This window comes from Thermodesulforhabdaceae bacterium (assembly GCA_037482015.1).
Taxonomy (GTDB): domain Bacteria; phylum Desulfobacterota; class Syntrophobacteria; order Syntrophobacterales; family Thermodesulforhabdaceae; genus JAOACS01.
Genome location: JBBFKT010000002.1, coordinates 173,015 through 230,685, shown reverse-complemented (window position 1 = coordinate 230,685; position 57,671 = coordinate 173,015). Strand labels below are relative to the sequence as shown.

53 protein-coding genes, 1 tRNA gene and 1 riboswitch (2 of these 55 running past the window's edge) are annotated in these 57,671 nt (G+C 42.8%); of the genes, 26 read left to right on the top strand and 28 right to left on the bottom strand.

Going from position 1 to position 57,671, the window contains the following annotated elements; translation table 11 throughout:
* The 4 genes in view from WHS38_05365 to WHS38_05350 are tightly spaced (at most 23 nt apart) and all read left to right on the top strand, a layout consistent with a single transcriptional unit that may run on beyond the window.
* Positions 1–353, top strand: partial view of a glycosyltransferase gene (locus tag WHS38_05365; protein ID MEJ5300401.1) — the 3' portion only. It extends 826 nt beyond the left edge of the window; 353 of the gene's 1,179 nt are visible here — the last part of the coding sequence; the start codon falls outside the window, past its left edge; its stop codon occupies positions 351–353.
* Between the two features lie 2 nt (positions 354–355).
* The gene (locus tag WHS38_05360) at positions 356–1,315 is read left to right on the top strand and encodes a glycosyltransferase (GenBank protein MEJ5300400.1); all 960 of its coding nucleotides are present in this window, start codon (positions 356–358) and stop codon (positions 1,313–1,315) included.
* 23 nt (positions 1,316–1,338) lie between these two features.
* Positions 1,339–2,514: a DegT/DnrJ/EryC1/StrS family aminotransferase gene (locus tag WHS38_05355; GenBank protein ID MEJ5300399.1), complete on the top strand. Its 1,176-nt coding sequence runs from the start codon at positions 1,339–1,341 to the stop codon at positions 2,512–2,514.
* Positions 2,515–2,520: 6 nt separating this feature from the next.
* Complete coding sequence (locus WHS38_05350) at positions 2,521–3,525, top strand: glycosyltransferase (GenBank protein ID MEJ5300398.1); 1,005 nt, start codon at positions 2,521–2,523, stop codon at positions 3,523–3,525.
* Here WHS38_05350 and WHS38_05345 read toward each other — a convergent pair.
* The 3 genes from WHS38_05345 to WHS38_05335 all read right to left on the bottom strand — a co-directional run bounded on the left by WHS38_05345 (position 3,503) and on the right by WHS38_05335 (position 7,415).
* Positions 3,503–4,642, bottom strand: a complete 1,140-nt coding sequence (locus tag WHS38_05345; GenBank protein MEJ5300397.1) for a glycosyltransferase — start codon at positions 4,640–4,642, stop codon at positions 3,503–3,505. The two genes, WHS38_05350 and WHS38_05345, sit on opposite strands and share 23 nt — an antisense overlap.
* Positions 4,643–4,860: 218 nt before the next feature.
* Positions 4,861–6,312, bottom strand: a complete 1,452-nt coding sequence (locus WHS38_05340) for a right-handed parallel beta-helix repeat-containing protein (protein ID MEJ5300396.1) — start codon at positions 6,310–6,312, stop codon at positions 4,861–4,863.
* A gap of 20 nt (positions 6,313–6,332) precedes the next feature.
* Positions 6,333–7,415, bottom strand: a complete 1,083-nt coding sequence (locus WHS38_05335) for a fibronectin type III domain-containing protein (GenBank protein MEJ5300395.1) — start codon at positions 7,413–7,415, stop codon at positions 6,333–6,335.
* A 58-nt stretch (positions 7,416–7,473) separates the two neighbouring features.
* Positions 7,474–7,575, bottom strand: a riboswitch (cyclic di-GMP riboswitch).
* Between the two features lie 313 nt (positions 7,576–7,888).
* On the opposite strand from WHS38_05335, the gene WHS38_05330 reads away from it, so the two are divergent.
* Positions 7,889–8,239: a hypothetical protein gene (locus tag WHS38_05330; GenBank protein ID MEJ5300394.1), complete on the top strand. Its 351-nt coding sequence runs from the start codon at positions 7,889–7,891 to the stop codon at positions 8,237–8,239.
* Here the strand turns inward: WHS38_05330 and WHS38_05325 are convergent.
* From WHS38_05325 to WHS38_05310, 4 genes are all read right to left on the bottom strand, one after another.
* On the bottom strand, positions 8,236–9,624 hold the full coding sequence (locus tag WHS38_05325) for a sigma-54 dependent transcriptional regulator (GenBank protein ID MEJ5300393.1): 1,389 nt from the start codon (positions 9,622–9,624) through the stop codon (positions 8,236–8,238). The two genes, WHS38_05330 and WHS38_05325, sit on opposite strands and share 4 nt — an antisense overlap.
* Before the next feature lie 177 nt (positions 9,625–9,801).
* On the bottom strand, positions 9,802–10,320 hold the full coding sequence (gene nusB, locus WHS38_05320) for a transcription antitermination factor NusB (GenBank protein MEJ5300392.1): 519 nt from the start codon (positions 10,318–10,320) through the stop codon (positions 9,802–9,804).
* 2 nt (positions 10,321–10,322) lie between these two features.
* Positions 10,323–10,796 (bottom strand): 6,7-dimethyl-8-ribityllumazine synthase, encoded by a 474-nt coding sequence (gene ribE / locus WHS38_05315; GenBank protein ID MEJ5300391.1) that lies wholly within the window; start codon positions 10,794–10,796, stop codon positions 10,323–10,325.
* 2 nt (positions 10,797–10,798) lie between these two features.
* Positions 10,799–12,034 carry a bifunctional 3,4-dihydroxy-2-butanone-4-phosphate synthase/GTP cyclohydrolase II gene (locus WHS38_05310; protein MEJ5300390.1) on the bottom strand — a complete coding sequence of 412 codons (1,236 nt, stop codon included), beginning with the start codon at positions 12,032–12,034 and terminating at the stop codon, positions 10,799–10,801.
* Positions 12,035–12,267: 233 nt separating this feature from the next.
* Between WHS38_05310 and WHS38_05305 the strand changes: the two genes are divergently transcribed.
* Genes WHS38_05305 through WHS38_05295 form a run of 3 tightly spaced genes read left to right on the top strand, consistent with a single transcriptional unit; the run spans position 12,268 to position 14,458 of the window.
* Complete coding sequence (locus tag WHS38_05305) at positions 12,268–12,786, top strand: PilZ domain-containing protein (GenBank protein ID MEJ5300389.1); 519 nt, start codon at positions 12,268–12,270, stop codon at positions 12,784–12,786.
* Between the two features lie 2 nt (positions 12,787–12,788).
* Positions 12,789–13,643, top strand: coding sequence for a flagellar motor stator protein MotA (gene motA / locus WHS38_05300; GenBank protein MEJ5300388.1), 855 nt, complete (start codon positions 12,789–12,791; stop codon positions 13,641–13,643).
* On the top strand, positions 13,640–14,458 hold the full coding sequence (locus tag WHS38_05295) for an OmpA family protein (protein ID MEJ5300387.1): 819 nt from the start codon (positions 13,640–13,642) through the stop codon (positions 14,456–14,458). Before motA ends, WHS38_05295 begins: the two co-directional genes overlap by 4 nt.
* A gap of 9 nt (positions 14,459–14,467) precedes the next feature.
* Here the strand turns inward: WHS38_05295 and WHS38_05290 are convergent, their stop codons facing one another.
* Together WHS38_05290 and chrA are read right to left on the bottom strand one after the other, a co-directional pair.
* Positions 14,468–15,604: an MFS transporter gene (locus WHS38_05290; protein MEJ5300386.1), complete on the bottom strand. Its 1,137-nt coding sequence runs from the start codon at positions 15,602–15,604 to the stop codon at positions 14,468–14,470.
* Between the two features lie 40 nt (positions 15,605–15,644).
* Positions 15,645–16,820, bottom strand: a complete 1,176-nt coding sequence (gene chrA / locus WHS38_05285) for a chromate efflux transporter (protein MEJ5300385.1) — start codon at positions 16,818–16,820, stop codon at positions 15,645–15,647.
* Between the two features lie 181 nt (positions 16,821–17,001).
* On the opposite strand from chrA, the gene fusA reads away from it, so the two are divergent.
* From fusA to WHS38_05265, 4 genes are all read left to right on the top strand, one after another.
* Entirely contained in the window at positions 17,002–19,041 is a 2,040-nt protein-coding gene (gene fusA, locus WHS38_05280; protein ID MEJ5300384.1) for an elongation factor G, read from the top strand.
* A gap of 48 nt (positions 19,042–19,089) precedes the next feature.
* Positions 19,090–20,955, top strand: a complete 1,866-nt coding sequence (gene iorA / locus WHS38_05275) for an indolepyruvate ferredoxin oxidoreductase subunit alpha (GenBank protein MEJ5300383.1) — start codon at positions 19,090–19,092, stop codon at positions 20,953–20,955.
* Positions 20,956–21,016: 61 nt separating this feature from the next.
* Positions 21,017–21,637, top strand: a complete 621-nt coding sequence (locus WHS38_05270; GenBank protein ID MEJ5300382.1) for an indolepyruvate oxidoreductase subunit beta — start codon at positions 21,017–21,019, stop codon at positions 21,635–21,637.
* A 226-nt stretch (positions 21,638–21,863) separates the two neighbouring features.
* Complete coding sequence (locus WHS38_05265; GenBank protein MEJ5300381.1) at positions 21,864–23,279, top strand: hypothetical protein; 1,416 nt, start codon at positions 21,864–21,866, stop codon at positions 23,277–23,279.
* Positions 23,280–23,324: 45 nt separating this feature from the next.
* Here WHS38_05265 and WHS38_05260 read toward each other — a convergent pair whose 3' ends face one another.
* The 5 genes from WHS38_05260 to alr all read right to left on the bottom strand — a co-directional run bounded on the left by WHS38_05260 (position 23,325) and on the right by alr (position 29,677).
* On the bottom strand, positions 23,325–24,203 hold the full coding sequence (locus WHS38_05260) for a prephenate dehydrogenase/arogenate dehydrogenase family protein (GenBank protein ID MEJ5300380.1): 879 nt from the start codon (positions 24,201–24,203) through the stop codon (positions 23,325–23,327).
* A gap of 20 nt (positions 24,204–24,223) precedes the next feature.
* Positions 24,224–25,237 carry a 3-deoxy-7-phosphoheptulonate synthase gene (gene aroF / locus WHS38_05255; GenBank protein MEJ5300379.1) on the bottom strand — a complete coding sequence of 338 codons (1,014 nt, stop codon included), beginning with the start codon at positions 25,235–25,237 and terminating at the stop codon, positions 24,224–24,226.
* 732 nt (positions 25,238–25,969) lie between these two features.
* Positions 25,970–26,746 carry an SPOR domain-containing protein gene (locus tag WHS38_05250; GenBank protein ID MEJ5300378.1) on the bottom strand — a complete coding sequence of 259 codons (777 nt, stop codon included), beginning with the start codon at positions 26,744–26,746 and terminating at the stop codon, positions 25,970–25,972.
* A 52-nt stretch (positions 26,747–26,798) separates the two neighbouring features.
* The gene (gene argS / locus WHS38_05245) at positions 26,799–28,463 is read right to left on the bottom strand and encodes an arginine--tRNA ligase (protein ID MEJ5300377.1); all 1,665 of its coding nucleotides are present in this window, start codon (positions 28,461–28,463) and stop codon (positions 26,799–26,801) included.
* A 104-nt stretch (positions 28,464–28,567) separates the two neighbouring features.
* A complete protein-coding gene (gene alr, locus WHS38_05240; protein ID MEJ5300376.1) occupies positions 28,568–29,677 on the bottom strand; it encodes an alanine racemase in 1,110 nt (369 codons plus the stop codon).
* Between the two features lie 89 nt (positions 29,678–29,766).
* Here alr and WHS38_05235 point away from each other — a divergent pair.
* Positions 29,767–29,843 (top strand) — tRNA-Pro (locus WHS38_05235).
* Here the strand turns inward: WHS38_05235 and prmA are convergent.
* Positions 29,844–30,719: a 50S ribosomal protein L11 methyltransferase gene (gene prmA / locus WHS38_05230; GenBank protein MEJ5300375.1), complete on the bottom strand. Its 876-nt coding sequence runs from the start codon at positions 30,717–30,719 to the stop codon at positions 29,844–29,846.
* A gap of 888 nt (positions 30,720–31,607) precedes the next feature.
* On the opposite strand from prmA, the gene pgeF reads away from it, so the two are divergent.
* From pgeF to WHS38_05205, 5 genes are read left to right on the top strand one after another with little or no spacing between them, the layout of a single operon-like run.
* A complete protein-coding gene (gene pgeF / locus WHS38_05225) occupies positions 31,608–32,405 on the top strand; it encodes a peptidoglycan editing factor PgeF (protein ID MEJ5300374.1) in 798 nt (265 codons plus the stop codon).
* A gap of 8 nt (positions 32,406–32,413) precedes the next feature.
* Positions 32,414–33,235, top strand: a complete 822-nt coding sequence (locus WHS38_05220) for a dihydroorotate dehydrogenase electron transfer subunit (GenBank protein MEJ5300373.1) — start codon at positions 32,414–32,416, stop codon at positions 33,233–33,235.
* A complete protein-coding gene (locus tag WHS38_05215; protein ID MEJ5300372.1) occupies positions 33,232–34,164 on the top strand; it encodes a dihydroorotate dehydrogenase in 933 nt (310 codons plus the stop codon). The genes WHS38_05220 and WHS38_05215 overlap by 4 nt, the downstream gene beginning before the upstream one ends.
* Positions 34,165–34,184: 20 nt before the next feature.
* Positions 34,185–35,513: an HDOD domain-containing protein gene (locus WHS38_05210; GenBank protein MEJ5300371.1), complete on the top strand. Its 1,329-nt coding sequence runs from the start codon at positions 34,185–34,187 to the stop codon at positions 35,511–35,513.
* Between the two features lie 3 nt (positions 35,514–35,516).
* Positions 35,517–36,212 carry an HAD family hydrolase gene (locus WHS38_05205; protein MEJ5300370.1) on the top strand — a complete coding sequence of 232 codons (696 nt, stop codon included), beginning with the start codon at positions 35,517–35,519 and terminating at the stop codon, positions 36,210–36,212.
* A 7-nt stretch (positions 36,213–36,219) separates the two neighbouring features.
* Here WHS38_05205 and WHS38_05200 read toward each other — a convergent pair whose 3' ends face one another.
* Positions 36,220–36,561, bottom strand: coding sequence for a DUF4870 domain-containing protein (locus tag WHS38_05200; protein ID MEJ5300369.1), 342 nt, complete (start codon positions 36,559–36,561; stop codon positions 36,220–36,222).
* A gap of 218 nt (positions 36,562–36,779) precedes the next feature.
* Here WHS38_05200 and WHS38_05195 point away from each other — a divergent pair, with 218 nt between their 5' ends.
* Complete coding sequence (locus tag WHS38_05195) at positions 36,780–38,237, top strand: YihY/virulence factor BrkB family protein (GenBank protein MEJ5300368.1); 1,458 nt, start codon at positions 36,780–36,782, stop codon at positions 38,235–38,237.
* Here the strand turns inward: WHS38_05195 and WHS38_05190 are convergent.
* Genes WHS38_05190 through elbB form a run of 3 tightly spaced genes read right to left on the bottom strand, consistent with a single transcriptional unit; the run spans position 38,203 to position 40,361 of the window.
* Positions 38,203–38,916, bottom strand: a complete 714-nt coding sequence (locus WHS38_05190; GenBank protein MEJ5300367.1) for a protein phosphatase CheZ — start codon at positions 38,914–38,916, stop codon at positions 38,203–38,205. The genes WHS38_05195 and WHS38_05190 overlap by 35 nt on opposite strands.
* Before the next feature lie 5 nt (positions 38,917–38,921).
* Positions 38,922–39,695 carry a GGDEF domain-containing protein gene (locus WHS38_05185; GenBank protein MEJ5300366.1) on the bottom strand — a complete coding sequence of 258 codons (774 nt, stop codon included), beginning with the start codon at positions 39,693–39,695 and terminating at the stop codon, positions 38,922–38,924.
* 3 nt (positions 39,696–39,698) lie between these two features.
* Positions 39,699–40,361 (bottom strand): isoprenoid biosynthesis glyoxalase ElbB, encoded by a 663-nt coding sequence (gene elbB, locus WHS38_05180; GenBank protein ID MEJ5300365.1) that lies wholly within the window; start codon positions 40,359–40,361, stop codon positions 39,699–39,701.
* Between the two features lie 107 nt (positions 40,362–40,468).
* Between elbB and gltX the strand changes: the two genes are divergently transcribed.
* The 7 genes from gltX to WHS38_05145 all read left to right on the top strand — a co-directional run bounded on the left by gltX (position 40,469) and on the right by WHS38_05145 (position 50,158).
* Positions 40,469–41,866 carry a glutamate--tRNA ligase gene (gltX, locus tag WHS38_05175; protein ID MEJ5300364.1) on the top strand — a complete coding sequence of 466 codons (1,398 nt, stop codon included), beginning with the start codon at positions 40,469–40,471 and terminating at the stop codon, positions 41,864–41,866.
* 445 nt (positions 41,867–42,311) lie between these two features.
* Complete coding sequence (locus WHS38_05170) at positions 42,312–44,459, top strand: TonB-dependent receptor (GenBank protein MEJ5300363.1); 2,148 nt, start codon at positions 42,312–42,314, stop codon at positions 44,457–44,459.
* A 72-nt stretch (positions 44,460–44,531) separates the two neighbouring features.
* Positions 44,532–45,980: an ABC transporter substrate-binding protein gene (locus tag WHS38_05165; protein ID MEJ5300362.1), complete on the top strand. Its 1,449-nt coding sequence runs from the start codon at positions 44,532–44,534 to the stop codon at positions 45,978–45,980.
* Positions 45,980–46,822, top strand: coding sequence for a class I SAM-dependent methyltransferase (locus WHS38_05160; protein MEJ5300361.1), 843 nt, complete (start codon positions 45,980–45,982; stop codon positions 46,820–46,822). The genes WHS38_05165 and WHS38_05160 overlap by 1 nt, the downstream gene beginning before the upstream one ends.
* Before the next feature lie 3 nt (positions 46,823–46,825).
* Positions 46,826–47,743 (top strand): ABC transporter permease, encoded by a 918-nt coding sequence (locus tag WHS38_05155; protein MEJ5300360.1) that lies wholly within the window; start codon positions 46,826–46,828, stop codon positions 47,741–47,743.
* A 5-nt stretch (positions 47,744–47,748) separates the two neighbouring features.
* Positions 47,749–48,615, top strand: a complete 867-nt coding sequence (locus WHS38_05150) for an ABC transporter permease (protein MEJ5300359.1) — start codon at positions 47,749–47,751, stop codon at positions 48,613–48,615.
* Positions 48,616–48,628: 13 nt separating this feature from the next.
* Positions 48,629–50,158, top strand: a complete 1,530-nt coding sequence (locus WHS38_05145; protein MEJ5300358.1) for an ATP-binding cassette domain-containing protein — start codon at positions 48,629–48,631, stop codon at positions 50,156–50,158.
* A 695-nt stretch (positions 50,159–50,853) separates the two neighbouring features.
* Here the strand turns inward: WHS38_05145 and coaD are convergent.
* From coaD to ilvC, 9 genes are all read right to left on the bottom strand, one after another.
* Positions 50,854–51,366: a pantetheine-phosphate adenylyltransferase gene (coaD, locus tag WHS38_05140; GenBank protein ID MEJ5300357.1), complete on the bottom strand. Its 513-nt coding sequence runs from the start codon at positions 51,364–51,366 to the stop codon at positions 50,854–50,856.
* A complete protein-coding gene (gene rsmD, locus WHS38_05135) occupies positions 51,363–51,929 on the bottom strand; it encodes a 16S rRNA (guanine(966)-N(2))-methyltransferase RsmD (protein MEJ5300356.1) in 567 nt (188 codons plus the stop codon). The genes coaD and rsmD overlap by 4 nt, the downstream gene beginning before the upstream one ends.
* Positions 51,930–51,939: 10 nt before the next feature.
* Positions 51,940–52,962: an aspartate-semialdehyde dehydrogenase gene (locus tag WHS38_05130; protein MEJ5300355.1), complete on the bottom strand. Its 1,023-nt coding sequence runs from the start codon at positions 52,960–52,962 to the stop codon at positions 51,940–51,942.
* A 104-nt stretch (positions 52,963–53,066) separates the two neighbouring features.
* Entirely contained in the window at positions 53,067–54,143 is a 1,077-nt protein-coding gene (locus WHS38_05125; GenBank protein MEJ5300354.1) for a 3-isopropylmalate dehydrogenase, read from the bottom strand.
* Between the two features lie 24 nt (positions 54,144–54,167).
* Entirely contained in the window at positions 54,168–54,668 is a 501-nt protein-coding gene (gene leuD, locus WHS38_05120; protein MEJ5300353.1) for a 3-isopropylmalate dehydratase small subunit, read from the bottom strand.
* 48 nt (positions 54,669–54,716) lie between these two features.
* Positions 54,717–55,979 (bottom strand): 3-isopropylmalate dehydratase large subunit, encoded by a 1,263-nt coding sequence (gene leuC / locus WHS38_05115; protein MEJ5300352.1) that lies wholly within the window; start codon positions 55,977–55,979, stop codon positions 54,717–54,719.
* A 33-nt stretch (positions 55,980–56,012) separates the two neighbouring features.
* Entirely contained in the window at positions 56,013–56,822 is an 810-nt protein-coding gene (gene pssA / locus WHS38_05110; GenBank protein MEJ5300351.1) for a CDP-diacylglycerol--serine O-phosphatidyltransferase, read from the bottom strand.
* On the bottom strand, positions 56,807–57,490 hold the full coding sequence (locus WHS38_05105; protein ID MEJ5300350.1) for a phosphatidylserine decarboxylase family protein: 684 nt from the start codon (positions 57,488–57,490) through the stop codon (positions 56,807–56,809). The genes pssA and WHS38_05105 overlap by 16 nt, the downstream gene beginning before the upstream one ends.
* Positions 57,490–57,671: the 3' portion of a ketol-acid reductoisomerase gene (gene ilvC / locus WHS38_05100; protein ID MEJ5300349.1), read on the bottom strand. Its footprint extends 826 nt past the window's final position; 182 of the gene's 1,008 nt are visible here — the last part of the coding sequence; its start codon lies beyond the right edge, outside the window; its stop codon occupies positions 57,490–57,492. The genes WHS38_05105 and ilvC overlap by 1 nt, the downstream gene beginning before the upstream one ends.

Here is a 57,671-nt window from a genome sequence, read left to right as displayed (position 1 = left end):
AAAACATTACCGATTGGCTTTCCGCAATGGACGTTTTTGTGTTGCCATCTAAACTTCCAGAACCGAGTTCAACAGGGGTTGTGGCGGCAATGGCTATGGGGCTTCCGGTTGTCGGCACAAACATAGGTGGAACCCCTGAAACAGTGTTGGACGGAGAAACAGGCTTTCTCGTTCCTCCAAACGATCCCAAAAGCCTTGCGGAGAAAATTAGCCTTCTTGTAAAGGACAGCGAAATGAGGCGATCAATGGGTGCAAAAGCTATGGAACGGGCGAGGAAGCTTTATTCCATAGAAAGCTATGTTGGTAAAGTTATGGCGATATATGACGATCTACTTCAAAACACCAGGAAGTAAAAATGCTAGAACTAACAGTAATTATACCGACTTACAATCGAGCTGATATCCTGAAGGATTGTTTGATTGCTCTTTCCGAACAAACTCTGGAAACGAATTGTTTCGAAGTTATCGTGGGTGACGACGGATCTTCTGACCATACTCAGAAAGTGTTACGGTGGGCCGAATCCAACATGCCCTACAAGTTAAAATGGTTTACCCAAAAAAATGCCGGTCCCAACAGAGTAAGAAACAAATCCATAGAAATGTCAGAATCTCCCGTTGTGGTCTTCTTTAACGACGATACCATAGCAACTCCTTCACTTCTGACTCAGCATTTAAGGGCACATAAAAACTATCCTCAAATCAACATAGCTTTTCTCGGTAAGGTAACCATCGACCCGGTTTTGCCTTATTCTCCCTTTGCATTATTGCACCTAGACTCAAGTTTTGGCCAGTGGGATAGGTTGGTTAATTCTGACGGTTTTGCTTTACTGGACTGGCGAGCTTTCTATACTTGTAATCTTTCTGTAAAAAGAAATTTTTTATTAGAAAACGGTCTTTTTGATGAAGATATTCGCTATAGTGACGATGTGGAATTGGGAGCAAGGCTGGACTCTAGAGGACTAAAAATTCTCTATTGTCCTGATGCCTTAGGCTATCACAGACATTTTCTTACAGAAAGTGACTATCTCCGTATTGCCGAAAAAGAGGGAATCGGCCTTGCTGTCTGGTATATGAAACGATCTAGGGACTGTCATTATCTAAAGGAGCTTAGGTTTCCTCTATGCATTTCTGCGATGAATCGATTGCGCTTTCTAATTGGCGATCTGACTTTTCACCGAAGTATAAGATGGTTTTGGTTAAGACTTGCAAGAAAGATGGTAGGCACAACCAGAAAGAATGTTGGGCTTAGGATTTACGAAAAACTTTATCAGGCGATAAAAAGGGAAGCTATATTCAACCAAATCCGTAAAAATTGACTTGAAGGGAGCATTAGATAAGGATGGATGAAAGAGTCCCAGTTAGGCCTAAAGAAAAATTCTTGGTTTTCGGTGCACCGTGTATAGAGGAACCAGAAATTCAGGAAGTTGTGGATTCCATAAGAAAGCGATGGATTGGAACTGGTCCCAAAGTAGCAAAATTTGAAAACACTTTTGCTGCCTATAAGAAAGTGTCCCATGCTATCGCCGTCAGTTCCTGCACTGCTGCTCTCCATCTTGCTGTTCTTGCGGCAGGCATTAGACCGGGCGATGAAGTTATCACTACCCCTATGACTTTTTGTGCCACCGTTAATGCTATTATTCACGCTGGAGGCCGACCGGTTCTTGCTGATTGCGACAAAAACACCATGAATATCGATCCAAACGAAATCGAACGCAAGATTTCTTCTAATACAAAAGCTATTATAGTTGTCCATATGGCTGGAAGACCCTGTGAAATGGACTCCATTATGGAAATTGCCAGGCGCTACGATCTTGTAGTGATTGAAGATTGCGCACACGCCATTGAAGCCGAATATCGAGGAGTGCCTGCGGGTTGCTTTGGTAAAGTAGGGTGTTTTAGTTTTTATGTAACTAAAAATATAACTACAGCCGAAGGAGGCATGATAATAACAAATGACGATTATATTGCTGATAGAGTTAAAATTATGGCTTTGCATGGAATGACAAAGGACGCATGGAGGCGGTTTTCAGATGAAGGCTACAGACATTACGAGGTTGTGCATCTGGGATTCAAATATAACATGACCGACATTCAAGCATCCATTGGAATTCATCAATTCCAGAGAATAAAAAAATATTGGGAAAGACGTAGAGAAATCTGGCAAATATACAACGATCATTTTGCTGATCTTCCCGTCTTCCTTCCACTAGATCCTGCACCTGATACAGTGCATGCATACCATCTTTACACGCTTCTTATTGATATAGATCGTTTAGGGAAAAGCCGGGATTCGATAATAAACGCTCTTACCGCTGAAAATATTGGCGTAGGAGTTCATTATATACCTGTTCACCTGCATCCATTTTATAGAAAGGCTTTTGGTTGGAAAAAAGGAGATTTTCCTAATGCAGAATGGATTGGTGAAAGAACTCTATCTATACCATTATCGGGATGTCTGGATGATGACGATGTTTATGATGTCATTAGAGCTGTAAGGAAGGTTTTGGGAGGATAAAATAAAATGAGAATTGCCATGGTCTCTATCCCATACCATTCTACTCCACCAAAAGGATATGGAGGTATAGAGCGAGTTGTATATGAACTTACAGAAGAGCTTATAAGAAAAGGGCATGAAGTAGTGCTTTTTGGTGCTCCTGGTAGCTTTTGTTCTGGTAAAACAATTATTGTGGAAACTGCATCAGGCTCGGTTCCAAGTGGCATAACAAAGGGTAAGGCATGGCTTTCGGAAGAACCACTTTACAGAGCCATGAAGAACTATTTGGATGATAATCCTGTTGATGTTATTCACGACTGGTCTTTTGAAAATCTTTACGTTCTCCGACATCCCAACAAATTTCCTTTTGTAATCTCTTCTTGCATTCCTCCCACCCCTGGTTATGCTCGACCTAATCTAGTTGCGGCAAGCCAGGCTCATGCAAGACTTATTAAAACTTCAAGATACGTTCACTATGGATTACACATGCCCAGCTATAATTATTCCTGCGAAAAAAATGAACCGATGATTCATATCGCAAAGATTGCTCCTTACAAGGGACAGCATTTGTCAATGATGGCGGCTTTCCTCGCCAGGAAAAGACTGAACATAGCTGGGAATGTTGAAGATAGCAGATATTTCAAACTGGTAGTAAGACCTCTTCTTATGTTGCTTCCTAAAATAGAATACTTGGGTGAAGTTCAGGGAACTCATGGAGTGTTGAAAAACGCCAAAGCGCTCATACAAGCTCCAAGGTGGTTTGATGTCTTTCCCCTCGTTATTCTGGAATCTCTGGCGTTAGGCACACCTGTCATTGCCTTAAGGCAGGGTGGTATACCCGAACAAATAGACCATGGAGTCACAGGATTTATCTGCGATTCTATGTTCGATATGGTTAAGGCGATGAAAATGGTAAAATTTCTGGATCCACGAGCTTGCCGATCAGTTGCCGAAGAACGATTTTCTGTTGGTAGAATGGCTGAACAATACTTATCAATTTACGAAGATGCTATCTCGGGGAAAAGATGGTAGGATTTTCAAGCATCTTCATAAAAAGCTTTTCATACTGCTTTGTTATTCTTTCCCAGGAGTAGATTTTTACTACACGATTAAAGGCTTTTTCTCGAAGACTATCCACAAGTTTATCGTCTTTTGAAAGTAATTCTATCACTTCCGCAAGGGATTCTACTGGGCGCTCCTTCTGAAAATATAAACCGCAATCTTTTACAACTTCCTGTTGAGCTGGATTATTAGAAACTACCACGCAGTTTCCAAAAGCCATCTGATCCAACAAAACGGGCCTAGTGCCATCAATCGTAGAAGGAAGAACAAAAAATCTAGCATGACAGCTTATTTGTCTGTAATCACTTCCCCAAAGATAGCCAGTTCTTACTATGCGACTGTCACCATGGCATATCCTATCAAGGTATCGTTTGTAGTCATCTACGTAAGGTGCATCACCCACTAAAACTAGCTTCAAGTTAGTATTTGCTTTTTTGAAGGCTTCGACAAGCAAATGTGCTTTATTTTCGGGAGTCATACGGCTGACAAATAAAATATATCCATCAGACGTCAAGGAAAATCTATTAAGGACATCGCGATTATTCTTTTCCTTGCTACGATGCCATGGATTTGCTCCATAAGGGATATAAACAGTCCGTGCTTTGAACTGCTCTTTATAACGTTTTGAAATGGCTTTTGAGTCAGCTATTATTGTATGGGCGCTAAAAGGAGCAAGTTTTTCTGCAAATCTAATAAAATCCTTTGCTGCTCCTTTCCACTTATCTCTTTCAGCATCCGCCCCATCGACATTAAGAATAACCCTTTTTCCTAAACTTTTTGCCATAAATGCAACGGGGCTGTTTCCTACTATACAATAGTAGTAAATATCAAAGTTTCTTGGTAAGGCATGCAGAGTGGAGATAAATGTATGAGTTATTGTATCCAGATGTTTTGTGGGTATGGAAGGCAGACGGACAAGTTCAACACCATTGTAGAATTTTCCACGGTAAGATATCCAGTGACTTCTGTTATACACAGTTACCTGGTGACCTTGCTTAGCTAATCTAGTGGCTAACTGTTCGTAAAAGGTCTCAAAGCCGCTGTAAGAAGCTGGAATGCCTCGACTGCCCAATAAAGCTATTTTCATGATACCTCCATAAACCTGCAGTACCTACTTTGCGTAATTTTCTATAATTTATCAATTTTGTTAATTATTTGTTAATTAGCATAACCGATCGTATAGAGAGTTCAAAGTGAAATTTTGTTCAGAAAAGTTTCACAAATAGGGAAGGGAAGCTTATAATAACAGAAAATTTCGGTCCCTTGCGAGGGGAGCAAACATTTAATTTTGCTCCCCGGCTATTTTTAGTTTACAATCCTTAGATTGGTTGGTGGAGGTGGAGGAGTAGCACCAGATGGGGTCGATTCTAGAGCACCAATATCAATTCCGTTGCCTAAAGGAACCGATGTTCCAAGTATGTCTCGCCGCTGTCCCAAATTTATACCCTTATCTATTGCTGGGGAAGATGATTTAAGAAGAATGTCTCTTGGTGAAGATAATGCCGTTCCTGAAAGGGATACAAATTGAGGATTTCCGCTAATGTCATCACCACCTCCTGAAGCTAACTTATTCCATGTAGTGATGTCTTTGCCTGTTTGTCCACCCCAGTAGAACAGTATGTCTCCTCCAGCGTGGTAAAGCAGGTTGTTGCCTATAGAGACAGGGTTAGATGTTACGGGGCTATAAACCGCTATTGCAGGAATAGACGGTCTTGTAGAATATAAAATATTATTTACTACTGTGACATTTCTTACACCATTAACGCCCGGATCGCTCGCTAGATACAATTCTCCTTTGAAAGGATGGCTCTTTCCTGGATCTACCATGTTCCCGATTAAAGTGTTGTTGTAGATCATATCATTAGAACTGTCATATACACTTATCCCGGCACCATCGTTTTCAAAGCACACGTTATAATATACTTGGTTGTTATCACACCACTGATCGAGTTGTATGCCGTTTCCATCAGGTCCACTACTTTCCTTATTGCGATAAGATATGTTGTAGCGAATGATGTTGTAATCTCCCGTGTTCTCCTGAGGACCGGCTGAGTAAATATGTATACCGCTTGTTCCTTGAGATGCAGAACCGTTTTCGAAAACTTCATTACCTTCGATAATATAGTAGCTAGCGTAGATTTCTATTCCGTGATGACCATTTCCATACACACGATTTGCCGATATGATTGTTTCTTTACCAGGAGCACAGTTTACTCTATCGACAGCAATGCCATGAGTGGAATTGTTATACACTGTGTTCTCGGTAATAAGGTTTTCCATGCCAGCGTTATCACCAATCCAGATCCCAAGGGCGTTTCCATAAACAGAGCAATTTGAAACAACAATATGATTACTTCCATTAGAGATTATTACACCTGCGTATGGACTTTCAGTGACGGTAAGACCTTTCACCGTTACGTAGGAAGAACCGGAGATAACAACTGATCCTTTGATCACAGGAGTTTCACCGTCTGCTGCGCGAATCACAATAGGAGCTGATGATGTTCCCTGGGCAGTTACTGTGAGGAATTCCTGATAGGTTCCTTCAGTTCCTTTCAGAATGAGTTCATCTCCCGGTTTTATAAGACTCCAGTTTATGTTGCTAAGTCCCGAAATTTCGTTTGCTCCTGTTACTTTGACTCCTGCTGGATGAACTATCCACGTGGCTGCAAGAACATTAGATACAAACCCCACGAAAATTATACAAAGAAGCGTGGTTATCGTTACATTTGTGGAGAACAATATTCTTAATCTCATGGTTTTCCCTCCCTGATGCTTTATTTGATCCTCAGAGCAGCTGGATCAGTATCAATCCACCAGACATTTTGAGCAAACACGTTAGTGCCGAAGACCATTATGTTAACCAGCTCAAGTTTGTGTCTCGTTTCCGTATCGGCTGACTGTTCTTCCTGATTCAGGAGATAAAACGTCCCTGCATTAGCCCAGGATGACCCTACCATAGCGCCGCCAAGAACATAGGGGGTATTTATAATGTTACCCGTGTCATTAGGAGCCCATACAGCAAGATAACCAACAATTTCTGCACCGTGGGGTATTTTATTTTGCGCTTCTTCATGGAAAAAAGCAATCTCAAATCCGCTAGTATCGACATTACGAACTCGGACAAGGACCGGTGTTGGATCCCACCCAGTTTGAACTGTGGCGAAGACTTTAGGAACTGAAGGGAATGGGGTTGAGAAATTTACTCTGGTCCAAGCGCCTGTGCCGCTTAAAGTTAATGTTCCAGCTTCCCAAATACTTCCGTCGGCTGGTTGGTAACGTCCTTCGTTTAAGACTATATACGATGCTGTTTCTGCCTTATGGGTGCCCCCCAGATACTTCCATTCCTGGAAACGGGCAGTAAAGGACGAACCAGAGACATTACTAAGTCTAATTACACCAGGGTCTTTTTCATTGTATGTTGGAGGACCCAGTATTACCACAGGTTTTGTAAAGGAACTGTTCAAATACACTGTTGAATCAGTACTTGAAAAGGACGATGCTCCAGCAACAACGGAAAAATATGAGCCGGCCTTTTTAGTAGATGTGTTTACTGTTAATTCCTCCGAATAATTACTTTCCAGACCTTGGGCATCATAAGAGGTGACAGCAATGTAGTAAGTATTTCCTTCCATAAGATCCGAAATGGTACATGTTGTATTGTTTCCTACATCGATAACCGCCGAATAACTTCTACTAGTTTTTCCATAGTAAACCTTATATCCTCCTACTGTTACTGATGTGACTGGATCCCAAGCGATGGTGACACTACTGGCAAAAGTTGCAGGTGCAGTTGCTAACAACAGTGTGATTGCGAAAAAAATTCTGCCAAGTGATAGGGGAACAAAAAAGCGTTTCATAGGACACCTCCTGCTGCAAAGAGTTTAGCAGGAGGGGCGCATGTGACAGGTTTATAAGCCTGGCGGCCCTGCTACCATTGCCCCGGGGAATTTCACTCACCCGAGGTACAGGCCAGAAGCTTTGCGCCCCACCTTTTCAAGTGGTTTGCCTTTTTCAGGCTAGCTGTTACCACACTTCAGGATTCAGCAAAAAATATGCCTTGCTGCAAAGTTGTTGTAATTTCAGAAAATTTAAGTTAATTGATGGCTGCAAATGAATTACAATTGTAATTCGTAATTGAAATACGTAATTACTTCGAGTAACCAGGTTTTATGATAAATATCAAAAAGTGTGTAAAATAGGGCACTTGCTAAAAATCATCATATAAAACTTTTTGACTAAACATAGATGGAATGTAACTTGCTGTAAATCTTGACGGTAAGATCATTAAAAATGGTTAAAAATGGCTTCCTAAAATATGGAGGCAGTAAAGGTGGAAAAAATTGCTCTTGAATTGCCTTATATAGAAGTGGCGACTTGTGTATTTCCAAAGGAAGGAATTAGCAAGAGCTTTCTTACTCCATTTGGAGTTATCGAAATTACGATAAGAGAATGCCCTTCTGAACTTAGCGTTAAAGAGGCTTTTGTGGCTGGAGATATAGATTCCTGGATTACATCTATTGGTGCTAGGGAAGAATTCCATAAGACTTTTATCACTTTTCTGCGCCAGATTATAGAAAGACACTTTTTCCTGTCACAACCTTTTTCTAACAAAGTCTCCTGTCGTATTTTGTCAAATGGTAAATCTGAAGTAGGAAAAATCCATATTGTCTTTTCTAGTTAGAGCTTATGTTTGCGCCAAGATGGGTGGGATATTTGGTATTTTTTTATCTTGTAGTTCAAAGCTCTGGGACTTATACCAAGAGCGTAAGCTGCTTTTTTCTGAATCCACCCATGTTTCTCTAAAGCTTCGATGATCAGGGTTTTCTCATTTTCTTTTTCCAGTTTATTTGCCTTTTTGCAGCAATTTAAACTTCCTTGTTCTTCTATATTTTCGATCAAAATGCTAGAAGGCCTTATGATAGGACTATCTTCCAAAATGACCGCTCTTTCAATCGTATTAGCCATCTGTCTAACATTTCCTGGCCAGTGATAATTTAGAAGCTTATCTAAAGCTGATTGAGCGAAACCGGAAATGTTTTTTTTCATGATTCGACACTTTTGCTTAAGAAAATAATGAGCTAGCGGAATAATGCATTCTTTTCTGTCTCTAAGAGGTGGAATATTTACATGGAGCACGCTGAGGCGATAGTAAAGATCTTCCCTGAATTTACCTTGTGCCACCATATCAGCCAGATTCCTGTTCGTTGCCGCTATTATCCTAACATCAGCCTTAATTGTTACATTGCTACCTAGACGCTCAAAACTTTTTTCTTCAAGAAATCTTAAGAGCTTGGTCTGAAGAGAGAGGCTCATTTCCCCAATTTCATCCAGAAAAATTGTTCCACCTTTTGCTTGCTCGATTCTTCCTACTCTTGTCTTTATAGCACCGGTAAATGCTCCTTTTTCATGTCCGAAAAGCTCGCTTTCCAACAATTGTTCCGGAATATTAGCACAATTTACTTTGATAAAAGGTCTGGATTTTCTGGCGCTGTTAAAGTGAACTGCGCCAGCTAAAAAGCTTTTTCCTGTTCCGGTTTCCCCCGTTATCAGCAAAGTAGCATCTACTTGGGCAAATTTTTTAAGTGTTTGAATGACATCTATCATGGAATGAGAATAGGCTATGATTTGACCGAAGTCGTAAATAACATCTTGTTCTCTTCTTAGATAATCAATTTCGTGTTTCATTTCCATCTGAGCCATGGCATTTCTAATGGACAAACCTATTCGCTCCAAAGAATAGGGCTTTTCTATGAAATCATAAGCTCCTTCTTTTATTGCCCTGGCTAAAAGCTGTGGAGTCTTTTCTGATACTCTTCCTGTGGCAATCACAGGAATGGGAGAGTAATTGATTTTTAGTTCACGAATTAATTCCAGATCTTTATCAGTTTCAAGGTTCACAACTATCACGTTGAAATTATCATGTCTCAACTTTATCCACAGTCGATCTAAAGATGCTACCCCTTCAACCTGATAGAATTCTCCCATAGCTTTTTGCACTAAATTCACCCATTCGGTTTCTCTATCAACCACAAGCACAGAACCTCTACCTTCTTCAAATGATCCCATACAACCTCGCTAAAATGATATTATTTAACAAATTATAATTATAACCATTTTTTACCAAAAGGCTCCTAAAAATTAAGAGGTGCTAGAAGCTTAATTGTATGGTAGGAATAAGAGTCAATGTAGGGGACGTCTTAGCTTTACAATCGGAATATTCTTTAACTATTTTTGTCTCGTGGGTTACTGCAAATGCATATCACAATGAATTTTTGCTTTGTCAGCCAACTCTGCTGACTGGTAAACTCGATCTAGAATCCCGTTTATAAAAGCAGAAGAATCTTTGTCTCCGAAAACTTTTCCTAGCTCAATTGCTTCGTTAATGGAAACTTTAGGAGGAATTTCGTTGCAGTATAGCATCTCAAAAACCGCCATACGCATAATGTTTCTATCGACAATTGACATTCTATACACTTTCCAGTTTTCCGAGAATTTTTCTATGATCTTATCTAACTCTTTACGGTGTTTAAAGACACCCCTTACCAGAAATTCCATGAAGGCTCTGTCCCAACTTCCGGGTTGAATATTTAAGTCTGAATCATGCTGGTGAGATGAATCTTGCCATCCACCGAAACTTTCGTAAAACAAGGCTATGGCCTTATCCGGCGCAATATTTATAACGTCAATTGCATAAAGGATTTTCAATGCTACAGCTCTAGCTCCTCGCCGGCCTTTGAATACCAAGCGATTTTTAGAAGGCATAATTAAGCAGTCCCTTCAATTTGCCTCAATAGATTTGCCATCTCAATTGCGGCAATTGCTGCATCCCACCCTTTATTACCAGCTTTGGATCCAGCTCTCTCTATGGCCTGTTCAAGATTGTCGGTTGTTAGAACACCGAACGTGACGGGCACCCCTGTCTCCAGGCTAACCGTAGCAATGCCTTTGGAAACTTCATTTGCCACATATTCGAAATGTGGAGTTGCTCCTCGAATAACCGCTCCCAAGCAGATCACAGCGTTATAACGTCCTGACTGAGCAAGTTTTTTTGCAACCAGAGGAATTTCAAAAGCTCCCGGCGTTTTGAATATTTCTATATCCTGTTCTCTGGCTCCACTTCTTACTAGAGCATCGAGAGCTCCGCCAAGCAACCGCTCGCCTATAAAATCATTGAAGCGGCTTACCACTATAGCAAAACGTAATCCTTCAGCAATTAGTTTGCCTTCTAAGACCATCATCTCTAGTTCTTCCTTTCTTTCTTTTCAAGCCTTTCGATTCTCATCAAATGTCCCATCTTACTGCACTTGGTCCGAAGATAATTAAGGTTACATTCGTTGGGCGCAATCTCCAGTGGAACTCTATCAGTTATTGTGATTCCGTATCCCTGGAGTCCAACGATCTTTTTGGGGTTGTTGGTCATGAGCTTCATTTTCTTTACACCAAGATCCACAAGAATCTGAGCTCCAATACCGTAATCTCTCAAATCCTCCTTAAAGCCCAAAACTCTATTGGCTTCAACGGTATCATATCCGTTTTCTTGTAGTTTGTAAGCCTTGATCTTGTTGATAAGCCCAATTCCTCTCCCTTCGTGATTTCTCATGTAGAGGATAATCCCTTTCCCTTCACGATCTATTTTCTTCATAGCTGTTTTAAGCTGTTCACCGCAGTCACATCGTAGAGAACCGAACACGTCGCCTGTAAGACACTCAGAATGCACTCTCACAAGCACTTCATCTTCCGGGGTAATGTCACCTTTAACCAGAGCCACATGAACATAATCATCGACCATGTTTGAGTAAACTATGAGCTTGAACTCCCCTGCAAAGGAAGTGGGCAATTTGGCTTCCGCTTCTCTTTTTACAAGGCACTCGGTTCTCATACGATATCGGATAATATCGGCTACAGCGGCAATTTTGATTCCATGCTCTTTGGCGAAAATTTCCAGATCGGGCATTCGCGCCATAGTGCCGTCGTCTTTCATAATTTCGCATATTACAGCACCGGGTCGCAGCCCGGCAAGGCGAGCAAGGTCAACGGAACCTTCCGTCTGTCCAGCTCTAACAAGGACTCCCCCTTCACGAGCTCTCAAAGGAAACACATGTCCTGGTGTGACGAGATCTTCGGGTTTTGCATCTGGTTTGATAGCCGTAAGGATTGTATGAGCTCTATCATAAGCGCTTATACCTGTTGTTACTCCATGACGAGCTTCTATAGAGACGGTAAATGCCGTGCCAAAGCGAGAAGTATTATCCTGAACCATCATAGGAAGGCGAAGCTGATCCACAATTTCGGGTGCAAGAGCCAAGCAAATAAGCCCCCTTCCATACTTAGCCATAAAGTTTATTGCCTCGGGGGTTATCTTTTCTGCTGCGATGCACAAATCCCCTTCGTTCTCTCTATCTTCGTCATCCACAAGAATTATCATCTTGCCCTGTTGAATATCTTCAATAGCCTCCTGAATAGTTGCAAGTGGCATATTTTCTTTCCCTCCCGAATGTCGCCCCCAAAGGAGCTTTTTTAAAATTCGCCATTCCTATATCACGCTGTCCAGACAATATCAAGGCACTAAGGATAGTATTCGTAAATGGCATCAGGAGAAAATTTTTCAAATAACCTGTCCCTTCTAATTGACGATAAAACGGTGGGTGTTGTAGATTTTTTCTGGAGCAAGTTTTTTCTCAAGTTGAGCTAAAGCTAAGGATATCAGGAATGGAAGAAAAACCAGAAAGACGAGAATACTTTCGAGTCAAAGATGTTCTTCAGGTGGCGTTGAAAAAACTCCCACCTTTTTCTGTTCTACCTACGTCGAGAATGGTGGGTTATCCACTTTCGGTTACTTCGGATTTTAGTGTGCCTTCCGAAACCGTAGATCCTTTTATTATCCGCCAATTCCAGGCAATTCATCAAAAGCTTGACGCAATTCTAGAATATCTATGTCTAGAAAAACTAGGTTTTGTTGAAATGGAATATAAAGAAGTGGATTTTAGCGCCGGAGGAATGCGAGTTGCCACATTGGACAAATTTGAAGAGGGAGATATTTTAGAAGTCAAGCTTGTATTACCAACTGCCCCACCAATCTATTTAATCTGCTATGGCGTGGTCAAGAGATGCACGGAGTGCGATGAAAAAAGGGAAGTAGCCGTTGAATTTACCAACATGAGCGAAGATATTAGATCTATCATTGTAAAATATGTCCTCCAAAGACAGCGACAGGATATTAGGAGGTAGTCTTGTTTGTTATCATTGGATGCGTAGTTGTTTTTGTAGCAGTTGTTGGTGGGTATCTATTTGCACACGGTAATTTACATGTGCTTTTCCAACCGGCAGAAGTGATTATAATATTTGGTGCAGCAACAGGAGCACTGCTAATATCTTCACCACCTCCTGTTTTTAGAGCTGTGGTAAAAACTTTTCCCAAAATCTTTTCATACAAAGGTTTTGCAAAGCAAGACTATGTGGATTTGATGGTTCTGCTCTTTAAACTCTTCCAGAAAATGAGAAAAGAAGGTCTTATTTCCGTGGAAGAAGAAATTGATAATCCCGAAAAAAGTAAAATCTTCTCGGCTCACCCTCAGGTGCTTAAAAACCATCATGCTATAAACTTCATTTGCGATAGTATTCGCATAGTGATTACTAGTAACATGCCGGGGCACGAACTGGAGAACATTCTGGAAAGGGATATTGAAATTATTCATCATGAGTTGCTTCTACCAGCTCACACTATTTCCCGCATTGCTGATTCTCTCCCAGGACTTGGAATAGTTGCTGCTGTTCTTGGTGTTGTAATAACTATGGGGAAAATCGACCAGCCGCCTACAGTTCTGGGGCATCACATTGGAGCAGCCCTGGTAGGAACCTTCTTAGGAGTTCTTGCTTGCTACGGATTTGTCGGTCCAATGGCAGCAACAATGGAACATATGGCTCGTGATCAAAAAGAATACCTTGAAGTGATCAAAGCCGCTCTTGTATCATATGTTGATGGAGCAGCGCCCCAGGTGGCTATAGAAGTGGGGCGCAGAACAGTCCCGGGTGATTTTAGACCGTCATTTATTGAACTTGAAGAACAGCTCAAGGCCGCAAAATGAAAGAACAGACTCCTATCATAAAAAAAGTCAAAAAAGTTTCCGGTGGTGGACATCATGGTGGAAGCTGGAAGGTTGCTTACGCTGACTTTATGACCGCCATGATGGCATTTTTCCTTCTTTTGTGGCTTATCACTATGACTTCACCGGAAAAGCGAGCACGTCTGGCTCAATACTTTAAATATTTTAGTATCTTCGAAAAAAGTGGTTCCTCCATACTGGAAGGGCAACCAGGAGTAACTCCTTATCCTGGGACACCTCAGATGGAACAGATACGGGAGGAAGAGCCAAAAAAGGATGAGGAGGAATATAGAGAACCTTCTTCAGGATCTGAAATTGGTGGTATTCCTAAACTAAAAAAGGGAGAACTTGCTGAAAAGCTGAAATTTCTTGTTCAATACAGCCTGATAGAAGTTAAAGATCAGGTCATGATCGATGTAGTTCCGGAAGGTGTGCGAATTCAAATAGTTGACCAGGAAGGTAAACCCATGTTTGCTCCAGGAAGTGCCCAGCTAAGCCCTGAAGCAAAGAAGATTTTGAAAGTTATAACGGACGCGATAAATGGACTAGACAATAGAATCACTATTGATGGGCATACCGACGCAAGTGGTTATGCTTCGGGTAAATACACTAACTGGGAGCTTTCAACCGCTAGAGCTTCTGCTGCAAGGCAGGAAATGGAACGAGATGGGCTTAATCCAGATCGTATTGCCAGAGTTTCAGGATATGCTGCCACACAGCCGCTTTTTCCTGATCCCAATGATTCAAGAAATCGCAGAATCAGTATAACTATTCTCTTCCCTGATCAATCTAGGTAGATGAATTGTTTATTTCCCCATTTTTACAACAGCCAACAAGAATGGTAAAGCGCTAGCCTGAATGAGTATAGAAAACCCAATAAGGACTGGTAAAGATACTTCGTACAACCAACCAATCAGAACACTCCCGATAAGCCATGATATGCCAAAAAAGGTGTTGAATATTCCGTAAGCTGTGCCTCGCTTCTTCGGGGAAACCATTTTTGCTATGGCTGCTCGCATTACGGATTCCTGTGCCCCCATTCCTATTCCCCATAGGACCATTCCTACAAGAACTTTCCAAAAAACCTGGGAAAACACAAACAAAGGGAAAAGCATTGAAAGGAATATTGGAGCAAACAAAATTCTAAACCCTCTGTGATCAAATATTTTCCCTAAAATTAGCGCTGAAACAGCATCAACCCCCATAGCTATGGCATAGAGTAAAGGAATACACTTATCATGGACTGCTGATGTTTTTTCCAGGCTGTAGGCAATAAGTGGGAAATCAACATAACCGGCAGCTACTAACATCATGGCTAACAGATAAATTTTGTATGACTTGGAGAATCCCTCTGGTTTTAGTGAAACACTTGTGGGTTCAAACTCTTCGGGGGTGGGGTAGATGAATCGAGCCACAACAAGAATTGCCAAAGCGATTAAAGCTGGGATGAGCAGAAAAGCAAAGGATGTGCGGTAACTTCCTCCAGTATTTAGAATTAGCACTATAAAAAGCGGTCCTGCTACGGCACCAATTTGATCAAAAGCTTCGTGTAAGCCGAAAGTCCAACCCCGACCGACTTCGCAGCTTGCATAGGAAAGCATTGCGTCCCTGGATGGAGTTCTTATAGCCTTGCCAAGTCGTTCTGCCACGACAAGAACTGCAGCAAGCCGCCAGTTATAAACCAGAGCTAACAAAGGAACGGAAAGAAGATTAATTGCATAACCAACCAAAGTAAGGGACCAGTATCGTTTTGTCTTATCAGCTATGTAGCCAAAAACAAGTCGAAGAACATAACCAGCAAATTCTCCAAATCCAGCTACCACTCCGACAATAAAAGCTGACGCTCCAAGATCCTCCAGAAAAGGACCGGTGATGCTCCGAGCACCCTCGTAAGTAGCATCGGAAAAAAGACTAACAGCTCCCAATAGCACTACAAATATCAAAGCCTGTTTCCCTTCGAAAGTTTTTATGGCATCTCCTTTGTCACTTGGAAAATAAGTTCCATAAAGTCCACAAAACGCTTCCAGATAAAATAACCCAAATGATATCAACAGAAGCTTGAAGTGCCAGAAAAGCCAGAGTAGCCAAAATGATTCCGCTAATGTCCCACGATGCCTTTACAATCAGCATAGCTGCCATTGCAGCCATAAGTCCACTTAGAGTTGCCAAACTGGCTCTAAAGATGGCTTGGGCTATCCAATGATAAAGCCACAAATCACTTAAAACGGTTGCCCAAAGAAGTATTAGAAAAGATGGTGAAAAAGTTCCGAAAGCCGCTATAACCGCTCCCCAAATTCCTTCCTTGTGAAATCCTATAAACACGGAGGTTATAACAATGGGTCCTGGGGTTAGCTGTCCAAGAGCTATACCGTCCAGGAGAGTTTCTATGTTCATCCAGCCTTTTTGGACAACAGTGTGGAGCATTATAGGTAGTGCTGCGAATCCTCCACCAAAAGCCACAATATCGATCTTCGCCATCGTTGTTGCTAAAGATCCAAGGGAAGGGGAAAGACTCATTAAAAAAGCAACTACCGCAATGCAAATCAAAGTAGCTACAATGGGTCCTAAGATTCTTGTTATAATATTTTTTGAGACCCGAGAATGATTATCTACCACACAGTCGGATGTTCTAAGATCTTTTCTGAAGAGATAAATTCCTACCACAGCCGCAAAGACTAAAACAACTGGTGGAGGAAGATGAAAAAAGAAAGCAACGCCGGCTAGAAATGCAATAAGCTGCTCCCATATATGGTTAGTGTAACGTTTAGCGAAATCTATCGCTCCGTGAAGTACAATCGCTACGACGATCACTTTCAAGCCACTGAATAGCTTTATAATCCAATTTATTTCCCTGGTGTGAAAATATAGGCTTGATAAAACAATCATCATCAAAAAAGCCGGAAAACCAAATCCAGCGAAGCTAGCGATAGCGCCTAAGAATCCTCTGGTTTTCATCCCGACGTAAGCAGCAAGTTGCATTACTGTGGCGCCAGGGATCATTTGGCAAATAGCAACGCCTGTGCGGAATTCGGCTTCACTAAACCATCGATTCTTAAGGACAAGTTTTCTAACGTGGGGAATCATGGCTGGACCGCCAAAGGCGGTGGCTCCCACTCGAATAAACCCAAGAAATAGATCCACAAGCCTAGGAGAATTCATGTCCGATGAGTATCTCCCAAACATAGGGTGATTTTAAGCATAAAGCACCCATCCTGGAAAACTTATTATCTATCTCTTTCCAACTGGCTTCAATAGTTTTCTTGACAGGAATTTCACAAGTTTTTAGAGTGCAACTTGCTGGGGATTTCTATATTCTTCTACCGTGGGAAGAGGTGATCGCATGTCAGAGGCGAAGAGGCTCAAAAGGATAAGAAACATTGGTATAATTGCTCACATTGATGCTGGAAAGACAACTGTAAGCGAGAGAATTCTTTACTATACAGGCAAGTCACATAGGATGGGGGAAGTCCATGACGGGACTGCCATAATGGATTGGATGGATCAAGAACAGGAACGAGGCATCACTATTACTTCAGCGGTAACGACTTGTTTCTGGCAAGATCATGAAATTCACCTGGTAGATACCCCTGGCCATGTGGATTTCACCATTGAGGTGGAAAGATCTTTAAGAGTGCTGGATGGAGCGATTGCTGTCTTTTGCGCTGTAGGCGGAGTAGAACCCCAGTCAGAAACGGTCTGGCATCAGGCTGATAAATATAAAGTTCCTAAAATAGCTTTCGTAAACAAGATGGATCGTATCGGTGCCGATTTTAGTCAAGTCATTGAACAAATGAAGGAAAAACTGGGGGCAAATCCTATTCCTATCCAGATACCTGTAGGAAGAGAGTCTGATTTCAAAGGCGTTGTTGACCTTATTTCCATGCGCCAAATTGTGTGGAAAGATGAGACACTTGGAGCCGAGTATTACTATCTTGACATTGAACCTGATCTTATCGACCAGGCAAGGGAGGCTAGAGAACTCCTTATATCTAAAATTGGAGAGCACGACGAAAGCATAATGGAAAAGTATCTTGAAGAACAGCCTATAGAACCGCCAGAAATTATAGCAGCGCTGAGAAAGCTCACGCTCCAGTTAAAGGCTGTTCCTGTGCTTTGCGGTTCCGCTCTTAAAAACAAAGGCATTCAGCCACTTCTTGATGCCGTGGTAGATTTTCTGCCATCGCCACTTGATGTCCCACCCGTGGTTGGATTCCATCCAGAAACCAATTCAAAAGAAGAACGCTTTCCAAGTTCCAAAGAACCTCTCGCTGCCCTCGCTTTTAAGATTTTTATGGACGAGGGAAGAAAGCTTACCTATGTTCGTATTTACTCAGGCAAGATGGAAGTTGGTTCGGATATATATAACGCTACAAAAAAAACCCGAGATAAACTCTCTAGAATCTTTTCCATGCATGCTAACAAGCGGGAACGCAAGGACAGAGCAGAAGCAGGCGATATTGTAGCTATTATGGGTATGAAAAGCGCAACGACGGGAGACACTTTTTGCGATCCAGCTCATCCAATCCTCCTTGAGCCAATCGAAGTCTATGAGCCGGTTATATCGATGGCGGTGGAACCATACTCAAGAGCGGATCAAGATAAACTAATTGAAAGCCTCAGTCGCGTTGCCGAAGAAGATCCGACTTTCCGATTTCATGAAGATCCTGATACGGGACAGATTATTATTAGAGGAATGGGAGAATTGCATCTCGATGTTTTGTTGACCAGGCTTGAGCGGGAATACAATGTAAAGGTCCACGCTGGGAAACCTCAAGTCGTTTATAGAGAAACGATTCAAAAAGGTGCCGATGGAGAGGCTGTGTTCGATCGCGATATTGGAGGCGTTAAACACTTTGGTTCTGTTGTTGTTCATGTTGAACCGAGAACCCGTGGCCATGGTAACATCTTTTCTATTGAAATCTCAACTGAGGCAGTTCCAGAGTCCATGCTTCCCCATATTGAACAAGGCATTGAGGACGCTTTCGCCAGTGGCATTATGCTCGGGTATCCAGTCTCTGACGTAGAAGTGAAAGTGATGAATGCCAAATGCGATCCGCAGAAGCCAAGTGATCTAGCTATGCGTGTTGCTACCAGTATGGCCGTAAAAAATGCATTCTCAAAAGCTGATCCCATTTTGCTTGAACCTTACATGAAGGTCGAAGTTACCACCCCGGAAGAGTTCCTAGGGGATATAATCGGAGATCTTAATGCCAGAAAAGGACGAGTAGAAAGTATTATTTCACGGCGAGCGGTTCAGGTGCTTCAGGCAACTGTGCCGCTTTCTAAAATGTTTGGTTACTCGACGGTTTTAAGATCTCTCAGCCAGGGGCGAGCAACCTTTACAATGCAATTTTCTCATTACGATACAGCAATGGAATAATTTTATCTATGTTTACAACTGAAAAATACTGAAGAAAGGGAAAAGAGCATGAGGGAACTCACATCCTTTCAAAATTCCGCTGTCTTTATGTTAGGTAACGAAGCCATAGTGCGGGCGGCACTGGAAAGTGGAGTGCAGTTTGTTTCGGCATATCCGGGGACGCCTTCTTCAGAGATTATTGACAGGATGTATGAAATCAGGCGGGAGACTGGAGTTCGAGTAGAATACGCCACAAACGAGAAGGTTTCGATGGAAACTGCTGCTGCAGTAGCAACATGTGGAGCAAGAAGCCTGTGTTCAATGAAGCATGTGGGGCTTAATGTGGCTGCAGATGCATTTATGACCCTTGCCTATGTGGGGGTCAAGGCCGGCATGGTTATTGTCACTGCCGATGACCCATCTCTCCATTCCAGTCAGAATGAACAGGACAATCGTTTCTATGCTCGGATGGCTCTTGTTCCTATGCTTGAACCAGCCACCCCGCAGGAAGCCTATATCATGACTAAAGCAGCTTTTGATCTTTCCGAACGTTACGGGGTGCCCTGCATTGTCAGAACGACAACTCGAGTAAATCACGCTCGAGGCATCGTAAGGGTGGGGGACTATCAACCTCCTCAAGACACTTTGGGGATCAAAGGTTCATTTGTGAAAGATCCTTTTCGTTATGTAGTTGTCCCGATGGTTGGACGCAGGCTCCGAATGGAACTTCTAAAACGGCTTGAGAAGCTTGAAGAAGAAACCGAACTCAGTCCTTTTCAGTCTGTTAAGGGCGATGGAAAACTTGGGATTATTACAAGTGGAATTTCGGTTCTGTATGTAGAAGATGCCTTAAGAGATCTGAACATGATTGACAGAGTGAAGATTCTAAAACTAGGCATGACTTTTCCTCTACCTAAATCCCTCATTAAAAACTTTCTTAAGACAGTAGAAAGTGTCCTTATCGTCGAAGAATTAGAACCTTATCTAGAAGAAGCTGTAAGAGCCATCGCTCAGGAAGCTGGATGGATGGGCAAGATAGCGGGTAAAGATTATATACCGAGAGCATTTGAACTGAACGTGCCTTTAGTTAGAACAGCCATAAGTAAATTTTGTAATGCTCCCTACAAACCTAGATATGAAGCAATTCCAGCCGATACTTTACCATCTGATCTTCCCCAACGTCCCCCAAACCTCTGTCCTGGATGTCCTCACAGAACCACTTACTACGAGGTTAAGACCGTATTTGGTCAAGAAGCTATTTACCCAACCGACATTGGCTGTTACACTCTTGGACTTCTCCCGCCCTTGAGCATGGCCGATTTTCTCATATGTATGGGCTCGAGTGTGTCCACGGCCGGTGGTTTTAGCATAGCTCAGGACAAGCCTGTCGTTGCTTTCATAGGAGATTCCACATTTCTCCATGCAGGCATTCCTGGACTTATAAATTCTGCTTTCCATAATCATAGGTTTCTTCTAGTTATCCTCGACAACTACACCACAGCTATGACAGGTCATCAACCTCACCCGGCAGCATCTATGACCAGAGAAGGATTATGCGAACCGAAGGTAAAAATTGAGGAAATCGCTAAAGCCAGCGGAGCCAGACGAGTTGAGATTGTTAATCCCATTCAGGTTAAGAAAACAATTGATGTGCTTAAATCTGTTTATGAAGATTTGGGGAAAGACGCCGGGGTTTATGTGGTTATTTCTCGAAGTCCCTGTCCTTTGTTGGAAAGGAGAGTGATCAAAAAACCCCAGAAGGTTTTCTTCCAGGTTGACGAATCCTGCGACGGCTGCGGGAGATGTCTCGAGGAGCTTGCCTGTCCGGCATTCTATCGAGAAAACAGCAGAGTCCAGATAAACCGACTGTTTTGTATAGGGTGCACTGTTTGTGCTCAAATATGCCGATCAGTTAAACCTGTGCGACTATCGTAAGCATGCGTACTTAAGGCATAAAAATTAGATATTTCCAGATGGATTTATGGAGGCTCACAAAATGGAAAGAGAAGATATGCTTCGAATATTCTTTGTTGGGGTAGGAGGGCAGGGGGTTTTACTTGCGACGCGTCTCATAGGGGAAGCAGGGCTTTTGGGGGGTGTCCCGGTGTCGATGAGCGAAGTTCACGGGATGGCTCAGCGTGGTGGAGTAGTGGAATCGACGGTCGTGCTGGGTAATCGAGCAAGTGCTGTTATCGGCGAAGGCGAAGCTGATGTGATGGTAGCCTTTGAGCCTTTGGAAGCCCTCAGGGCTCTTCCAAAGTGTCACAAGGGGAGTCTTGTAATAACCAACACTGCTCAAATTCCCCCTTTTTCTGTTACTCAGGGTGCTTCTAAGTATCCACCCATTGACGAAATCACGACAATTTTATCACGTGCGGTCGGCAATTTTTACACTATTGACGCTTTGAATATTGCATTAAGGGCGGGATCCGAACAGGCTGTCAATGTAGTGCTAGTTGGGTTTCTGACAGGTCTTATGGAGAATTATGGGAATAAAATTTTCCCATCTTTGGATTTGTTGACCAAAGCGACTGAATTGATAGTTCCTCAAAAATTTCTTCAGACTAACCTTAAAGCCTTTGAAATGGGCTATGAAGAGAGCAAAAAGATACGATGAACGGCAATTAGGTATCTAAAGATAACTAGAGGCAAAAATAGGCTTATTTCTAACCAATTTTGGAACTTATTTTGCTTATTTTAAAATTGAGCTTGACCGATTGAATCTATGAAGCGTAAAGATAGAGTGAGACGATGGAGGTAGCAGAAACTGATCGGTTTGATCAGATAATAATGTTAGCGCCCATATTAAGAAGTGGGAACGCAGCTCATGAGGAGCTGGGACCATGAGGATCAATCATGTAGAGATCCTTGAAAAAGTATGTAAGGACGTGATCGAGACAATTCTGATGTGTCTTGATCACGCAACAAAAGGAACGGTTTATTTAATAGGTCCCTTGCCAGAACTCAGGGCGGTCAGGGTAACATCAGGTATTAGAATAGATGGAAATGGAGAACTCAAATGGGGGCTTCCTGAAATATCTGATTACAACCATCCCGGAAAGACATGGTTTCAGTATCGCGATGAACCCGGGAGACCCCTTGAAGCAATGGCTTGGTGCGTGGAGCATCAAAAAAGTTGGACATCCGATAATCCTCTGGAAGATGCTCGCAGTGTTAGAAAACAATTGATGGGGGAACCGGAAGATTTTCATCACATGGAGCCGGTTTTGCTCAAAAAGAGTGAAATTTACGAACATCCGTTGACCATCGAAGATTATCCAACCACGTGGGATGGCAAACCGATATGGCAGGATACCGATTATGCTGTTGTAGCTATCATAAAGATTCACTTTCTGCCGAATACCGTCAAAAGGGGCGATAAATCAACCAAGCTTATTAAACAACTTGCCAGGCGCTTTGGGTCAGAACTTTTGTCGCTTCACCTTAGACAATTCTTCTATGAGGCAAGGCGTCAACTCGATCAGATGCGTATTGAAAGTTGTAATGTTCTGGCTCATGACCTTCGTAATCCTATCATGAAGCTGGGTTTCATTGCATCAGCTATTAACACCGAAATAGCTTTCTTTCGGGAGTTGTGGGAAGAATATGTTGTAAGTTGTGTGCCCGGGCTTAAATCGAAAAAGGAGATTTTACAGGAACTAAATAGGTTAGCCTTAACCATAAGGAGTCGAGTCAACGACAACCGTTCTCTCTACGAAGCTCTGGGGCAGATCATTGAATACCAGCGAGAGCTTATCGCTTATAATTATTTGCCCGAAAAGGCTCGAGATAAGATCGATTATAACATTGAACCTTTGTGGTTGAAGACGTTGAAAGCCTTAGACCAGGAAGGAATGGTTTCTTCAGAAGAGTTAGACCAGATTCAGCACAGTCTTGAACTTCTTAGGGAAGCGGTTTATTACGGCAGAAAAGATGAGATAGTCAAAGCAGTCAATCATGTACCGGAAGATTTTAAGAAAAAATGGTCAGATCTTGCTTACAGAGAATTTTCTTTCGATAACATAAAATTACTGGATGAACTGTTAGCCCTCATTGAACAAGCCCCCGTTGATATCCCTCATAGTCACCACATATATAGAAACCTCTTTTATTTGAAAACTTTAGCGGAGGTTGTGCAGGAACTTAATTCCCGTGTAGCCACCATTATTGATACGCTAAAAAACACTCGTCCTGTTATATCATGGATGATGGAACCTGCTCATGGTAACTCCATAGAGCTTCAAAAGGATTGGTGTTAAGGTTGTTATAAAGGTGACCCTAAAAAGCGGGTCACCTTATGTTTTTTAGTTCCGCAAGGTGAACAACTTTGAGCTAACTTCAATAAGTTGTGAACTTTCCTCATAGGCTCTGGCACAGAAAGAACCAAGGTGATTTCTAGTTTTATTAAAATCTTCAACCAGAGCTTGAAGATCTTTATCCTGTAACCATAGTGAGTATTCTTTTAAAATTTCCTGGATTAATGCGACAATTCGAGGGGTATGGGGATTCATCTGAGAAATGGCTCCGTATAGCCATCCACTTTGAGCGAACATACGTCCCAAGATGCTTATCTCCATTCTGTAAACCGGGCTTGTATATTCAAGGGTTTCTTCAATATCAATCCCTAGTTCTCTAATAACTCGCCCCTGAATCATGGTGCTAAGATGAAAGAGCACCTGGATGATTGACATGAGTTCGTCATGCCTTTCTGGCGGACATTCTTTAACCACCATCCCTTCAGCTTCGAATTCTAGTTTAAGTCTTTCCCAGATGGATGAATCAATGCGCACAGGGCAGGCTATGATAGTCTGCCCTGCAAAAGAAGACACACTTCCTCCAAACATAGGATGTAGTCCCACAACGGAGGCTTTACTCTTCAACATCGCCCGGATAGGTTCAACTTTGAGGCTCGAAAGATCCATGACTAGATGATCATCTGTAAGATATTGAGCGTGTTCTTCGATAATTTCTACAGTGCGGTGAAGAGGGACGGAGAAAACCACCACCTTAGAGTCTTCAATAACTTCCCTAGTTGTTTTTGGCGTATCCAGATCGGCAATTTCAACTTGATAACCTCGATTTTCAAAAAAACGCTTAAACAATCTGCCCATTTCACCTTTTCCGCCGATAATACCTAGTTTGGCATTGGGGGGAAACCAGGTATTGTTATCAGAACTTTTCATGGACCGTCCTCCAGCATTATCTAAATTTCCCGATCCAGAACATGAGCAATGCGTCGGAGTTCATCCATGAGCATTGCTAATTCTTCTGGTCTTAGAGACTGAGAACCATCGCTTAGGGCTTCTTCTGGTCTGGGATGAACTTCGATGATAAGCCCATCTGCTCCAGCTGCTACTGCTGCTTTTGCCATAGCCGGTACAAGATCAGCTCGACCGACTCCATGACTTGGATCAACAATCACAGGCAGGTGAGTGAGTTTTTTAAGCAAGGGGACAGCACTAAGGTCAAGAGTGTTACGAGTTTCTGTTTCAAAAGTTCGGATGCCTCTTTCACACAATATAACCTTTTCATTACCCTGACTTACAATGTATTCTGCCGCCATGAGTAATTCTTTAATTGTAGCGCTCATACCACGTTTAAGAAGAACCGGTTTTTCTATGTTACCCACTTCGGTAAGGAGCTTAAAATTCTGCATATTTCTGGTGCCTATCTGGACAATATCGGCGTATTTACAAACGAGAACTGTGTCTCGAGGATCCATGAGCTCGGTCACTATCATCATGCCGGTTTCTTCTCTGACTCTGGCTAGATATTCCAATGCCTGTTTCCCCAACCCTTGAAAGGAATATGGTGATGTGCGAGGCTTAAAGGCTCCACCCCTAAGGAAATTTACTCCAGTGGCTCGTAAAGCTCTCGCAACTTCTTCAAGCATTTCTCTACTTTCGACAGCACAGGGACCGGCAATAATTTGAATCTTCTTGCCCCCTATAGCATATCCATTGACCTTGATGATTGTATCTTGGGGCTTAAATTCCCGGCTCACGAGTTTATAAGGTTTTAGAATAGGCATCACCTTTTCGACGCCGGGCATAGATTCTAATGGAACTTCTTGAATGATCTGTTCATCACCTATGGCCCCAACGATAGTTCTGTGTTCACCCTTTGAGATGTGAACTTTCAGTCCAAGGTCTTCTAACCGCCTTGTAACTCTTTGAAGATCTTCCTGAGAGTGATCTGGTTTCATAACGATAATCATTGATGTTACCTCCTTTTTTATTAGTGTTTAATTGAGCGAAAATAAGTTAAAAAAACAAAAAAGCCGTGGGCTTTTCGGTATGCCCACGGCTTTTTTATCTTCCAGCGGTATATGGATCAGCTAACGCATACCTGGAGCCCATCCTCCCCTATGGTAGGAGCAATAATAATAAAAGTAGAGAGACTGCCAGGTATTCCGACCCATATAAATTCTTTTCCTTAACAACACCGTCAGTTAATGTTTAAGGACATTATCTAATCTATCGATTTTCTACTGCCAAATAAAGACCGATTTGTCAAGAAATCTTTTATTGTGTTCGGAAACCTCCTTTTACTGATGGTCACGGGGAACCGTAAAATTTGCAATGCATCGGTCGCCGAGGACGGCGACCCTCCCAATACCCTACCGCCGACTTGGGAGGGACGGCGTCCTCGCCGTCCGTTCTCTGGGTGCGCCCGGCACGGGCGCACCCAGAGAGGTGAGAGTCCTCCTGTGAGTCGATCACAGCGAGCGAAGGGAAGCGCAACTGCACTAGGATGACCGAGTGTGGGAAGGAAGCGTGGAACGAACTGACCGCCCCTATCCTGATTGACCCCATTGCCAAGGCAACCCTGCATGGAAAAAATTTTTGAACACTCCCAAAAATCTTTTGATACGGATTTAAGAAGGGGCTAAGCCTTTATAACCTCATCAGAACATCTGTTTCTGCTTTTCCTCCGAAGAATGGCAAACTCACTTCCTTATCACTACCCCTTTGAGTCCTTCCTTTTCATTAAACATAGCCATAAACCGCACAGCAGATTCTCGACTATCAAAGTTTCCAACTGTTACTCTATACCAGGTTTCATTTTTAACCACCGTCTCATGTCGAGATACCATGTATCCCTTGGCTTTTAGGGTTTGTTCCAGCTTTCCTGCGTTTTCAGCGCTTTTGAAAGAAGCCACGAGGACTGTGTATTTTTCGCCAGTGCTTTCGATGGTGGTTGTTGGAGGTGTATCTACAACGTCTAATTTAGAACGTTCCTTGTCATCTAAAACAGGGCTGGGTGTTACTGCTACATAAGACGAAGAAGACTCCTTCGGTGGTTGAAGGGAAGTAGTTTTACGAGGCGTCTTTGTGGTTTGCAGTGTTGTGGATGAGTGAACAATGGGTGTTATCCGACTGGTTGATTCCGCAACTGGTTTAGAAAGTTCCTTATGATAAGCTAATTCTAGTTGCATTTCACCGGGAGAAGGGGAAGCCTCTTGTTCTTTCTTTGTTTCAGCAGATACCTTCTTGCCAGGGTTGTAACCCATAGCAAGAGCGATTTTCTGGAGCAAAGAGAGTTTCCCTTTGTCTTCAGGAAAGTGTTTTCCTACTGTAACACCTACATAAAATACCCATACAAAGCTGAAAAAGAAGATCACGGCTAAAAGGCAGGACTGTAAAAGTGTGAGTTCGAAGGAAAGAGTTCGCTTTTTCTCCGAACCCCTAATGTTTCTATAGGAGGATGGCTCTTCTCGAGCCATCCTCCTATAGTAATTGTTTGTCGTGTTCCAGCGGTGTCCTCGCAAATCCATTTTACATTTTATCCGGTGCTGAAACTCCTATAAGGTTCAAACCATTTTTGAGCACGATATGTATGGATACAGCGAGCGCTAACCTAGCCTGAGTTAGCTCTTCATCATCGGTAAGGATCCTGTGGTGATTGTAATAGGCATGGAAGGTGGATGCCAATTCGTGAAGGTAGTAAGGGATACGGTGGGGCTCAAAGCATTCGGCGCTCTTCCTTAAGACGAAAGGAAATTCTCCAAGAATTTTTGCCAGTTGAATTTCCTGAGGTTCTTCCAGACGGTCGAGATGTTTGAAAGCCTTTTCCATATCTATTGCAACACCTCGTTCACTTGCCACACCTAGTAAGCTACTTATCCTGGCATGGGCATACTGAACATAATAGACAGGATTTTCGCTACTTTGTGCCTTTGCCAGTTCAAGATCAAAGTCTAGAGGACTGTCAGAGCGACGTGTTAGGAAAATGTATCGAGCGGCATCAACACCAACCTCATCCATTACTTCTCTAAGGGTAACGAATTCACCAGCTCGAGTTGACATCGCTACCGGTTGCCCGCCCCTAAGGAGATTTACCAATTGTACAAGGATAACATTTAACTTTTCCGAATCAAACCCCAGAGCTTGAACGACTGCTTTGATTCTTGGCACATAGCCGTGATGATCAGCTCCCCAAATATCAATTATCCTATCAAATCCTCGCTCCATTTTGTTCCAGTGATAGGCAATGTCAGCGGCGAAGTAAGTTTTTGCTCCGTTGCTTCTAATTATAACTCTGTCCTTTTCATCCCCGAAAAGAGAACTCTTAAACCATATCGCACAATCCTGTTCGTATATGAAGCCACGGCTTCTAAGCTGATCAATTGCTTTTTCTACCATTCCTTCGTGGTGAAGCCTTTCTTCGCTAAACCACTCGTCGTAGGTTACTCGAAAATCCTCAAGATCTTTTCTTATGCCGTCAAGAATCTTTTGCGCCGCATACTTTGAACAAATTGGAACCACTTCCTCTTCCGGAAGATCGATGTATCTGGTTCCTACTTCTCGAAGAAAATCCTGAGCAAGTTCTTTCATGTAGTCGCCTCGGTAATGATCCTCAGGAAATTCTATGGACTTACCTGAAAGCTCCAGATATCGCAGGTAGAGACTTCGCCCGAGAATGTTCATCTGCTTGCCGACATCGTTTATGTAGTATTCGCGATGGACTCTATAACCACATGCATCGAGTATTCTAGAAAGAGCGTCTCCCACAGCGGCACCGCGACCGTGACCTACATGTAAAGGTCCCGTGGGATTTGCGCTAACAAATTCTACTTGCACAAACTGTCCCTTACCAATATCTGTTCTGCCAAAATTCTCCCTTTGCTCAAAGATCATCGGAATTACTTGTTTAAAAGCTTCCTTTCTGACAAAGAAGTTTATAAACCCTGGACCTGCAATTTCCAGTCTATCTAGAATATTTGATCCAAGTGAAGTTATGGGCTCTTTCAGTTTTTCAGCAATCTCTTTGGGGTTCTTCTTTAGACTTCTAGCAAGCACCATTGCCGCATTGGTTGCATAATCTCCATGCTGAGCTATAGAAGGAATTTCAAGTTCTGGCTCAAAATCTTCGTTAATTCCAAATGTATCTTGTAAGGCTTTGCGAACGATGAAGGAAAGTTCCTTTCTTACCAGTGCCATCTTGTTGCGCCTCCACTATCTGTGAGATGGTAGGGAGCACAAGATCGTGCGCCCTAGAGTTAAAATCAGATCGGTCTTCGTGAACACACAGGAGCAAAAATTTCTCATTCTTGTGTCTCAATGTAGCGCTTTACTGGATTTGAACCAATTCTACAATAGATTTCGTAACTGATTGTTCCAACTTTTGAAGCAAGTTCGTCGGCGCTAATTATTTCCTTGCCTTGATACCCTAGCAGGACAACTTCTTCACCTTCCCTAGGAAAGGTAGAAAGATGGGATACATCGACAGTTATAAGGTTCATTGACACTCTTCCCACAACGGGACATCGTTTTCCCTGGATCAAAACTTTAGCCTTGTTGGAAAGAGCTCTAGGATAGCCATCGCCGTAGCCAATAGAAACCGTGGCAATAACCATGGGCTCAGGGGCAACAAAGCTTCTTCCGTATCCAATTGGAGTTCCAGAAGGAACTTTCTTTACCTGGAGAATACGAGCTTTCAGACTCATTACAGGTTCAAAATCCTCTGCAAAGCTCGTTGGGCCATAAAGCACCAACCCAGGTCGAACCATTGTGTAATGGGATTCAGGATATCTGACAGTGCCGGCGCTGTTGGCAATATGGATGTAAGGCGGAAGTCTATTTAATGAACTTTGCATGTGGTTTAAAAAATTCCGAAATCGTGCAAGCTGAGTAAGCGGAAAAGATGACGATTCGTCGTCTGCATCGGCAAAGTGAGACATCACTCCGATAGGGCTAATCCATAGAGAATCTTTAAGTTTTGAAATGAGTTCAGAAAGTGATTCCTCTCTGAAACCCAGGCGCCCCATTCCGGTATCTATTTTTATATGGACAGGGAAGGGCATAAGTCGCTTTTTACCGGCGGTTTCACACAGATAAAGTTGTTCCATCGTATAAACCACGGGGGTTATGTTTCTAGCTAGAGCTTCTTCGTATTCGTCTGGAAGTAAACCGGAAAGAACAAGAATAGGAGTTGTAATGCCCACATCTCTGAGAATAACGGCTTCCGAAAACTTGCTTACAGCGAGCCATTCTGGTTTCAGTTGGAAAAGAGCTTTGGCAACCTTAATCATTCCATGACCGTAAGCTTCGGCTTTTACGACCGGAGCAACCGAGACGCCCGGCTTGACTAGATTTCTTATACGCTGGTAGTTTCTTTTAAGAGCGCTAAGATCGATTTCAACCCAGTTATGCAACGGCTATATTCCTTCTAGCATAAATAAAAGTTAACCCATCAAATCTCTAGACAGAAGCCCAACTCATGTGTTATTTATCTTGACCGGATCGGGACGTGGCTCAGCTTGGTAGAGCGCTGCGTTCGGGACGCAGAAGTCGCTGGTTCAAATCCAGTCGTCCCGACCATCATACATATGCAAAATCGAGAAGCACCCACTCACCTAATTGCGATAGTGACACTCCTGAAAATGATTGTTTTGTTTCAAAAGCAACCCTGACGCTCTTCTCTTGTTCTTTAAGAATACCAGAAAGCACAAGCCTCATGACGGTTTTTCTGGTCAAAAGAGGAGCCATCTCTATAAGCACATTCGACTGTATGTTAGCAATAACAACATCAAAGGCTCCATTAATTTCCGAAGGCTCACCTACGAAAAAGTTGATTTTTTCATAAACGTTGTTTTTAAGAGCATTTTCCCGAGCGACGCTTATAGCTTCGGGGTCGTTGTCTATGGCGGTGATGGAACCGAAACCAACTAGAGCGGATGCTATGGCAAGGATGCCCGAACCTGTTCCCACGTCTAGAAGGGATATTCTGGAAAGGATTTCTCGGTTAGCAAGAGCGAAACGATCAATCCATTCGAGACATAATCTTGTTGTTTCGTGGTGTCCAGTGCCAAATGCCATACCTGGATCTATAGTTATCACAAGACGGTTCTGGTCATTATGGGGCGGAAATTCCCAGGATGGGCATATAAGAAATTTCTTGCCAACTTCAATGGGTTTTATGTGTTTTTTCCATTCTGATTCCCAGTCCGAATCATCATAGGATTCTATGGTTACCTTTATAGGCTGTGAAAGAAAAGAATTGGCAAGATTGGATATGGATGAGATGATAAATTGTTGTTCTTCGGTTGATGCGGATAATTCAAGAATGTTGGATGAAAGTTGTAGCACAGGTCGTTGAAGGTTCATAGCGATCATTGATGTAAACTCGTCCATGAGCGATTCATCGACATTGGAGTCTATTCGAACCTGAAGCTTGTAAACAGTTTGTTTAGTCATAAATATTAGCCCCTCAGGAATTTTTTTGTAACATATGCCTGGAAAGAATAACTCAAATGTAATGATTTCGGAAGGGGGTTATTTAAATATTGAACTATCGTAATTTCGGCCTTAAATGGTAGAACTAACTTTTAGTTTACATAATATACATTATCGGAAGATAAACATAAAGCCTACCTCTATAGATCAAAATGATGCCGTGTCAACCAACAATGAGGGTGTTCTAAAATTTCCCTTACGGGGTGGCGAAATATAAAAAGTCAGGGACGAAATTCAGCTTGGAAAACCTTCCCGGACTCAGGTAGCTAAAAAACGACCTCAATATACGATTCACCGCATAACTGTAGGGGGCGACACATGCGTCGCCCCTAAAATTTATTACGGAGTTCTTTAGGACACACCTATAGCGAAAATAGGGGTGTTGTAGGGGCGATCTCGACCGGTCGCCCCCAGAAACCGGACGGCGGTAAAATACTGGGAGAGTCGCCATCCTCGGCGACCAAAATAGAGGCTAAAAATCTTCCACCCCTACCGACATCTTTTTAGAAGACCATCCCCTGTTTCATGAAATTGTCCTTTATTTGGAATCTTTTTAAGTTCTTACGTTTTGATCACGCTAGAATAAGATCGTTGGTTGAAATAGCGCATCATATGTAGGGGCATGACATGCCATGCCCCTACGATACGGCTCGCGTTATCGTCGTGATTTTTTAGAACACCCTCACCAACAATCGTATTTCTACGACCACACAGGATCCCTAAAAAGAAATTAGCGGTTTTGCCTGCAAGCATGATTTGTTAAAATTTATTCAGCCTTGACCTAAAATAGACAAAAAAGTAGAAACGATTTGCAAATATAATCAAATTTTACGGAGGTAGCTTTGAAGGTTGGAAAGTTCAAAAATAGCTATTCCTGTTTCAGTAAATGGTTTTACGCTTTTTAGGTTTACCGCTTTGGATGAAATTCCCGGCTTAAAATACGGCATCTTCGGAAGGTCCGGTGGTGTAAGCCCTCCACCATACAACTTCCTTAATGTTGCTTTTTCTACCGGTGATTCTGAAGAAAATGTACTCAGAAACACTGAGCTGGTTCGTGCGGAATTGAATTTTTCACGTCTCGCAAGCTGTAGCCAGGTTCACGGAAGTAAGATCGTCGTTATTGACGAAAATCTTCCCTTGCATAAGTCGGAATCAATACTTATTCATCTTGGTGAGGCTGATGCAATGGTAACCAATCTTCCTGATATTGGACTGATGGTTAAAACGGGCGACTGTCAAGCAATAATTTTGGTAGATCCTTCGCGTCATGTTGTAGCTAATGTTCACTGTGGATGGAGAGGAAATGTCCAAAATATTGTCAGCATGGTGGTAAATGTTATGAAGCATCGATTTGCTTCGCAGCCTAAGGATATCATAGCCGCCATAAGCCCCTCACTTGGCCCCTGCTGCGCCGAGTTTGTTAGCTACAGGGACATCTTTCCGCAGGCATTTTGGCGTTTCCAGACAAAGGAAAATTACTTTAATCTCTGGGATATTTCTGTAACTCAATTAGTTAATGCGGGACTTAGGCCTGAAAATATTTATGTGAGTGGCTGGTGTACTCGCTGTCACCCTGAATATTTCTTCTCTTACCGCCGAGAAAAGAAAAGTGGTCGTATGGCTGTGGTCGCAGGTTGGAAGGAGTAAAAATTGTCATGAAGAAACATCTTGAAAAAGCTATAATAATTGAAAATCGCTCTCTGACGGCATCTATCTATCACCTTGTTCTAAAGGCTCCAGATATTTCCAAGGAAGCTCGTCCAGGTCAATTTGTAATGGTAAGAATTAGCGACGGTTTGATACCTCTTCTTCGTCGTCCCTTTTCTTTCTTTCGGATTAGAAAAGATGAAGGCATTGTGGAAATAGCTTACAGATTGGTCGGCAAAGGAACCATGGCTTTGTCCAGAAAAAAGGAAGGCGAGGAACTTGATCTTCTTGGTCCTCTGGGTAATGGCTTTCGTTTGCCACCCGCCGAAGTCAAAACCGTTTGGGTGTTGGCTGGAGGGATAGGCATTGCTTCGGTAATGTCTCTTATAGAAGAAATCAGGTTGAAGCGACCCGATGTTCACCTTGTGCTTTACTACGGTGCAAAATCGTCATCTGATTTTCTGAGTATTTCTGAGCTGTCCAGATTATGCAGCGAAGTTAAATATTCAACCGATGATGGAAGCTTTGGTTTTTGTGGATCTGTTCTAGGTTGTGCTGTTAATGATTGTGAAGCATCAAAGGTTCTTCCTTCATATCTTTACGCTTGCGGTCCACCTGTTATGCTTGCTCATGTGGCTAAATGGGCGCTTCAACACAACATCCCTTCTCAATTTTCCCTTGAATCCCTTATGGGCTGCGGAGTCGGAGCATGTCTTGGATGTGCAATACCTAAAAAGAATGAACTTTCTAATAGTCCTTCATATGTTCATGTATGTTTTGAAGGTCCGGTTTTTTCTCCTGATGTTATTAAGTGGGAGCAGTATCTATGAACGGTGATGTGATTCCTGATATTTCGGTAAATCTTGGTCCCATAAGCCTTAAAAATCCGGTTATGGTAGCTTCAGGGACTTTCGGATATGGTAGAGAATACTCAGATGTTGTTCCTCTGGAAGAAATTGGAGCCGTTGTAGTCAAAGGTATTTCGCTAAAACCTCGCCCAGGAAATCCTCCTCCAAGACTTGTAGAAACTCCTGGGGGTCTTATAAACGCTATTGGTCTGGAAAATGTGGGGCTGGATGCTTTTCTTTCAGATAAACTTCCTTTTTTGCGTAAGCGAAACATACCAACAATTGTAAATATCTTTGGTGAAACGATAGATGAGTATGCCGAAATTGCTAGAAGGTTCAACAGCGTGGATGGAATTTTAGCTCTGGAGATTAACATCAGCTGCCCCAACGTTAAAGCAGGTGGTGTGACATTTGGATCTGACCCAATTATGGCGGCATCTGTAGTGCAAACAGTGCGATCTGCTACTAACCTACCCCTTATTACTAAACTCTCCCCTCAAGTAACATCCATAGCCGAAATAGCTAAAGCCGTAGAAGAAGCAGGGACTGATATTATATCTTGCATTAATACTATTCCCGCCATGGCAGTAAACATTTATTCTAGAAAACCACGCCTTGGAAATATTACGGGTGGACTTTCCGGACCAGCCATAAAACCTATTGCACTTCGGTGTGTCTATGAGGTGGTGAAAGCGGTCAAAGTGCCGGTTATTGGCATTGGAGGCATTACAACAGCAGAGGATGCTCTGGAGTTTCTCCTGGTTGGAGCCAAAGCAGTTCAGATTGGGACGATGAATTTCGTAAATCCCAGGACAGTTATTGAAGTGCTTGACGGGATAAAGAGCTTTATGAAATCTCAAAGAATCGCTCGCATTGAAGATTTTATAGGAAGATTAGAAAATCTCCAATGACGAAGAAAGGGTTTGTTATTATGAGCGAAACATTTGAAATTGTTCCATCAGGGGCTTACGTCGTAGAAAAGTCACAGCCGAAACTTCTGGAAGCTTATCTTGGGAGTTGCGTCGGGTTAACCATTGTGGATAGAAAAAACGGCGTTGGAGGACTTTACCATATATTACTTCCTGAACCGCCCCTCCCAGATACGACATACCAGCGGGAAGCCTATGCTAAAAGCGGACTCCCAATTTTTTTCAATGAGCTTATACGAAAAGGTGCCGACAAAAGCAGGCTTGAAGCAGTGGTTGCTGGCGGTGCTCTTATTGCTCCCGCCATAACCGAAGATTTCTACATGAATGTGGGTGGAAGAACTTTAATGATTGTTGAAGAATTTCTCAGAGATAAGGATATTCCCATTGTGTATGGCGAAACTGGAGGTTTTTTCTCGTGTAAGATTACTCTCAATTTGCAGACCATGAATACTAAAGTAGAACCTATTGGGGAAAAGGCTACCAAGGTGACACCTCCTTCTAGTTTTAAGGTTAACCGTTATGACATCATTGAGGTGATTCCTCGAATTCAACCTATTCCTCAAATTGCGCTTGAAATTCTTGCTATGTTGAGATCAGGTAACTATGACATGGCTCTTGTTGCTGACAAAGTAGAAAAGGACCAGGTAATTAGCGCCAAAATCTTGGGATTGTGCAATTCGCCGTATTTAGGATGTCCTACCCCTATTACTTCTATAGAGCGAGCTGTTGTTTTACTGGGTGAGCGTCGATTACTGCAAATGATTCTTTCAGCTTGTTGTCATGAGGTCTTTGCTACCAGAGTGGGCGGTTATTCCATGTGTCGTGGAGGTTTATTCCGCCATTCATTAGTTACTGCCCATCTTGCTGAAACTATTGCTGGTATTTTGCACCTTTCTGAGGGAGAAGCATATACGGCAGGGCTTCTTCATGATATTGGTAAAGTAGTGCTGGACCAGTATATTCATCATGTTGCTCCCCTTTTTTATCGAAAAGCCCTTGTGGAAGGTGCAGATCTGAAGGAATTGGAGCGCCAATATTTTGGAATGGATCACGGAGAGGCGGGCAAACTTCTTGCCGAATACTGGCATTTACCGGCCGATATAACTGAAATTATAGAAAAACACGATGATGTTGAGAGTTTTTCAAAAATGAGTCCCATGACCAAAGTTGTTCTCATTGCTAATGTTATTGCTACTCGATTTGCTACACAGAATACTCTCTCTAGCTCACGGATTTCCAAATTTGATTGCTCTTCTTTAAGAAAATTGATGCCGGTAGAAGCATTTTATAGTCTTGTGGAGTCTATAACCACATATCAACGTATGGTGTGATTCATGGACAAGCTCTACTTTAAGTCCCAATTACCGGATTTCTCTGTAATAGCTTTCGACTGCGACGGTGTGCTTTTTGATTCGAGGGAAGCAAATGTGCTTTTCTACAATGCTATACTGTCAAGGATGGGGCTTGACACCGTAAAGCCCGAACAGGTAGAAGTCGTCCACATGCTTTCCGTTCGAGAATCGCTCGAATTCCTGGTTGGCAAAAATCGGCTTGAAGAAGCTCTTGCTTTAGCAAAAACCATCGATTTTGGACTTTTCAATACCTACCTGAGATTAGAACCTGGGCTAAAGGAATGCCTTGCTTTACTGAAATCATCCCGATACCATCTTGCAGTAGCAACAAACCGTACGACATCTACTCACGAGGTTCTGCGGCACTTTGATCTTCACAGGTTTTTCGATCTTGTAGTTTGCGCTCTTGACGTCCCTCGCCCAAAGCCTCACACCGATATGTTAGAACATGTCATTAAATCTTTTGGAGTTGAACCTCATCAGATTGTGTATGTTGGTGACTCCACTGTGGATGCCGAATGTGCTAAGGGGTGTGGAGTTTTCTTTGTAGCATACAAAAATCCCCGTCTCGAAGCGGCGTTACACATTGGAAGCTTCTACGAATTTATCGAATGGATAGATTCTACAAAAGCTTTATATAATATAGAGCATACAAGCCAGATGCCGGATGTTGGTTAAGGCTCCCCTACCCTAGTTGTTTATCCACTATGTTTCCAACAATTGGAAGCTTAAATCGTTCACCCTGGAAGGCTTTAACCATGCACACAAGCCATACAATGCAGGCGAATATAGCTATCAGGGCGTTTACGATCATAAACATCAAGCCTATAAGAGGGATGGCAGCAAGTTGCCCTATTATTACCGATACAACAGTAAACCCCAGAAATGTTACTGTGGACTGAGCGGCATGAAATCTGACAAATTCACTTTCCTTTTCAAGCAAAAGAAACAGTATGCCAGTAATCCATCCAAGAACATAACACAACATCGCTTCCAGGTTTTCCTCTAATCCCAGTTTTGTCTTCATAATGTTTCCCTTTCTCGTAAGAAGTGTTTTTATGGTTTTTCCGTTATCCCTAGAGATTGGACGATATTAGAAAAATCACGACATAAAATAAACCTGCCCCGCCGATAAGAGATTCAAGGTTTCAATTTTTAATTGACCCCTGAATGACTTCGTCTTCAATATTGGCAGGAGAGTTAAGAATAAGCAAGCTAGAATCTAAATTTGGTGGAAGGAGTTTTATGACTTGGGGTGAAAAATTAAGAAAAGCGCTTTTTTCAGATATCAAGGATAAGAGATCTTTACACTTTCTGTGGCTTCAGCAAACTGGGCGCTTGTTATATCTTACTCTCTGGAAATTTGGCAAAGATTCCTGTTTTGATCGTGCGGCCAGTCTCACCTTTGCAACTATTATCTCTTTAGTCCCTTTCGCCGTTCTCTTTGTTAGTTTTGTAGGACTTCTAGGCGGAGGAGAGCATATCATGCGCTACGTTCATCAAAAGATTCTCCCGGCCATCGCTCCAGAATTTCAGGACGAACTTATAGACTGGTTGCAACGTTATATATCTCCCACGGCTTTCAAAGCTGGACCTGCGGGACTAATCAATCTTGTAGCCGTGATAGGGCTTTTCATGGGTGCACTCAACATCCTCGTTACGGCTGAGAGAGTTTTCAACCACATATGGAAAACCAGGGCATCACGCCCCTATTTTCAGAAAGTCACTGCTTTTTGGGTGCTTTTGACTTCAAGCCCTTTTATAATCCTTGCGTCCATATCGATTGGCAATCTAGTTGCTCCGCCGGGTGGAGCCGTTGAGGCTTTCCTTGCTCAACATTGGTGGGCTCGGTTGATCTACCGGACAATTATGCCAATAGCTGTAGAATCAACCTGCTTTGGGTTAATGTATTTTTTCTTACCTTCTGTCAGAGTCCGAGCTGTTCACGCCGTTACAGCTGGAATCTTTGCCGCCCTGCTATGGGAACTTACCAAGCGAGCTTTTTACTTTTACGTATCTCATGCTGTAGGAGTAATCAACTTTTACAAACAAATCGCAACAGTGCCTCTCTTTTTCGTCTGGTTATTCATAACCTGGATTATAATCTTGTGGGGTTGCCAACTGTGTTATGTGCTACATTATAAAAAAATCCTTATGCGCCTTCAGGAAGGCGACTACCGTGAAGGACAGATGTATTCACCTTTCTTTCTTGGCTTATTTATACTTTTCAAGCTTTACGAAAATATGGTTGGGATGCACTCTTCCTCGTCTTTGGAAGAAGAAGTAGCCAATGAACTGGATATGCTTTCCACCGAGCAGATTAAGGCTATGTTGGAGCTTTTAATAGTGCATGGTTTTGTAGTGGAAGACGGACGCAACCCAGGAAGATATATCCTGGCTCGGCATCCATCGCTGATTTATATAGACGATGTAATGCGAGTCATTTATGAAAGCGAATTTCCAAAGGAGGCACGCAGAGTTCTCAAATGTAAGGAAGGTTTAGAAAAAGGAACAACTCCTTCCATTTCTAATCCATCGGATCAGCTGATTCGTGGAGTTATTCAGAACATTGGTGACATATACGCAAGAAGGAACCTGGAAACCCTCTGGAAAGAATTTGCCAATCTAGAAAGTAGTTCTGAAGACGATAAAAGGGACATGGAAAGGTTCAAAGATTTAAAGACTCCAGCAATTCATCTATAGTGTTCTGATCCACTATTTCTAGCTTTTTTGATTTCATAAGTTCTATTTGTTTTTTGACCTCTTCTCGTAACTCTTCATAGCTTCTTTCAAAACCTTCAGTTTTGGCTCTTTTCAATATTTCGGAAGCCAAGTATAATTCTAAAGTAATTTCTTCGATATTCTTGAGAGACGCTATAAGCTTTCTAATCTTTTGACCTGTAACATCCTGAAAGCCTAACAAAGTCAGAATTTCCAGAAGTTTTCGATTAATTTGTCCTAAAATGACCTTCACTCTGCCCGAATCCTTTAATTCTCCTATAGTATTTTGTATTTCTTCAATTTTATCCTGAATCAGTTCAATAATATCCATAATATTCAAAGTCGATGTTTCAGTAATTGACAAGACGCTATCGAGAATAGACTGAGATTCACCAATTGTTTCAAATGTGCCTTGCAATAGGTTTTTATCAATCTGCAACTCCTGCTTCATTGAAAATATTTCTTTATAAATTTTACCTATTCCTGTAACCACATCATCACTAAGCCCCTTGTAGAAGTCACTATCCGCAAGAGCTCTTTTTAACGCCGCAACAACCTCTTCTTGAACCGTTCTTTGAACAATTGTTTTTATTGATGGCTCTATTCTTCTGACAATGCAATCCGCTAACTTTTCAACGACCTTTTCATCAGATTCCACCATTTCTTCTACCCCTCATCAGAATAGTACATATACATATTGCCACCTTGTTCCTTTGCCTCATACATGGCTGAGTCAGCTTTCCTTACAAGGTCAAAAAGCTCTTTCCCATCCTCAGGACAGACTGCAATCCCTATACTTACTCCCACACTTAGTTTATGCCCACCTGCCGAAAAGGGTTCCGAAAGGATTTTAATAATTCTTCTGGCTAAGAGTCCTGCATGAATCTTTTCTACGAAACCAGGGGAGATGACAAGAAACTCATCTCCTCCCCATCTAAAGCACAAATCTGTGTTTCTTAAGGATCTGAGTAGCCTCTGAGCCACACCTTTCAAAACATCATCGCCAACTTCATGCCCAAAGTTATCGTTGACCTCTTTAAACCCGTCGAGATCCATGAAGAAGATTGCCACTTTTTTTGATTTGCTAGCCTGTTCAAGCATTTTAGGTTCTACAATGTTAAGATGATGGCGACTAAGAAGACCTGTTAGTTCGTCTCGCAACTCTTCTTTAGTAAATTCCTCAAAAATGAGAAAAAAATGTTCTTTAGGCAGCGAAACAACCTGCACAAAAACCGTCTTATCAGGATTTACTCGAAGGTAGAAAGATTTTGTATCCTGACTGGTTCCTCTTGGAAGTGTGGAGAATTGGTAACCACTAAGGATGTTTTTAGTCTTTTGATTCAGGAACAAAACGTTCTCTCTGAAACCAATTCCCAAAGGATAAGGCACATATTCCGCAATTGTTTTGGACGTCAGCCTAACGAGCTCAACATCGTCCATTTTTTAGGCTCCTTTTGCCATATCAACCATTTTTTGAACCAGCTTTTTGATTCCTTCAGCTACGTGCTTAATACTTGGTCCAAGCATGTATGCAGGAGTTGTAATAATTTTGTTTTTTTCGTCAACATGTATATCATCTACCGGACATAAAAAATGCACACCTCCCATGGCTTCTATCGCACGGGCGGTATTTTCATCAGTTCCAATGGTTACTTCAGGTTTCTTAGCACTGAGCGCCTTTGCTATGAGAGCCGGCGCAATGCAGACAGCTCCTATGGGCTTTTTGGCTTCCACCATTTCTCTTAGGAGCCTTTCAACGTCAGGGTGAACGGTGGCATTTGGCCCTTTGAAGGCAAAGTCGCAAAGATTTTTAGCCGCTCCGAATCCTCCGGGTATGATCAATCCATCCAGATCAGAGGCTGATACATCTCGGACATCCTTAATCTGTCCGCGAGCAATCCTTGCCGATTCCACAAGCACATTCCGTTTTTCTGGCATTTCTTCCTGGGTCAGATGGTTAATGACATGATACTGATCCACATTAGGAGCCATGCATATAATTTCTGCTCCGGCTCTATCCAGTTCCAATAAGGTGATAACAGCTTCGTGGATTTCGGATCCATCAAAAACACCACAGCCTGAAAGCAGAACTCCAATTCTAGCCATAGCCCTTTTCCTCCTCTTTCCTTGAGTTTTCAAAGGTCAAGTGATAATAATTTACTTCGGTTTTGTTGGATTTGCAAAAATTTTTATAGGAGGAATTAACTGTGCAAATGGGTGTGGTTACTCGATTTGCTCCAAGTCCTACGGGACATCTTCACATCGGGGGAGCTAGGACGGCTATCTTCAATTGGCTTTTTTCGAGGCATCACGGGGGAAAGTTTATTTTGCGTATTGAGGACACAGATACACAGCGTTCGACGGCAGAATACACCGAATCCATTCTTGAGTCGCTCCGATGGCTTGGAATTGATTGGAACGAAGGCCCCTATTTTCAAACTCACCGCCTTGAACTTTACCAGGCCTATGCTGATAAGCTTTACAGTTCTGGTTGGGCTTACTACTGTGAGTGTAGCCCCGAAGAAGTAGAACAAAGAAGACAGGAAGCCCTTGCTAAAGGACTTAAGCCCAAATATGACGGCACCTGCAGAGATAAGGGGCTTACACCAGGACCTGGAAGAGTGCTTCGCTTTCGGTGTCCTCAAACTGGCACCACAGTGGTAAGGGACATCATCAAAGGGGTTCTTTCTTTCGACAATTCCGAACTTGACGATCTGGTTCTGATAAGAAGCGACGGCATACCGACTTACAATTTCTCCGTCATAGTTGATGATATTACGATGGGCATTACCCATGTAATTCGGGGCGATGATCATGTAAACAACACACCCAAGCAGGTGCTGCTATATCAGGCTCTGGGTGAAAAAATCCCGGAATTTGCTCATGTGCCTCTGATACTGGGACCGGATCGCAAAAGGCTCTCCAAGCGCCATGGAGCCACATCTGTTATTGCCTACCGAGAAATGGGGTTTCTTCCGGAGGCGCTTTTCAACTATTTAGTTAGACTGGGATGGTCTTACGGGGATCAGGAAATTTTTACGAGAGAAGAACTCATAGAAAAGTTTTCTTTGGAAAATGTGGGTTCTTCTGCCAGTATTTTCGATATGGAGAAACTAAGATGGCTTAACGGGCACTATATTAGACAGAAAAGTCCCGAAGAACTTGTTGACCCGCTCCTCCCATTTCTTAAGGCAAAAGGCTATCCTGAAAAGCCCAAGGATTATCTCACTAGAGCCATTCAAACCCTACAGCCTCGCTGTGCCACTCTTGCCGAAATGGCAGATGCAATGGATTTTTACATGCTGGACGAAATCTCATACGATCCCAAAGCGGCTGGAAGTTTTCTTACTCCAGAAACAGCCGGCTTTCTGGAAGAAATCATTGAGACTTTTTCGTTGAATAAGGGCAATTTTGAAGAAAAGGCTCTTGAAGAACTATTTCGCCGCCTGGCAGAAGAACGAGGCGTAAAGCTTAAGGTTATCGCTCAGGCTGTGCGTGTTGCTCTTACCGGAAGGACTGCAAGTCCCGGGTTGTTTGAAATTATGGACATTCTTGGGAAAGATATAGTGATTAGGCGCTTAAAAAAAGCTCTGGATGAAGCTCGGAAATAACCGAAATTTATAAATCTATGCTGATGAGGGTAAGGGCAATGTCCTCTTTAAGGCTGTTCGGAAATTATCCCTTATTTGGAATCTTCTTAAGCCCTTACGTTTTGATGACGCTGGAACAAGACCGTTGGTTGAAATAGCGCATCATGTATAGGGGCATGGCATGCCATGCCCCTACTACGGTAGGGCAACCACGGGTTATCGCCGAGATCTTTTTCCAACAGGTTCATGTCCTCTTTTGAAACAGCTCCTGTCCAAATGTTCTTGATCTTTTCTATATCTTATGTAAAAAAGAGTCGTTGAAGCAACCCGCATGAAGCGTTAATTTCTAGCAGTTACTCAACAAGTAAAAAGCCAGGTAAAAAGCCAGCGAAGGGCTCATAACCTCTCGAAGAGGTTTGAGCCCTTTTTGTTTTTGAAATTCTATCTCGATAAATGGAGGGTAAACATGAAAGACAGGAAACTTCTAAAAATTTTGGCTATCTTGGTTGTTGGATTATGGAGTCTTTTGGGATTTCAGGCAGGTAGTATTTTTGCTGAAACAGACTTAAAAACGTCGGAAGAAAGCCAGGAAAAGAAGAGCGAAGATTCGGAAAGGGCCCCCACCTTAGAAACAATCACCGTTACAGCTACTAAAACCGAAGTCGATCCTAGAACTGTTCCTTTTACGACTTGGTCTGTTGAGAGAAAAACTATTGATGAACAACCCAGCTTTTATATGAATAATGTAGGAGAACTTATTAGGGATCTTCCCGGTGTGCATGTAGCTCAGTATTACCCCTGGGGACCTCCCTGGATCCACCTCAGAGGCACAGGCTATTTCATAGGTCGAACGGTGTATCTGGTGGACGGACTCCCAGTTTGGTCTTTTCTTGCAACGACTCTTAATCCTCACGACATTGAACGAGTTGATGTCGTCCTTGGTCCATCTTCGGCTCTCTACGGTGCCAACGCTTCCGGTGGAGCCGTTAATTTTGTTACTCGAAGTGGCAAAAAGGATATGGGAGCTGTGGCGGAAATGACTTACGGAAGCAATGATACCTATCGTCCCCATGTTCATGTAGGAGACCAGGTCGGTAATTGGAATTACTATCTTTCCTACTCTGGAGATTACTCGGATGGCTATAAAATGAAACCCCTTGATGGTATGGTTCAACTGTGGAAGCTGGGAAAAAAACAGTATCTCGTTGATGCTTCTATGGAAGATAACGAATACAAACATTCTTTTTTCAGCGGGAAGGTGGGATGGGACAACAACTCTGGAACAAAAGCATGGTTGAGCTTCAACTTTGTAAACCGTTATCTCTATGGTGGACAGCCCAATCTGATTCTTGATGATTACGGGGATCAAGCCATTACGACAGCCCATATAGAAACGCCCATAAATTCTTTTGCTAAGTTCAAGCTCACAGCGGCATACCAATACTATGATCATCCTCAACAATACAATGTAGGACTTTCGCTTGACTCCAAAGGTAATCTACTCTTTGATCCAACTATTTCATCCAGGAGAACGTGGGAAGTAAAGCGTTACCCCGCAGAAGCTCAGGTTGACCTTTCTATATTGAAAAACAATATCTTTACCGTGGGACTCTTTGGAATTCGTGAGGATGAATACCGGCGTGATGATTTTTATAAAGATAAAAAGAGTTCGACTTATGAAGTCTCTACCGATCAAACCGCCTTTTACATTCAAGATCAGATCTTTCTTTTAGACAATAAGCTTTCCCTGATTGGCGGCATACGTTACGATAGATGGAAATTTCACGACATCTTTGTAACCGAATCGAATCCTCAGGAACCGGATAGTGTTTCCAAGGATACCTGGACATACCGTGGAGGCATAAAATATAACGTCAATGATGTGCTTTCTATCAGATCGTCGGCCGGCACTGCCTATTGGCCTGGGACACCTCTATGGTATTTTCAACGCATCACTACCGGCAAAACCTGGCGAGAGCCAAATCCTAATCTCAAACCCGAAAAGACCTGGATGGTGGATTTTGGCGCAGATTTTACCTTTGCCGAAACTAATACCATGTTTAGCGCTACAGGGTATTACGGCAGAATCCGCGATATAGTTTCCTATCGCTACGATGAAAACCCCTATGTTCAGGGGGGAACCATCATTAGAAGTCAAAATCTTGGTGAAGCTGAAATTTACGGGCTGGAACTCTATGGAAAACAAAAGCTTTTCGGGAAATTGTGGCTCACGGCGTCTCTTACATTGAACCATTCCGAAATAGTAAAGGATCCAAAAAACAAAGGACATGAACTTCGTAATGCTCCCGATTATTGGGGTAGTGTTGGGATTGCTTACCTGGATCCTGACTTTGTTAACGCTAACCTTCTAGTTCGCTTTTCGGACGACCGCTACTATGATGATGAAAATACGGAACTTCCATTTTTCCACATGAAATCTTATCAGACAGTTGATCTAAAAATTTGGCGCGACTGGAAGATAGCCTCCAACTGGGTGCTTACCACATCCATTTCAGCCGTAAACATTTTTGACGAGGACTACGAAACCGAGATCGTGTATGTAAATCCAGGGCGTTATGTTGAAGGTTTGGTTAGCGTTAAGTGGTTATTTTAATGTTTAGCATCCTTAATTAAGCAAAGCCCATCCCTACGTAGGGATGGGCAAAGCTAGTGGCTTATATTAACCATGAAGAAGTGGATGATTACTGTATTGATCCTGATACCCGCTGTTTCCATGGGAAACACCTTGACCATTGGTATAGGAAGAAGTTTCTACGATGGTCAGGAAAGCCCAACCTTTCTTCATGGTTCTACCAGATCCTGGGAAGCTCTCGTCGATCTTGACGATCAACTCCAGCCTGTTCCATGGCTTGCCGCATCATGGACCAGTAGCCCTGACAAGCGGACATGGACTTTCACAATCAGAGAAAATGTAAGATTTCATAATGGTGATCCCCTTAGAGCCCAGGATGTAGTAGCATCTATTAGAAGACTTAAACTAAATCCCAAGTTCGATCCTCTCGGTAGGTATGAAATATTGGAAACCATTGAAGCACTTGATGAAAGGCATGTGGTTTTCAGGCTATCTCGCCCCTGTGTCTTTTTCCCTAGTCTTGTGGCTTATTACGGAAGTCCCATATTTCATCCTTCTAGCTGGGATGAAAGGGGAAGGATCAAGAGATTCATTGCTACAGGACCTTATAAACCAGAAACCATCATTCCCGATGAGCGGATAACTCTTGTAAGAAATGACGACTACTGGGGCATGGGCCCTCCTTATGAGCGCATTACCTTTCGTGTCCTTCAGGATCCCTACGCTCGATTGATTGCCCTGGTCTCAGGTAATATCGATGCAATTATTGATGTTGGTGGCATATTGCCAGATCAAGAACGAGTTCTACGCAATTATCCAGGTATGGTAGTAAAGTCTCGCGAGGTAGCCACAACCCACTATCTTATTTTCAACACTGGTCGATCTCCTTTTAATAACAGAGATTTTCGAAAATGGCTTGCTGGAACTATTGACCGTCAAGCTATCATAGATAGCCTATTAAATGGTGTTGCCGTCATCGCTCTAGACCCCTACACCAGGTTGAACAAAAGCTGGAATTTTCCCCTTCTCAAATTTGCCCCCTTCCCTTTTCCTGACGAATATTTAAATATCAGCTCTGATACAGTGGTGATTCTTCTACACAGTAATACTGTATCAAGATGGCCTTACCTTGAGATTGCACAGATAATTGAAAGAATCCTGGGAAACAAAAACATAAAAACTAAAATAGTTGTTAGAGAAAAGGGTCTATATTCTTCCATGATGAGAAATGGGCAATTCCATATTGCGATCCAGCCTTTTACTATGATGACAGGTGATCCGGACTGTTTTTATTCGTTTTTCCTGAATCAAACAAAATGGCGTCATGGTGAAACAGAGAAACTTATTCAGTCAGCTAAAGAAGCCCTGGATGAGAGTGTTAGAGCCGAATTATATCGTCGCCTTGAGGAAATCATGCTGGAAGAAGTTCCATTGTTGCCGCTTTTTCAAGACGTTGCCCTATACGCTTATCGCACCAGCGTAGGCCATGTTAACATGGATGCGCTTTTTAGACCAGTTTTTGGAGGTTCTGATAGTCGGTAATGAAGAAATTTAATGATTTGATAAGAAGAGAGGAATTCTGGGAAAATTTATGGCACGAGATTGTAGAAAACACTGTTGTTCTTAAGACTCAGTGGTCAAATCCTGAAAGATGGAAACAGTTCTACGATACTGTTGGTCCGATGTTCGCCGATTTATGGGGCGATTCGGAAAGGCTTGGCATGGAAATAGCGGGTCTTCTGTATCGAGAAGGTATCATAGGAGAAGAAGATCGAGTGCTCGATGTTGGATGCGGTTCTGGATGGCTCTCCCTTGGGCTCGCCCGGTTTTCCTCATCTGTAACAGCATTGGATTATTCATCCAAGATGGTTCAACATCTTAGCAATATGGTCATAAAACGCGGAATTAACAACATTTATGTAGTTAATGAGGATTTTCTGAATTTTTCCCCAGAAGAACCCTTTGACGTCGTGATCGCCGCTTTTTTTCCTCAGGCTGTATCTCCGGAAGGCATCTTAAAACTTGAGCATTTAGCTCGAAAACGGTGCGTGTTTCTGCTTCAGTATTCTAAAAGTAACATTTCTATTCAACAGAAACTTTTTGAACATATCGTGGGACAGCCACCATTATCTCCAGGATTGTCTCTCCTATTGTGGTGCTTTGGATATCTTATTACCAGGGGAAGATTTCCCGAAATAAGAAAGTGGCATTGGGAGAGTAAAATCAACATGGCGTTCGAGGAAATGCTTAGCTTCTATAAAGCCTATTTTGCTGTTTTTGGCTTTGATGAAAATGCTGTGATGGAAGCCTTCAAACGGGTTAATATATCAAGCACAAGTTTTGTCTTATCTTGTAACCTAGCAGTTTTGTGGTGGGAGAAGTAGGAGTTGAACATCATCGGTTTTATAGTACTAAGGTTTTTGAGAGTTATGGCGGTGGTTTTTGTGGTCACTTTAGCATGCGCCTTGACCGCTGCTCTGCTACCCGGCGATCCTGCCGAGCTTGTGCTAAAAGGCTTTTCGGATGCTGTTTCGGAGAAAAAAATTCTGGAAGTTCGAAGAATGTTTGAGCTTGAAACCCCACCGGTTAACAGATTCTTCAATTGGATTAAAGGTGTTCTTCTGCTAGACTTTGGCAACTCTTATAAAACCGGTGAGCCGGTGATTAAGGAAATAGGATCTCGCTTACCATCTACGATCTATTTGGCTTTGGGAACCTTGTTATGGGTTATTCCATGTTCTGTCCTTGGAGCATGGGGAAGCGTAAGGTTTGGTTTCCTCCGCCGCATTGTATCTTCGGTAAGCCTTTTGGGACTGGTAATACCAGATTACATCCTCGGGCTCCTACTCTTTTTTGGGACTTCCATAGCTCTAAAAAGCTTGGGAAAGATAGTTCCATTTCTTCCTTATTTGGTTCTTGGGCTTCCTATAGCTGCCTTCTACTTTCACGTTACTTATGCTCTTATTATTCAGGTTCTAAATTCAGACTATATACGTTTTGCCTATGCAAAAGGCTTGTCTGAGCAAACAATTTTCTTAAGACACGTTGTTCCGTCCATTTTACCTTCTCTGTTGGCTGTGTGGTCTATGAGTCTGGGAAGACTTTTGGGCGGTGCCGTTGTGGTGGAAACAATATTTGGACTGCCAGGCATAGGAAGACTCTTTGTAGAAGCCGTTTTCTCGAGAGACTACCCTCTGGTTGAAGCTTTAGTTCTCTGGAGCGGATGGATTTTTGCTTTTTTCATTTCCGCAACCGATGCAGTTCTTTACTATTTAGCCCCAAGTATTGATCGAGGCCGGATTTAGACTCAATGAAATACGAGCCGGAAATTTTAGAAACAACCCGCACATTTTCAGGTGTTTTAGCAAACTTGAAATCTAAAATCCCTTTTATCCTGCTATTGTTACTGGCTTTTCTCATTTTTGGACTTCCTCTAACCGGTATCATCCAGGATCCCTATAGAATAGACTTGAGCCATCGCTTGTTATCTCCTAGCAGGGAGTTTCCCCTTGGCACAGATGCCCTCGGGCGTTGTTTACTATCCAGAACAGTAATTGGTGGCAAAATTACCATAATTTCCGGACTTTTTGCTACTGTTCTTGCGGCTTCCCTTGGAACGATTATGGCTTTGATATCGATGATAAGACATTCCATCATTAGAGAAACCGTAACGTTGATTATGGATAGCTGGCTTGCCTTTCCCGATTTGCTTCTTGTCTTTATGCTAACTTTGATTTTTGGAGATTCTATATCCGGGTTGATCATCAGTCTGGCTCTCGCCGTATGGCCCTGGTGGGGAAGGTTTGTTCGGAACCTTCTCCTTGTGGCTTATGCTCAGGAGCATGTTATTGCTTCCAGAGTTGCTGGTGTTGGTAGCCTTCGCCTGTTTCGGTTCTCTGTCCTTCCTCAGATTTTACCACCGTTAGGATCAGCTTTTTTTATAAGATCAGCCCGTTCAATTGTGCTTTTTGGTGGGGTTGGGTTTTTGGGGTTAGGGATGCAGCCTCCTATGCCTGAATGGGGAGCCATGGTCAGGGATTCAATGCCTTTAATTTTAGGGGCTCCATGGATGATTATTGGGCCCGCCGTAGGTTTTACGATTGTTGTAGCAATTTTTCAATGGTGCGCTGTCAATATACGAAACTTTACCAATGATCGGGGTTATTCTTTTCTGTGACAGAGTTTTTTCTATGAAACTTCTAGCCGTCGAAGACCTTGATATATGGTTAACTTGGAGACTCCCTGGAGGGATGACTTCAAATCGTCAGATTGCCTGTGGTGTTTCATTTGAACTTGAATCGGGACAGGTGCTCGGCATTCTTGGAGAAAGCGGTTCGGGCAAGACCCTTCTAGCCTATAGTCTTACCGGTCTTCTGGGGAAAGGTGTGATCGTTCGCCGGGGTGTTATGTATTTCAATGGCGAAAAAATGGATCTTGCCAGATCCTCTAGCAGACTCGGTAACCTTAGAGGGCAAGGCATTTTTTTACTGCCTCAGAGTCCTGCTGGAGCTTTTCATCCGTATCGCTCTGTGGTAAATCAACTTATGGAAATAAGCCGCAACATAGATACAGAAGCCCTTCTTGAAAGGGTCGGTATTCCAAAGTCTTGCAAATCAAAGGCTCCTTTCTGTTTTAGCGGTGGTATGCAAAGAAGGATTCTACTGGCAATGGCTATGGCAATTCGCCCACTTCTTCTTATAGCTGATGAACCGACGGAAGGCCTCGACCCTGTAACCAAGTGGGAAGTGCTTTCTATTTTGGGCCATCTCATTAAGTCCAGCAATACTGCCATGATTTTTATTACTCACGATTTAGAAAGCCTTGCCGCTCTGGAAAGCCTTGTTGGAGTTGACCGCGTAAGAGTGGCTCTTTTTCATCGGGGTGTTATGGATATCCGCAAAAGCGTTATCGAATTGATAATAAAAAAATATGGCGATGATGTTTACCCAGTAGTAACCAGAACCCAAAAAGAGCAACGCAAACTTCTGGAAATCAATTCTCTTGAAAAGAGCTATGCCAAAACTTCCAAAGTTCTCGATGGAATCTCCTTTAGCTTAGAAGAAGGAAAAAACGGAGGGTTTATAGGACGAAGTGGGGTTGGAAAGACAACCCTTCTCAAATGTATAGCCGGCATCGAACCTTTTAACAAAGGAGTTCTCATGTGGGAGGGAAAAGAATTCAACCCCTTCCCTTATCGTTTCCAGGGCGAAGTTCAATTATTATGGCAGGATCCATACGTGTCTTTGAATCCTTACCTGATGAGCAAGGATATTATAGTCGAGCCTCTTGGTAATATCAAAGACGCCAAAGATAAATTGCTCGAAATAATAGAAACCGTAGGTCTTGTTGAAGATTCCCTCTATAAATACCCATGGGAACTAAGTGGAGGACAGTGTCAGAGGGTAGCTCTTGCTAGAAGCCTCATAAAAAGGCCCAGGCTCCTACTCCTCGACGAACCTTTCAGCGGTCTATATCCTCCTGATAGACGTAAGCTCACACATGTGTTGAAAAAATTCTGTTCAGAAAAAGGGATAACTCTTCTTGTTGCTTCTCACGATCTCACCGTTGTTGAAACTCTTACAAATCAAGTCTGGGTATTGGATAAAGGAATGATTGTAGAGCAAGGAGAACCACAAAAAGTCTTTATTAACCCTGCTCATTCAGAAACTGTCGCTTTAGTTGAAGCGTCTAAAAGATTCTCGAATCTTTTGAACCGATGAATAATTTTGGGGTGTCTTTTACTTTTCAACAAACTCTTATTATTTTAGCCCTAGCTGCTTTTTGATTAGATGACAAAGAGTATTTTTAATTTCTAGGTGTCTAGGAACAGGCGCTTTTTTGCCATTTTTAGGATTTACGTATATATCATGCTTCGAAGCATGCCTTTTCAGTAAACAACCAGCTTTTCAAGTTCCCTGATGAAGTCCTCTCTTTTCACACTTGAATTTCCAATTCCTTCCTAAAAACTTCACTGGGCGGCGAAAAATCCTCATCTTCCATCATAAGATAGTATGCTTCTTTTATGTTTTCCTCCAATTCCTGTAGCGTTTCTCCTTAACTAAATATTCCAGGCACCTCTTTTAATCTTCCAACATACCAACCGTCGTCAATCCAATACTCAAGAGTAAATTGCCTTACCATAAGCCAGTTACCTCATTTTCTCCTTTTAGTATTTCTTCTCACGATTAACTTTTATCCTTTTTAGGCATGGATCGACAAAGTGAGAGGGAAGTAGTTAGAGACATCCCCTTACTTAAGCTCTTACTAATTAAAGTCTGGACAATAGAAAAGAGAAAAGACAGCCAAGCGAAGGGAACTAAAGAAGAATCTTTCTCAACCCTGTTCATATAGAAACTTTCTCTTTGGTCGAAGCATCTAAAAATTTTTGGAACTTTTTGCTTAACACAGCAAAGCTTTAGCAATTTCTTGGCTTTGTGCTGAGCCTTTCTATGAGCTTTTTTTCCACGGGTTCAGGCACCAGACCTTTAACACATCCACCAGCCATAGCCACTTCTTTGATAATTCGCGAACTAATGTAGATCCATCTCATGCCCGTCATCAAAAAGAATGTTTCTACTTCCGAGTTAAGGCGTCTGTTCATTAGAGCCATTTGAAATTCATATTCAAAATCACTTACTGCCCTAAGTCCCCTCAAGATAGCTTTGGCTCCGATCTTTTTCACATAATCGACAAGAAGCCCTTCAAAAGCGTCAACTTCAACCCGGTTTTTGAGAGGAAAGTCCTCTAGCGAGGCTTTGATCAATTCAAGCCTTTCTTCAAGGGTAAAAAGGGGAGTTTTAGCGGGATTTACTGCTACAGCTATAATAATTTTATCAAAGAGTTTCAGCCCTCTCGCGAGCAGGTCGAGATGGCCGTTCGTAATGGGATCGAAAGATCCAGGATATACAGCAAGAGTACAATGGTTCATGAAGAAAAACCTCCGTCACTGTTTAATTCGAGAAAACAGACCACAGTTCTTCCAAACAGGCGTCTATCTACAATATCCCAGGTAAGCTCATCAATTATGGGCGTCTCTTTAACGTCATGTTCCACAATTACTACACCTTCATCGCTCAGCAGGGGAGGGATAGAAGCCAAAGTCGAGGAAGCAAAAGATGAATAATAAGGAGGGTCCAAGAATATGAGGTGGAACTTCTCGGAACGTTTTATAAATAAGGAAATGGCCTTTTCAGCGGGTATTGTAAAAACCAGGGACCTGTTTTCAAGATTGCAGGATGTCAGGTTTTTTCTCAAAATTTCTGATACCTTTTTATCCTTTTCCACAAAAACTGCTTCTGAAGCTCCACGACTTAGGGCTTCAATCCCTAGTGCACCGGTGCCTGCAAAAAGGTCTAGCACTCGCCTTCCCTCAACCCGTGACCTTAGAACGTTGAAAATCGATTCTCGAACCCGGTCAGTTGTCGGACGAATATTCGGAACCTTCGGAACCAACAATCTCCTTCCCTTCAAAGTTCCACCAGTAATTCGCATTTATCGTCAATCAAATCATACCGCCTTGAATCAAAAGTTCTGCAATCTGAACGGCGTTTGTTGCTGCTCCCTTTCTGATATTATCAGCAACGATCCACATTGCGAGACCGTGTTCTACCGAAAGGTCCTTTCGAATCCGTCCCACAAGAGTTTTATCCTGTCCTGCAGCGTGAATTGGCATAGGATAGAGATTGTTTTTGGGATCATCTATCACCGCCACACCTTCAGCTTTAGAAAGGAGTTCCCTTGCTTCTTCTGGAGAAAGTGGTGATTTGAGTTCAACATTAACCGATTCTGAATGACCGTAAAAAACCGGGACTCGCACTGTTGTTGCCGATACTGCAATGGATTGATCTTCAAAGATCTTTCGAGTTTCGTTGACCATTTTCATTTCTTCTTCGGTGTATGCATTATCTAGGAAGGCTCCAATGTGTGGAAGGCAATTAAAAGCGATCTGATGGGGATAAACCGACCTTGGTAGCACAGATTCCCCTTTAGCCCAGGCATGAACCTGTTTCTCCAGTTCGAATATCGCTTTCTGTCCAGTGCCGGAAACAGCCTGAAAAGTTGTAACAACAATGCGTTTGATGCCCGCTGCATCTCTTATGGGCTTCAAAGCGACTACCATTTGAATAGTGGAGCAATTGGGGTTGGAAATAAGTCCTTTGTGGTTTTTCAAAGCATGTGGATTTACTTCGGGAACAACAAGAGGTGTTTCCGGATCCATACGGAAGGCACTAGAATTATCCACCACAACACAGCCAGAAGATACGGCTATCGGACCAAAGGTGCGGCTTACTGAAGCTCCAGCCGAAAAGAGAGCAATGTCCACACCCTTAAAAGATGACTCCTTCAGTTCATCAACATTTACTTCTGTGCCTTTGAACGCAAGCTTTTTACCTGCAGATCTTGCGGATGCGAGGAATTTAATAGACTTTACCGGGAAATTACGCTCCTCCAGAACTTTAATCATCATTGTTCCTACAGCCCCGGTAGCTCCAACCACTGCAACATTATAACCTTGAGAACTCATTTCCTCTTCCCTTTTCTTCTTTTTTTTCTTCATGTCGCCTTTGGTTAAGTCAAACCATTGCTGAAATATTCTACTTTACCGTCTCCCCCAAGCCGCTTTCAGTTCTAATCTTCCTTATAGTCTCTAACATACTGGCAAACTTTATCCCCAACTTCCGATGTTGTCATCCCCATTTTCCCTGCGGCAAGGCTTTTAACATCTCTAGCCACCACCTTCTTTACCGCTTCAAGCACAGTTTTAGCAGCTCTTTCTTCACCGATATGTTCCAGAAGCATCTGTCCTGCGCAGATCGCTGCAAGAGGATTTATGACATTTTTGCCTGTATATTTGGGTGCTGACCCGCCGATAGGCTCAAACATTGAGACTCCTTGTGGATTGATATTTCCTCCAGCGGCTATACCCATTCCTCCCTGAATGATGGCTCCAAGGTCCGTTATAATATCGCCGAACATGTTGTCGGTGACTATAACATCAAACCATTCAGGATTTTTTACCATCCACATACAGGTAGCATCCACATGAGCATAGTCGGTTTGAATGTCCGGATATTCCTTGGCCACTTCGTAGAATACCCGTTCCCAAAGCCCAAAGGCATAAATAAGCACATTGGTTTTGCCACACAGGGTGAGTTTCTTTTTCTTGTTACGCTTTCGAGTGTATTCAAAGGCGTAACGGATGCAACGTTCTACGCCCATTCTTGTGTTAATAGATTCCTGAACCGCAACCTCATAGGGAGTGTCTTTGCGGAGCACGCCGCCCGCTCCAGAATATAACCCTTCCGTGTTTTCTCGAATAACAACAAAGTCTATCTCTTCGGGGGACTTATCTTTTAGTGGGGTTTCAACGCCTGGATAAAGCACTACAGGTCTAAGATTTATATACTGATCAAGTCTAAAGCGTAATTCCAGAAGAAGTCCCCGTTCCAGAATGCCCGGTTTAACATCCGGATGTCCAATTGCTCCAAGGAGGATTGCGTCTGTTTGGCGAAGTTCATCGACCACGCTATCCGGTAGTATCTCACCTGTTCTTATGTATCGGTCTCCTCCCAGATCATATGGAATCCATTCAATGGTAAAGTCCTCTTTCAACGCCACTTCATTCAGCACTTTAACAGCTTCTCGGACTACTTCTGGTCCTGTGCCATCGCCCGGAATAGTTGCAATGCGATAATGTTTCGCCATAGGTATTGCCCCTTTCTGTTATTTTTATCTGGATTCTTTAACCTGGTTTTTTACGTAATTGATAAGTCCTCCGGATTTAAGAAGTTCCTGCATAAAGGATGGAAGTGGCTCCGCAGAAAAAGTTTCCCCTGTAGAGACATTCTCAATAGTGCCCTTTGAAAGATCAACGATTATTTCATCGCCTTCTTTGATTTTTCCGTTAATACCGGGACACTCAACAATGGGAAGTCCCATGTTAAAGGCGTTTCTGTAAAAGATTCTGGCAAAACTTTCTGCTATCACGCAACTTATACCAGCCGCTTTGATAGCTATAGGAGCGTGTTCTCGAGACGATCCACAACCGAAGTTCTTCCCAGCTACAATGATATCTCCAGGGCTTATCTTATTGACAAAGTTAGCATCAGCGTCTTCCATACAATGCTTAGCCAGTTCCTGAGGATCGCTCGTGTTTAAATACCGCGCAGGGATTATAGCATCAGTATCGATGTTGTCGCCGAACAACCAAGCTCGCCCACGAAAGCGCATAATTTCCTCCATTTTAGGCAGCAAGAAATTAAAGTTTTTCTACTAGGTTCATAACACCTCGGGGTGGGTGATGTAGCCGGTAACAGCCGAAGCTGCAGCCACGGCGGCGTTGCTTAAGAATACTTCACTTTCTGGGTGCCCCATACGTCCTACAAAGTTTCTGTTAGTTGTGGCAATAGCCCGTTCCCCTTTCGCCAGGATTCCCATGTGTCCTCCAAGACAGGGACCACAAGTTGGGGGGCTCACGACGGCTTCTGCATCAACGAATATTTTGATCAATCCTTCTTCCAGAGCTTGCTGGTATATCCTGGGGGTCGCTGGGAAAATGAGACATCTGACTCTTGGATGCACCTTTCTACCTTTTAGAATTTTTGCAGCAATTCTAAGATCTTCAATTCTACCGTTGGTGCAAGAGCCTATAACAACCTGATCAATTGCGATGTCACGTGCCTCACTCACAGGATGAACATTTTCTGGAAGATGAGGAAATGCCACTAGTGGTTCAAGCGACGACACATCCCATTCGTAAACTTCCTCGTATTCCGCATCGGGGTCACTCGCATAGAATTTATATGGACGCTTTGCAATTCCCTTAATGTATTCTTCTGTGATACGGTCGGGAGCAATCAATCCAACCTTTGCTCCCGCTTCAACCGCCATATTGCACAGAGAAAAACGATCAGCCATTGGAAGATTTTCTATAACCTGTCCGCAAAACTCCAGAGCCTTATATCGAGCACCTTCTACGCCAATTTTGCCTATGGTATAAAGAATAAGATCTTTCCCGCCAACCCACGGACCAAGTTTGCCTTTGAACACAATCTTGATAGATGCTGGAACTTTGAACCATGTTTTTCCAGTAGCCATTATGGCAGCAAGATCGGTGCTTCCTACGCCTGTTGCAAAGGCACCAAGAGCACCGTAAGTGCAGGTGTGGCTGTCTGCCCCTACAACAATTTCTCCAGGAAGCACCAACCCCTCTTCGGGAAGAAGGGCGTGTTCGATACCTACCCGTCCCAATTCGAAAAAGTAAGGAATCCCCTGCTCTTTTGCAAAATCTCTCATGACCTTCACTTGCATAGCTGTTGCGATGTCCTTATTGGGCGTGAAGTGATCGGGTATGAGAGCAATGCGGTAGGGATCAAAGACTTTGTTAAAACCGGCTTCTTTTAAAGTCTTTATAGCAAGTGGAGCTGTAATGTCGTTTCCGAAACAAAAATCTACCGACACTTCGACAATCTGTCCCGGTTTAACATTGTCGGACTTTGTATGAGAAGAAAGAATCTTTTCAGCTAGAGTTTTTCCTGGCATAGCTCTTTACACCTATCCTTAGAAGGTTGACTTTTAAACCTTTTCTTCTTCCTTTGCCTCAAGAGATGAAGGTTGACTCTTGCTTAGAGTTTTCTTCAACCATAGGGATGGACCTGAAAGCACATAAGAAAGCAGACCGGCAAAAACAATCATTCGTGGCTTTGCAGCTATAACCACGATGAGCATAACTATTGCGAATGTAGCTCGTATGGGTTTTGTTTTTATAAAATCCAGTTCTTTGAAAGCGCTGTAGCGGATGCTACTGACCATAAGAGCCGATAAGGCAAATGTTACAAACATAAGGATCATGGAAACGCCTTCCTGAGGTTTCGGGTAATGAGGGTGGAGAAACAGAACGAGGCTTGCGATCATTCCTGCGGCTCCCGGTATGGGAAGACCAAGAAAGTATTGTTTAGCTTCCGTTGTTGCCATAGTGTTGAAGCGAGCAAGCCTCAAGGCTCCGCAAGCCACAAATGCAAAAGCGGCTAACCATCCCAGACGATCCAATTCTGTAAGAGCCCACATATAGATAAGAAGTCCCGGGGCAACTCCAAAAGCTACAAGATCTGCTAGCGAGTCATATTCGATTCCAAAACGGCTTGTGGCTTTGGAAAGTCTTGCTACCTTTCCGTCCAGAATATCAAATATCCAGGATACGAGTATGGCTATAGCAGCTTTTTCGTATTCGCCGTGAATAGTGCTAATGATGGAAACGAACCCCGCAAATAGGTTACCTGTTGTGAGAAGGTTGGGAAGTATATATATTCCCCTTCTTGCTTTGCTAATGTTGTCATCGTTTTTTTTACGTTTGTTTCTTCTAAAATAGCTCATGTCATTTTGCATATTAACGTCTCCCCTGCCTTTACTCTCTGTCCGCGTGACACTTTGATGTTCCATCCAGCAGGAACATAAAGGTCAACGCGAGATCCAAAACGGATCATACCGATCCGGTCACCTTTCTGAACATAATCTCCTTCTTCAAACCAGAAAACAATTCTTCTGGCTATAAGTCCCGCCACCTGAACCAAAACCACCTTTTCACCCTTTGGCGTTTCAAGAATAACGGTGTTTCTTTCATTTTGGATGGATGCGCTAGGTTTTTGGGCTGAAATAAACTTTCCCGGTTGATGGCAAACTTTAAGAATCCTTCCCGGGCAGGGAGCTCTGTTAACATGGACATCGAAAATGGTCATAAATATGCCAATTTTTTTGCAAGGGGAGGCAGGTTGTTCTGGATAGGAACTTTCCTTGACTTCAACGACAAAACCGTCGGCCGGGGCTACTACGTCTTCTGGATCAGCCGACACAATTCTGTGAGGATCTCGGAAAAAGTAGAGAACGAGCGCCGTCATACCAAGACCCGCAAAAGCAATTACTGTTATGTGAAGGATGGCCGTAATCAGAGTAAAAAAAGCGGCGAAAAATATGAAAGGATAGCCCTCCTTTGCTACAGGGATGCGGTCTCTGGTTTTCACCGAAAGAGAATGGACTTGTTCAGTGAGCTTTTCCATTAAGCCTCGGGCACCTCTTTTGCTTGAAGGAATGGCATCATAGTTCTTAGCTTCTTACCGACTTCCTCAATGAGGTGACTCCTGGCTCGCTTTCTCAAGGCTTGGAAAGACGGGCGACCTGCCTGATTTTCCAAGATCCATTCCTTAGCGAATTTTCCAGATTGAATTTCTCTCAAAATTT

Excerpts from the sequence above, each read along its gene's own strand:
- WHS38_05105 (MEJ5300350.1), bottom strand. The coding sequence starts at position 57,490 with ATGGAAAAGCTCACTGAACAAGTCCATTCTCTTTCGGTGAAAACCAGA.
- WHS38_05260 (MEJ5300380.1), bottom strand. The coding sequence starts at position 24,203 with ATGAAAAGTTCTGATAACAATACCTGGTTTCCCCCCAATGCCAAACTA.
- WHS38_05145 (MEJ5300358.1), top strand. The coding sequence starts at position 48,629 with ATGAAACTTCTAGCCGTCGAAGACCTTGATATATGGTTAACTTGGAGA.
- WHS38_05185 (MEJ5300366.1), bottom strand. The coding sequence starts at position 39,695 with ATGGACGATGTTGAGCTCGTTAGGCTGACGTCCAAAACAATTGCGGAA.
- WHS38_05165 (MEJ5300362.1), top strand. The coding sequence starts at position 44,532 with ATGAAGAAGTGGATGATTACTGTATTGATCCTGATACCCGCTGTTTCC.
- fusA (MEJ5300384.1), top strand. The coding sequence starts at position 17,002 with ATGTCAGAGGCGAAGAGGCTCAAAAGGATAAGAAACATTGGTATAATT.
- leuD (MEJ5300353.1), bottom strand. The coding sequence starts at position 54,668 with ATGCGCTTTCGTGGGCGAGCTTGGTTGTTCGGCGACAACATCGATACT.
- chrA (MEJ5300385.1), bottom strand. The coding sequence starts at position 16,820 with ATGAATTCTCCTAGGCTTGTGGATCTATTTCTTGGGTTTATTCGAGTG.
- elbB (MEJ5300365.1), bottom strand. The coding sequence starts at position 40,361 with ATGGCTAGAATTGGAGTTCTGCTTTCAGGCTGTGGTGTTTTTGATGGA.
- WHS38_05265 (MEJ5300381.1), top strand. The coding sequence starts at position 21,864 with ATGAGGATCAATCATGTAGAGATCCTTGAAAAAGTATGTAAGGACGTG.
- WHS38_05340 (MEJ5300396.1), bottom strand. The coding sequence starts at position 6,312 with ATGAGATTAAGAATATTGTTCTCCACAAATGTAACGATAACCACGCTT.
- WHS38_05150 (MEJ5300359.1), top strand. The coding sequence starts at position 47,749 with ATGAAATACGAGCCGGAAATTTTAGAAACAACCCGCACATTTTCAGGT.
- iorA (MEJ5300383.1), top strand. The coding sequence starts at position 19,090 with ATGAGGGAACTCACATCCTTTCAAAATTCCGCTGTCTTTATGTTAGGT.
- WHS38_05195 (MEJ5300368.1), top strand. The coding sequence starts at position 36,780 with ATGACTTGGGGTGAAAAATTAAGAAAAGCGCTTTTTTCAGATATCAAG.
- WHS38_05270 (MEJ5300382.1), top strand. The coding sequence starts at position 21,017 with ATGGAAAGAGAAGATATGCTTCGAATATTCTTTGTTGGGGTAGGAGGG.
- WHS38_05350 (MEJ5300398.1), top strand. The coding sequence starts at position 2,521 with ATGAGAATTGCCATGGTCTCTATCCCATACCATTCTACTCCACCAAAA.
- WHS38_05160 (MEJ5300361.1), top strand. The coding sequence starts at position 45,980 with ATGAAGAAATTTAATGATTTGATAAGAAGAGAGGAATTCTGGGAAAAT.
- WHS38_05200 (MEJ5300369.1), bottom strand. The coding sequence starts at position 36,561 with ATGAAGACAAAACTGGGATTAGAGGAAAACCTGGAAGCGATGTTGTGT.
- WHS38_05210 (MEJ5300371.1), top strand. The coding sequence starts at position 34,185 with ATGAGCGAAACATTTGAAATTGTTCCATCAGGGGCTTACGTCGTAGAA.
- nusB (MEJ5300392.1), bottom strand. The coding sequence starts at position 10,320 with ATGCCTTCTAAAAATCGCTTGGTATTCAAAGGCCGGCGAGGAGCTAGA.
- WHS38_05355 (MEJ5300399.1), top strand. The coding sequence starts at position 1,339 with ATGGATGAAAGAGTCCCAGTTAGGCCTAAAGAAAAATTCTTGGTTTTC.
- WHS38_05190 (MEJ5300367.1), bottom strand. The coding sequence starts at position 38,916 with ATGGTGGAATCTGATGAAAAGGTCGTTGAAAAGTTAGCGGATTGCATT.
- WHS38_05130 (MEJ5300355.1), bottom strand. The coding sequence starts at position 52,962 with ATGAGTTCTCAAGGTTATAATGTTGCAGTGGTTGGAGCTACCGGGGCT.
- WHS38_05170 (MEJ5300363.1), top strand. The coding sequence starts at position 42,312 with ATGAAAGACAGGAAACTTCTAAAAATTTTGGCTATCTTGGTTGTTGGA.
- coaD (MEJ5300357.1), bottom strand. The coding sequence starts at position 51,366 with ATGAACCATTGTACTCTTGCTGTATATCCTGGATCTTTCGATCCCATT.
- prmA (MEJ5300375.1), bottom strand. The coding sequence starts at position 30,719 with ATGACTAAACAAACTGTTTACAAGCTTCAGGTTCGAATAGACTCCAAT.
- WHS38_05215 (MEJ5300372.1), top strand. The coding sequence starts at position 33,232 with ATGAACGGTGATGTGATTCCTGATATTTCGGTAAATCTTGGTCCCATA.
- WHS38_05360 (MEJ5300400.1), top strand. The coding sequence starts at position 356 with ATGCTAGAACTAACAGTAATTATACCGACTTACAATCGAGCTGATATC.
- rsmD (MEJ5300356.1), bottom strand. The coding sequence starts at position 51,929 with ATGCGAATTACTGGTGGAACTTTGAAGGGAAGGAGATTGTTGGTTCCG.
- argS (MEJ5300377.1), bottom strand. The coding sequence starts at position 28,463 with ATGGCACTGGTAAGAAAGGAACTTTCCTTCATCGTTCGCAAAGCCTTA.
- WHS38_05345 (MEJ5300397.1), bottom strand. The coding sequence starts at position 4,642 with ATGAAAATAGCTTTATTGGGCAGTCGAGGCATTCCAGCTTCTTACAGC.
- WHS38_05335 (MEJ5300395.1), bottom strand. The coding sequence starts at position 7,415 with ATGAAACGCTTTTTTGTTCCCCTATCACTTGGCAGAATTTTTTTCGCA.
- WHS38_05250 (MEJ5300378.1), bottom strand. The coding sequence starts at position 26,746 with ATGGCTCGAGAAGAGCCATCCTCCTATAGAAACATTAGGGGTTCGGAG.
- WHS38_05310 (MEJ5300390.1), bottom strand. The coding sequence starts at position 12,034 with ATGCCACTTGCAACTATTCAGGAGGCTATTGAAGATATTCAACAGGGC.
- ribE (MEJ5300391.1), bottom strand. The coding sequence starts at position 10,796 with ATGATGGTCTTAGAAGGCAAACTAATTGCTGAAGGATTACGTTTTGCT.
- gltX (MEJ5300364.1), top strand. The coding sequence starts at position 40,469 with ATGGGTGTGGTTACTCGATTTGCTCCAAGTCCTACGGGACATCTTCAC.
- WHS38_05305 (MEJ5300389.1), top strand. The coding sequence starts at position 12,268 with ATGGAAGAAAAACCAGAAAGACGAGAATACTTTCGAGTCAAAGATGTT.
- WHS38_05220 (MEJ5300373.1), top strand. The coding sequence starts at position 32,414 with ATGAAGAAACATCTTGAAAAAGCTATAATAATTGAAAATCGCTCTCTG.
- WHS38_05325 (MEJ5300393.1), bottom strand. The coding sequence starts at position 9,624 with ATGGGATCATTTGAAGAAGGTAGAGGTTCTGTGCTTGTGGTTGATAGA.
- WHS38_05205 (MEJ5300370.1), top strand. The coding sequence starts at position 35,517 with ATGGACAAGCTCTACTTTAAGTCCCAATTACCGGATTTCTCTGTAATA.
- aroF (MEJ5300379.1), bottom strand. The coding sequence starts at position 25,237 with ATGATTATCGTTATGAAACCAGATCACTCTCAGGAAGATCTTCAAAGA.
- leuC (MEJ5300352.1), bottom strand. The coding sequence starts at position 55,979 with ATGCCAGGAAAAACTCTAGCTGAAAAGATTCTTTCTTCTCATACAAAG.
- WHS38_05295 (MEJ5300387.1), top strand. The coding sequence starts at position 13,640 with ATGAAAGAACAGACTCCTATCATAAAAAAAGTCAAAAAAGTTTCCGGT.
- pssA (MEJ5300351.1), bottom strand. The coding sequence starts at position 56,822 with ATGCAAAATGACATGAGCTATTTTAGAAGAAACAAACGTAAAAAAAAC.
- WHS38_05125 (MEJ5300354.1), bottom strand. The coding sequence starts at position 54,143 with ATGGCGAAACATTATCGCATTGCAACTATTCCGGGCGATGGCACAGGA.